Origin of the sequence: Pseudomonas sp. NCHU5216 (assembly GCF_052156495.1) — a bacterium.
GTDB lineage: Bacteria > Pseudomonadota > Gammaproteobacteria > Pseudomonadales > Pseudomonadaceae > Aquipseudomonas.
Map to the genome: position 1 here is coordinate 1 of NZ_JBQLIX010000009.1, position 56,753 is coordinate 56,753.

At 62.7% G+C, this 56,753-nt stretch carries 52 protein-coding genes (1 of these 52 running past the window's edge); 6 read left to right on the forward strand and 46 right to left on the reverse strand.

Going from position 1 to position 56,753, the window contains the following annotated elements; translation table 11 throughout:
• Positions 1-384 precede the first annotated feature (384 nt).
• From fliJ to ACSVIK_RS09275, 40 genes are all read right to left on the reverse strand, one after another.
• On the reverse strand, positions 385-834 hold the full coding sequence (gene fliJ / locus ACSVIK_RS09080; protein ID WP_442444019.1) for a flagellar export protein FliJ: 450 nt from the start codon (positions 832-834) through the stop codon (positions 385-387).
• Positions 835-880: 46 nt separating this feature from the next.
• The gene (gene fliI / locus ACSVIK_RS09085; RefSeq protein ID WP_442444020.1) at positions 881-2,227 is read right to left on the reverse strand and encodes a flagellar protein export ATPase FliI; all 1,347 of its coding nucleotides are present in this window, start codon (positions 2,225-2,227) and stop codon (positions 881-883) included.
• Positions 2,217-3,020, reverse strand: coding sequence for a flagellar assembly protein FliH (gene fliH / locus ACSVIK_RS09090; RefSeq protein ID WP_442444021.1), 804 nt, complete (start codon positions 3,018-3,020; stop codon positions 2,217-2,219). Before fliH ends, fliI begins: the two co-directional genes overlap by 11 nt.
• Before the next feature lie 3 nt (positions 3,021-3,023).
• Entirely contained in the window at positions 3,024-4,040 is a 1,017-nt protein-coding gene (gene fliG / locus ACSVIK_RS09095) for a flagellar motor switch protein FliG (RefSeq protein WP_442444022.1), read from the reverse strand.
• Positions 4,033-5,817, reverse strand: a complete 1,785-nt coding sequence (fliF, locus tag ACSVIK_RS09100; protein WP_442444023.1) for a flagellar basal-body MS-ring/collar protein FliF — start codon at positions 5,815-5,817, stop codon at positions 4,033-4,035. Before fliF ends, fliG begins: the two co-directional genes overlap by 8 nt.
• A 152-nt stretch (positions 5,818-5,969) precedes the next feature.
• Entirely contained in the window at positions 5,970-6,299 is a 330-nt protein-coding gene (gene fliE / locus ACSVIK_RS09105) for a flagellar hook-basal body complex protein FliE (protein WP_268178264.1), read from the reverse strand.
• A 289-nt stretch (positions 6,300-6,588) separates the two neighbouring features.
• The gene (gene fleR / locus ACSVIK_RS09110; protein WP_442444024.1) at positions 6,589-8,001 is read right to left on the reverse strand and encodes a sigma-54-dependent response regulator transcription factor FleR; all 1,413 of its coding nucleotides are present in this window, start codon (positions 7,999-8,001) and stop codon (positions 6,589-6,591) included.
• 4 nt (positions 8,002-8,005) lie between these two features.
• Entirely contained in the window at positions 8,006-9,220 is a 1,215-nt protein-coding gene (locus tag ACSVIK_RS09115) for a sensor histidine kinase (protein ID WP_442444025.1), read from the reverse strand.
• A 180-nt stretch (positions 9,221-9,400) separates the two neighbouring features.
• Positions 9,401-10,876: a sigma-54 dependent transcriptional regulator gene (locus tag ACSVIK_RS09120; RefSeq protein WP_442444026.1), complete on the reverse strand. Its 1,476-nt coding sequence runs from the start codon at positions 10,874-10,876 to the stop codon at positions 9,401-9,403.
• Positions 10,877-11,123: 247 nt separating this feature from the next.
• The gene (gene fliT, locus ACSVIK_RS09125; RefSeq protein ID WP_442444027.1) at positions 11,124-11,420 is read right to left on the reverse strand and encodes a flagellar protein FliT; all 297 of its coding nucleotides are present in this window, start codon (positions 11,418-11,420) and stop codon (positions 11,124-11,126) included.
• 24 nt (positions 11,421-11,444) lie between these two features.
• Positions 11,445-11,825 (reverse strand): flagellar export chaperone FliS, encoded by a 381-nt coding sequence (gene fliS / locus ACSVIK_RS09130; protein ID WP_442444028.1) that lies wholly within the window; start codon positions 11,823-11,825, stop codon positions 11,445-11,447.
• Positions 11,826-11,938: 113 nt separating this feature from the next.
• Positions 11,939-12,331 (reverse strand): flagellar export chaperone FliS, encoded by a 393-nt coding sequence (gene fliS / locus ACSVIK_RS09135; protein ID WP_442444029.1) that lies wholly within the window; start codon positions 12,329-12,331, stop codon positions 11,939-11,941.
• A gap of 3 nt (positions 12,332-12,334) precedes the next feature.
• On the reverse strand, positions 12,335-13,801 hold the full coding sequence (fliD, locus tag ACSVIK_RS09140) for a flagellar filament capping protein FliD (RefSeq protein WP_442444030.1): 1,467 nt from the start codon (positions 13,799-13,801) through the stop codon (positions 12,335-12,337).
• Between the two features lie 80 nt (positions 13,802-13,881).
• Positions 13,882-14,292: a flagellar protein FlaG gene (locus ACSVIK_RS09145; RefSeq protein WP_442444031.1), complete on the reverse strand. Its 411-nt coding sequence runs from the start codon at positions 14,290-14,292 to the stop codon at positions 13,882-13,884.
• 75 nt (positions 14,293-14,367) lie between these two features.
• Positions 14,368-15,876 carry a flagellin gene (locus tag ACSVIK_RS09150; protein ID WP_442444032.1) on the reverse strand — a complete coding sequence of 503 codons (1,509 nt, stop codon included), beginning with the start codon at positions 15,874-15,876 and terminating at the stop codon, positions 14,368-14,370.
• Positions 15,877-16,124: 248 nt separating this feature from the next.
• On the reverse strand, positions 16,125-19,931 hold the full coding sequence (locus ACSVIK_RS09155) for a glycosyltransferase (RefSeq protein ID WP_442444033.1): 3,807 nt from the start codon (positions 19,929-19,931) through the stop codon (positions 16,125-16,127).
• On the reverse strand, positions 19,928-20,347 hold the full coding sequence (locus ACSVIK_RS09160) for a sugar 3,4-ketoisomerase (RefSeq protein WP_442444034.1): 420 nt from the start codon (positions 20,345-20,347) through the stop codon (positions 19,928-19,930). Before ACSVIK_RS09160 ends, ACSVIK_RS09155 begins: the two co-directional genes overlap by 4 nt.
• 1 nt (position 20,348) lies before the next feature.
• Positions 20,349-21,485 (reverse strand): DegT/DnrJ/EryC1/StrS family aminotransferase, encoded by a 1,137-nt coding sequence (locus tag ACSVIK_RS09165; RefSeq protein ID WP_442444035.1) that lies wholly within the window; start codon positions 21,483-21,485, stop codon positions 20,349-20,351.
• Positions 21,486-21,495: 10 nt separating this feature from the next.
• The gene (locus ACSVIK_RS09170; protein WP_442444036.1) at positions 21,496-22,257 is read right to left on the reverse strand and encodes a class I SAM-dependent methyltransferase; all 762 of its coding nucleotides are present in this window, start codon (positions 22,255-22,257) and stop codon (positions 21,496-21,498) included.
• Positions 22,254-22,895, reverse strand: coding sequence for an HAD family hydrolase (locus tag ACSVIK_RS09175; RefSeq protein WP_442444037.1), 642 nt, complete (start codon positions 22,893-22,895; stop codon positions 22,254-22,256). The genes ACSVIK_RS09170 and ACSVIK_RS09175 overlap by 4 nt, the downstream gene beginning before the upstream one ends.
• Positions 22,892-23,827, reverse strand: a complete 936-nt coding sequence (locus ACSVIK_RS09180) for an ATP-grasp domain-containing protein (RefSeq protein WP_442444038.1) — start codon at positions 23,825-23,827, stop codon at positions 22,892-22,894. Before ACSVIK_RS09180 ends, ACSVIK_RS09175 begins: the two co-directional genes overlap by 4 nt.
• Positions 23,824-25,614: a methyltransferase domain-containing protein gene (locus ACSVIK_RS09185; RefSeq protein ID WP_442444039.1), complete on the reverse strand. Its 1,791-nt coding sequence runs from the start codon at positions 25,612-25,614 to the stop codon at positions 23,824-23,826. Before ACSVIK_RS09185 ends, ACSVIK_RS09180 begins: the two co-directional genes overlap by 4 nt.
• Positions 25,615-25,619: 5 nt before the next feature.
• Entirely contained in the window at positions 25,620-26,330 is a 711-nt protein-coding gene (locus ACSVIK_RS09190) for a class I SAM-dependent methyltransferase (protein WP_442444040.1), read from the reverse strand.
• A complete protein-coding gene (locus ACSVIK_RS09195) occupies positions 26,330-27,580 on the reverse strand; it encodes a DUF711 family protein (protein ID WP_442444041.1) in 1,251 nt (416 codons plus the stop codon). Before ACSVIK_RS09195 ends, ACSVIK_RS09190 begins: the two co-directional genes overlap by 1 nt.
• Positions 27,577-28,245 (reverse strand): NTP transferase domain-containing protein, encoded by a 669-nt coding sequence (locus ACSVIK_RS09200; protein WP_442444042.1) that lies wholly within the window; start codon positions 28,243-28,245, stop codon positions 27,577-27,579. The genes ACSVIK_RS09195 and ACSVIK_RS09200 overlap by 4 nt, the downstream gene beginning before the upstream one ends.
• On the reverse strand, positions 28,242-28,640 hold the full coding sequence (locus ACSVIK_RS09205) for a hypothetical protein (protein ID WP_442444043.1): 399 nt from the start codon (positions 28,638-28,640) through the stop codon (positions 28,242-28,244). Before ACSVIK_RS09205 ends, ACSVIK_RS09200 begins: the two co-directional genes overlap by 4 nt.
• The gene (locus ACSVIK_RS09210; RefSeq protein WP_442444044.1) at positions 28,637-29,449 is read right to left on the reverse strand and encodes an NTP transferase domain-containing protein; all 813 of its coding nucleotides are present in this window, start codon (positions 29,447-29,449) and stop codon (positions 28,637-28,639) included. Before ACSVIK_RS09210 ends, ACSVIK_RS09205 begins: the two co-directional genes overlap by 4 nt.
• Before the next feature lie 260 nt (positions 29,450-29,709).
• On the reverse strand, positions 29,710-31,392 hold the full coding sequence (locus tag ACSVIK_RS09215) for a flagellar hook-associated protein 3 (protein ID WP_442444045.1): 1,683 nt from the start codon (positions 31,390-31,392) through the stop codon (positions 29,710-29,712).
• A gap of 74 nt (positions 31,393-31,466) precedes the next feature.
• Complete coding sequence (gene flgK, locus ACSVIK_RS09220; RefSeq protein ID WP_442444046.1) at positions 31,467-33,512, reverse strand: flagellar hook-associated protein FlgK; 2,046 nt, start codon at positions 33,510-33,512, stop codon at positions 31,467-31,469.
• A gap of 9 nt (positions 33,513-33,521) precedes the next feature.
• Positions 33,522-34,691 carry a flagellar assembly peptidoglycan hydrolase FlgJ gene (flgJ, locus tag ACSVIK_RS09225; RefSeq protein WP_442444047.1) on the reverse strand — a complete coding sequence of 390 codons (1,170 nt, stop codon included), beginning with the start codon at positions 34,689-34,691 and terminating at the stop codon, positions 33,522-33,524.
• A gap of 13 nt (positions 34,692-34,704) precedes the next feature.
• Positions 34,705-35,919: a flagellar basal body P-ring protein FlgI gene (locus tag ACSVIK_RS09230; RefSeq protein WP_442444048.1), complete on the reverse strand. Its 1,215-nt coding sequence runs from the start codon at positions 35,917-35,919 to the stop codon at positions 34,705-34,707.
• Between the two features lie 14 nt (positions 35,920-35,933).
• The gene (gene flgH / locus ACSVIK_RS09235; RefSeq protein ID WP_442444049.1) at positions 35,934-36,656 is read right to left on the reverse strand and encodes a flagellar basal body L-ring protein FlgH; all 723 of its coding nucleotides are present in this window, start codon (positions 36,654-36,656) and stop codon (positions 35,934-35,936) included.
• Positions 36,657-36,695: 39 nt separating this feature from the next.
• Complete coding sequence (gene flgG, locus ACSVIK_RS09240) at positions 36,696-37,481, reverse strand: flagellar basal-body rod protein FlgG (protein WP_268178288.1); 786 nt, start codon at positions 37,479-37,481, stop codon at positions 36,696-36,698.
• A 45-nt stretch (positions 37,482-37,526) separates the two neighbouring features.
• Entirely contained in the window at positions 37,527-38,267 is a 741-nt protein-coding gene (locus ACSVIK_RS09245) for a flagellar basal body rod protein FlgF (protein ID WP_442444050.1), read from the reverse strand.
• Positions 38,268-38,480: 213 nt separating this feature from the next.
• Positions 38,481-39,851, reverse strand: coding sequence for a flagellar hook protein FlgE (flgE, locus tag ACSVIK_RS09250; RefSeq protein WP_268178290.1), 1,371 nt, complete (start codon positions 39,849-39,851; stop codon positions 38,481-38,483).
• 36 nt (positions 39,852-39,887) lie between these two features.
• Positions 39,888-40,553 (reverse strand): flagellar hook assembly protein FlgD, encoded by a 666-nt coding sequence (gene flgD / locus ACSVIK_RS09255; protein WP_442444051.1) that lies wholly within the window; start codon positions 40,551-40,553, stop codon positions 39,888-39,890.
• A gap of 22 nt (positions 40,554-40,575) precedes the next feature.
• A complete protein-coding gene (gene flgC, locus ACSVIK_RS09260; protein ID WP_442444052.1) occupies positions 40,576-41,019 on the reverse strand; it encodes a flagellar basal body rod protein FlgC in 444 nt (147 codons plus the stop codon).
• Between the two features lie 11 nt (positions 41,020-41,030).
• Positions 41,031-41,438 carry a flagellar basal body rod protein FlgB gene (gene flgB / locus ACSVIK_RS09265; protein WP_442444053.1) on the reverse strand — a complete coding sequence of 136 codons (408 nt, stop codon included), beginning with the start codon at positions 41,436-41,438 and terminating at the stop codon, positions 41,031-41,033.
• Between the two features lie 1,243 nt (positions 41,439-42,681).
• The gene (cheR, locus tag ACSVIK_RS09270) at positions 42,682-43,509 is read right to left on the reverse strand and encodes a protein-glutamate O-methyltransferase CheR (protein ID WP_442444054.1); all 828 of its coding nucleotides are present in this window, start codon (positions 43,507-43,509) and stop codon (positions 42,682-42,684) included.
• 36 nt (positions 43,510-43,545) lie between these two features.
• Entirely contained in the window at positions 43,546-44,484 is a 939-nt protein-coding gene (locus ACSVIK_RS09275; protein ID WP_442444055.1) for a chemotaxis protein CheV, read from the reverse strand.
• An 83-nt stretch (positions 44,485-44,567) separates the two neighbouring features.
• On the opposite strand from ACSVIK_RS09275, the gene flgA reads away from it, so the two are divergent.
• From flgA to ACSVIK_RS09295, 4 genes are all read left to right on the forward strand, one after another.
• Positions 44,568-45,326 (forward strand): flagellar basal body P-ring formation chaperone FlgA, encoded by a 759-nt coding sequence (flgA, locus tag ACSVIK_RS09280; RefSeq protein ID WP_442444056.1) that lies wholly within the window; start codon positions 44,568-44,570, stop codon positions 45,324-45,326.
• Positions 45,327-45,459: 133 nt separating this feature from the next.
• The gene (flgM, locus tag ACSVIK_RS09285; protein WP_442444057.1) at positions 45,460-45,795 is read left to right on the forward strand and encodes a flagellar biosynthesis anti-sigma factor FlgM; all 336 of its coding nucleotides are present in this window, start codon (positions 45,460-45,462) and stop codon (positions 45,793-45,795) included.
• 48 nt (positions 45,796-45,843) lie between these two features.
• Complete coding sequence (locus ACSVIK_RS09290; RefSeq protein WP_442444058.1) at positions 45,844-46,311, forward strand: flagella synthesis protein FlgN; 468 nt, start codon at positions 45,844-45,846, stop codon at positions 46,309-46,311.
• A 104-nt stretch (positions 46,312-46,415) separates the two neighbouring features.
• Entirely contained in the window at positions 46,416-47,156 is a 741-nt protein-coding gene (locus ACSVIK_RS09295; protein WP_442444059.1) for a flagellar brake protein, read from the forward strand.
• Between the two features lie 11 nt (positions 47,157-47,167).
• Here the strand turns inward: ACSVIK_RS09295 and ACSVIK_RS09300 are convergent, their stop codons facing one another.
• On the reverse strand, positions 47,168-48,496 hold the full coding sequence (locus tag ACSVIK_RS09300) for an MFS transporter (RefSeq protein ID WP_442444060.1): 1,329 nt from the start codon (positions 48,494-48,496) through the stop codon (positions 47,168-47,170).
• 465 nt (positions 48,497-48,961) lie between these two features.
• Between ACSVIK_RS09300 and sstT the strand changes: the two genes are divergently transcribed.
• On the forward strand, positions 48,962-50,185 hold the full coding sequence (gene sstT / locus ACSVIK_RS09305) for a serine/threonine transporter SstT (protein ID WP_442444061.1): 1,224 nt from the start codon (positions 48,962-48,964) through the stop codon (positions 50,183-50,185).
• 77 nt (positions 50,186-50,262) lie between these two features.
• Here sstT and ACSVIK_RS09310 read toward each other — a convergent pair whose 3' ends face one another.
• The 3 genes from ACSVIK_RS09310 to ACSVIK_RS09320 form a co-directional block, all read right to left on the reverse strand.
• Positions 50,263-51,687: a diaminobutyrate--2-oxoglutarate transaminase gene (locus tag ACSVIK_RS09310; RefSeq protein WP_442444062.1), complete on the reverse strand. Its 1,425-nt coding sequence runs from the start codon at positions 51,685-51,687 to the stop codon at positions 50,263-50,265.
• A 278-nt stretch (positions 51,688-51,965) separates the two neighbouring features.
• Entirely contained in the window at positions 51,966-52,742 is a 777-nt protein-coding gene (locus tag ACSVIK_RS09315) for a thioesterase II family protein (RefSeq protein ID WP_442444063.1), read from the reverse strand.
• Positions 52,742-52,957, reverse strand: a complete 216-nt coding sequence (locus ACSVIK_RS09320; RefSeq protein ID WP_442444064.1) for an MbtH family protein — start codon at positions 52,955-52,957, stop codon at positions 52,742-52,744. Before ACSVIK_RS09320 ends, ACSVIK_RS09315 begins: the two co-directional genes overlap by 1 nt.
• A 289-nt stretch (positions 52,958-53,246) precedes the next feature.
• Between ACSVIK_RS09320 and fhuF the strand changes: the two genes are divergently transcribed.
• Positions 53,247-53,972, forward strand: a complete 726-nt coding sequence (fhuF, locus tag ACSVIK_RS09325; RefSeq protein ID WP_442444065.1) for a siderophore-iron reductase FhuF — start codon at positions 53,247-53,249, stop codon at positions 53,970-53,972.
• A 14-nt stretch (positions 53,973-53,986) separates the two neighbouring features.
• Here fhuF and ACSVIK_RS09330 read toward each other — a convergent pair whose 3' ends face one another.
• Together ACSVIK_RS09330 and ACSVIK_RS09335 are read right to left on the reverse strand one after the other, a co-directional pair.
• Positions 53,987-55,630 (reverse strand): cyclic peptide export ABC transporter, encoded by a 1,644-nt coding sequence (locus ACSVIK_RS09330; protein ID WP_442444066.1) that lies wholly within the window; start codon positions 55,628-55,630, stop codon positions 53,987-53,989.
• Positions 55,630-56,753, reverse strand: partial view of a non-ribosomal peptide synthetase gene (locus ACSVIK_RS09335; RefSeq protein ID WP_442444067.1) — the 3' portion only. Its footprint extends 2,659 nt past the window's final position; only the last 1,124 of its 3,783 coding nucleotides appear in the window; its start codon lies off the right edge, out of view; the stop codon is at positions 55,630-55,632. The genes ACSVIK_RS09330 and ACSVIK_RS09335 overlap by 1 nt, the downstream gene beginning before the upstream one ends.

A 56,753-nucleotide genomic window follows, 5' to 3' on the forward strand; every position in this document is an offset into this window, starting at 1 on the left:
ATGTCGCGAGAGCCGCGATGGGCCAGGGATGGCCCACCGCGGCGGGCCTCTGGAGCGGCGATGGAGTGAGCGAACCCCGGCGCAGCCGGGGCCGGATGATCGGGCGGAGGGTTTTGGTTACTTTGCCTGCAAAGTGACTCGCCCGGGAGGGCGAAACCAAGAACATCAACAAAAACGCGGCAATCCGGAACAAGCCCCCGAACAAGCAACAAGCAACAAGCACTCACACAAACTTGCCAGTCCGGTGCCAACAAGGCCTGCCCCCTGAAAGTGCGATGAACCTGTATTAACACAGTATTGCCAACGCACGACTGCATGGATGCAGGAGGTAGAGCGACGCAGGAAGCCCAAGCCGAGAGGTAGTTTTTCAACAGCCTGCCAGGCTCAGCGCTCGCGCCCATCGAGCAAGCGTTGCGCCAGCTCGTCGAGCAACTTCTGCTCACGTCGATCCTCGGCCTGGCGGGCCTCGTCGCGGTAGCGCTGCACCAGCTTGCGCAGCCCTTCGAGTCGGGCGTAGCGCTGTTGCCAGATGCCCCGAGCCTTGTCCAGATTGGCGCGGTGCCAGTCCAGGCTCTGGTTCTGCTGGCCGATGGCGGTTTCCAGCTGCGCCAGAAAGCGCTGATAGTTCATCAGCCACTGCCCGGAGACGCCCCGGCTGCCCTCGCTGATCCACTGCTGCTGGTAGTCACCGCGAAAGCGTTCCAGTTCGCCGAGCTTGGCTTCGGCCTGGCTCACCAGGCCCTGGCAGTGGCCGAGTTGGCGGGCCGCTTCGCGCTCGGCCTTTTCGGCCATTTCCACCACCGGCTGCAAGCGCTTGGCGCGGCTGAGGCTCATCGAGCCCAGGCTCCGACGCAGGCGGCGCTTGGATCATGCACCTTGCTCACTGGCCCAGCACCGCGCTCAGTTGTTCACGACTCTGGGCCATGCTCACGCTCTCATCGAGCCCCTGGCGCAGGTAATGCGCCATCTGCGGCTGGCGGGCGATGGCCAGGTCGGTGTCGGCATCGCCGCCAGGCACGTAGGCGCCGACGCTGATCAGGTCGCGGCTCTGTTGGTAACGCGACCATAGCTGCTTGAAGCGCTGCGCCTGTTTGAGCTGCTCCGCCGGCACCACCTGCGGCATCACCCGGCTGATGGACGCCTCGATGTCGATGGCCGGGTAGTGCCCCTCCTCGGCCAGCCGCCGCGACAGCACGAAGTGACCATCGAGCACGCCACGGGCGGCATCGGCGATGGGATCCTGCTGGTCGTCGCCCTCGCTCAATACGGTGTAGAAGGCGGTGATCGAGCCGCCACCGGCCTCGGCATTGCCCGCCCGCTCCACCAGCTTGGGCAACCTGGCGAACACCGAAGGCGGATAGCCCTTGGTCGCCGGCGGCTCGCCGATGGCCAGGGCTATCTCGCGCTGGGCCTGGGCGTAGCGGGTCAGCGAATCCATCAGCAACAGTACGTTCTTGCCCTTGTCGCGGAAGTACTCGGCGATGCGCGTACAGTACTGCGCGGCGCGCAGACGCATCAGCGGCGCCTCGTCGGCCGGCGAGGCGACCACCACGGAGCGCTTGATGCCCTCCTCGCCGAGAATCTCGTCGATGAACTCCTTCACCTCACGACCACGCTCGCCGATCAGACCGACGACGATGATCTCGGCCTCGGTGAAGCGGGTCATCATGCCCAGCAGCACCGACTTGCCCACGCCGGTACCGGCGAACAGGCCGAGGCGCTGACCGCGGCCCACGGTGAGCAGGCCATTGATGCTGCGGATGCCGACATCCAGAGGCTGGCTGATGGGGTCACGGTTGAGCGGGTTGATGGTCGGGCCATCCATCGGCACCCAGTCCTCGGCCTTCATCCCACCCTTGCCATCGAGGGCGCGCCCGGCGCCGTCGAGCACCCGGCCGAGCATCGACATGCCCATGGGCAGACGCCCGGTATCCGGCAGCGGCACCACGCGCGCCCCCGGTGCGATACCCGCCAGGCTGCCGACCGGCATCAGGTAGATCTTGCCACCGGAGAAGCCCATGACCTCGGCCTCGACCTGCACCGGGTGGTAGCTGTCGCTGTTGATCACCAGGCAGCGACTGCCGATGGCGGCACGCAGGCCCTCAGCCTCCAGGGTCAGGCCGACCATGCGCAGCAGGCGCCCCTCGACCACGGGTTGACTGGGCAGGCCGATGGCGTCGACATAGGCATCCAGACGCCGGGCGAAACTGATTCGGTCAAGGCGCATCGACGGCATCCAGATCCAGGCTGATGTCCGCTTCCGGTGGCTGGCCGACCTGCGCGCGCTGCTGCTCGAACAACTGCTTGAGCGACTGCGCCAGGCGCGTCTCGACGCTGGCGTCGATCAGGCTGTGCTCGGACTCGATGCGGCAACCACCGGGCAGCAGGCTGTCGTCCTCGAGGATGCGCCAGCTTTCCTCGTGGCGCTCGCGCAGGGCCTTGATGGTGTCGAAGTCCTGCGGATTGACCTGGATGCGCAGGTTGTCCGCGCCCATCGGCAGCAGTTTCAGCGCCTCACGCAATACCTGGCGGATCTGGCTGGAGTCGGTATTCAGCTCGCGCTGCACCACCTCGCGCACCATGTGGCTGACCAGCTTGACCAGCGCCACTTCCAGTTGCTGATCCTGCTCGGCAATGGGCTCGAGCAACTGACTCATCAGCTTGTCCAGGCCCTGCAACTTGACCGCCAACGCGGCATCGGCCTCCTGCTTGGCCTTGAGCTGGCCGGCATGGAAGCCATCCTTCTCGCCGGCGGAGAAACCTTCGTTGTAGGCATCCTGACGAATCGCCTCGAGCTCGTCGAGCGTCAGCGGCTTGACGTCCTCCAGCGCCACCTCTTCGGACTGTGCCGCCTCTTCGGCGGGCGCCGGCTCGCTGGGGGGTTCGTCGACCGCCTCTGCCGTCTGCGCAGGCTCGTCCTCGGGATCACCAGGCTCGTCGAAGCTGGGCAAGGCCCAGCGGTCGAACCCGGCCAGATCCTTGGCGCGGATCAGTTCGCTTTCCGGCTCCTTGGGCGCCATGCTTTAGACCATCTCTTCGCCGCCCTTGCCGCCAAGCACGATCTCTCCGGCTTCGGCCATGCGGCGGGCGATGGTGAGGATTTCCTTCTGCGCGGTTTCCACGTCGCTGACGCGCACCGGGCCCTTGGCCTCCAGGTCGTCGCGCAGCAGCTCGGCGGCACGCTTGGACATGTTCTTGAACACCTTGTCCTTGATCGCATCGTCGGCGCCCTTGAGCGCCAGCACCAGCACGTCGGAGGACACTTCGCGCATCAGCGCCTGGATACCACGGTCGTCGACGTCGGCCAGGTTGTCGAAGACGAACATCAGGTCTTCGATCTGCGTCGACAGGTCTTCGTCCACTTCGCGGATCGAGTCCATCAACTGGCCTTCGACCGAGCTGTCGAGGAAGTTCATGATGTCCGCCGCGCGCTTGACGCCCCCCATGGTGGCACGCGAGGTATTGGCACTGCCGGAGAACTGCTTCTCGAGGATCTGGTTGAGTTCCTTGAGCGCCGAGGGCTGCACGGTGTTGAGCGAGGACACGCGCAGGATGATGTCCAGGCGTACCTTGTGGTCGAAGTGGCTGAGCACCTCGCCAGCCTGGTCGGGGTCGAGGTAGGCGACCACGATGGCCTGGATCTGCGGGTGCTCGTAGCGAATCACGTCGGCCACGGCGCGTGGCTCCATCCACTTGAGGCTGTCCAGGCCGCTGGTGCTGCCACCGAGCAGGATGCGGTCGATCAGGTTGCCGGCCTTGTCCTCGCCCAGCGCGGCGGTGAGCATCTTGCGGATGTAACCGTCGGAGCCCACGCCCAGGCTGGTCTGGTCGCCGACGATGTCGACGAACTCGGCCATCACCTGCTCGACCTGTTCGCGATGCACGTTGCGCATGCCGGCCATGGCCAGGCCCACGCGCTGCACTTCCTTGGGCCCGAGGTGGCGCAACACCTGCGCAGCATCGGTCTCGCCCAGCGACAGCAGAAGAATGGCGGCCTTGTCGACCTTGGTCAGCTTGGTAGCGGTACGGTTTTCACTCATCGGCGTTGATCCACTCTTTCACCACCAGAGCCACACGGCCCGGGTCTTCGGCGACCAGGCTCTTGATGGCGTTCAGTTGTGCATCATACCCCTCGGTGGGGCTCGGCAACATGATGCTTTGCGGCCCACCCAGGCTCACGCGATCATCGGCCAGCTCGCCATCCAAACCCGCCATGCGGCCCAGTTCGACATCGCCGCCCTCGCCTTGCTCCTTGCCCTTGCCAGCGCCGGTGATGTTGTTGAGCACCGGGCGCAACACACCGAATACCAGTGCCACGATCAACAGAACACCGATCAGTTGCTTACCGATGTCCCAGAACCAGGGCTGGGTGTAGAACGGAATATCCGGAATCTCCTCGCCCTGGGCCGCGCTGAATGGCGTGTTGATCACGCTGACGCTGTCGCCACGGCTGGCGTCGAAACCGACCGAGTCCTGTACCAGGCGGGTGAAGCGCGCCAGATCGTCGGCGCTCCAGGGCACCCGCGTGGTTTCGCCGGTGGCCGGATCGACACGCACCTGGTCGTCCACCACCACGGCCACCGACAGGCGACGCAGACGGCCCTGCTGCTGCTTGGTGTAGCTGATGGAGCGATCCAGCTCGAAATTGCGCGTCGACTGCTCGCGCTTGTCCGCCGGATACGGCGCCAGCATCGGCTGGCCGGTGGCCGGATCCATGATCTGCTGGCCATTGGCGTCCACCAGCGGCTGCCCGGCAGCGACCGGGCCGGCCGGTGCGGCGGCGCCAGCGGCTTGCTGCGGTGCAGCGGCCGGGCCAGGCGGCTGATTGGACAGCGCACCCGGCACGCCTTGCGGCGGCAGGCTGCTCTGACGCTGTTCGTTGACCTGCTGCTCGCTGCGCAGCGCCGGTTGATCCGGGTTGAACATCTCGGAGGTGGATTCCACCGCGCTGAAGTCGACATCGGCGGAGACTTCGGCCTTGTAGCGGCCATTGCCGAGCACAGGTTGCAGGATGTTGTGCACGCGCTGGGTGAACAGGCTCTCCATGCGCCGGGTGTAGTCGAACTGCTTGCCGGCCATGGTCAGCTCGGACAGCTCCTGCTGATCGGACAGCAGGTTACCCTTCTGGTCGACGACGGTGACCTGGCTCTTGTCCAGCTCAGGTACGCTGGTGGCGATCAGGTTGACGATGGCCATGACCTGGCTCGGCTCCAGCGCCCGCCCCGGATACAGCTCGACCAGCACCGAGGCACTGGGCTTGCGCTCGTCACGCACGAACACCGACGCCTTGGGCATGGCCAGGTGCACGCGCGCGCCCTTGACGTTGTTGAGGCTGGAAATGGTACGTGCCAGCTCACCTTCCAGGCCGCGACGGTAGCGCGTGGCCTCCATGAACTGGCTGGTGCCCAGGCCCTGCTCGCGGTCGAGGATCTCGAAGCCGACATTGCTGTCGGTCGGCGCTACGCCGGCTGCGGCCAGACGCATGCGAGCGTTGGCCAGATCATCGGACTTGACCAGCAGCGCGCCGGAATTGGGTTCCACGGTGTAGTCGATACCGGCATTGCTCAGCACATCGAGCACCTGGCTCGTGTCCATGCCATTGAGGCTGCCGTAGAGGGGGCGGTAATCGGGCTGCTGCGACCACAGCACCACGGCAAAACCGATCGCCACGCTGGCGGCGAGACCGACCAGCAGGCCGAGCTGACGCAACACCGACATTTCGGCGAGGTTTTCCAGGAAGCTCAGTCCGAACAACGGCTTCTTGGGTTCTGTCGCATCGGCCTTGGCCGGGACGTTCGCTACTGCTGCTTCAGCCATGAATCAATCCTCAGAACCTGTTCAAAATCTTGCGAGCTAGAGGTATGCAAGGCAAAAACAGGCGAAAAAGCGTAGTTTACGAGCGGTAAATGAGCATTTTGAGTCTGTTTTTAACGCGGCAGACCCGACGCGCAGCAGATTTTGCATAGGTTCTAGACCGGCATCTGCATGATGTCTTGATATGCCTGAACCAGCTTGTTACGCACCTGGGTCATGGCCTGGAAGGATACGCTGGCTTTCTGCGAGGCGATCATCACATCGGTCAGGTCGACACCGCTCTGGCCCATCTCGAAGGCGGTGGCCAGCTTGTTGGACGCCTGCTGGGTCTCGCTGACCTTGTTCACCGCCTGCCCCAGCATCTCCGAGAAACTCGGTGCACCTGGCACGGGTTCGCTGGCAGCCGGCTTCTGCCGGGCCATGGCCTCGGCCTGCATGGCACGCATTTCCAGCATCAAGCGATTGAATTCGACACCCTGACTCATGACTTCCTCCACTGCCCGCTTTTTGACACTTGCGGTGCTTTGCGAGGGTATTTGCAACAAGGGTGCCAAGAGAGCGGCTACAAGCTGCAAGCCTCAAGCTGCAGGCAAAAGCAAGAGCAAGAGCGAGCATCCGGGTGACGGGATGCTCGATCGGTAGGAGCGGATTTATCCGCGATTGGGGTTGGCACCGAGCCCGCAGCATCGCGAATGAATTCGCGCCTGCACGAAGAGCCAGGCGCGTGGGGAGACGCCTGGCAGGCTGGTGACAGCGGGATTTACCAGCGCCAGATCAACTGGCGTAGAGATAGGCCTCGACGTCCATGCCGGCATCACGCATCTGCGCCAGCTTGTAACGCAGGGTGCGCGGGCTGATGCCCAGGCGTTCGGCGGCTTCCTTGCGCCGACCGCGTTCGGCCCGCAGGGTGTCGATGATGACCTGGAACTCGCGGCGACGCAGATCCTCACCGAGGCCGGCATCCCCAGCGGCCACGGCCTCGCCCTGCGGGGCTGCAGGCGGTATGGCACTGGGCACCACGGCCAGGCGCGGCGCGGTAGCCTGCACGCTGTGACCGATCGGCGCGCTCAGGCACAGATCCTGCGGTTGGATAAGGCCACCCTGCTGCAGGATCAGCGCGCGCTGGATGGCGTTATCCAGCTCTCGCACGTTGCCCGGCCATTGATGCTCGACCAGGGCCTGAGCCGCCGCCGGGGAGAAACGCACCGGAGCATGATTCATTTTCTTGACGTGCTTGCCGAGCAGGCGCTCGGCAAGCGGCAGGATATCGGCGGGGCGCTCCCGCAGCGGGCGCCAGGCCAAGGGGAACACCGACAGGCGATAGTAGAGATCTTCGCGGAAACGCCCGGCGGACACCTCACTGGCCAGGTCACGGTTGCTGGTGGCCAGCACGCGAATGTCCAGAGTGACCGGCTTGCGCGCCCCGACCCGCTCCACCTCGCGCTCCTGCAAGACGCGCAGCAGCTTGGCCTGCAGCCCCAGCGGCATTTCGGAAATCTCGTCGAGCAGGATGGTACCGCCGTCGGCCAGCTCGAACTTGCCAGGCTGGGCGGTCACCGCGCCGGTGAAGGCACCCTTCTCATGGCCGAACAGGGTGGCCTCGAGCATATTGTCGGGAATCGCCGCGCAGTTGATGGCGATGAACGGGCCAGCGGCACGCGGCGACTGCTGATGAATGTAGCGCGCCAGCACTTCCTTGCCTGTGCCGGACTCGCCGGTGATCATCACCGTCGAATCACTCTGCGCCACGCGCGCGGCCAGCTCCAGCAGTTGCACGCTGGCCGGTTCCAGCGCTACCGGGCCATCGCGGTCGCCGGCGCCCATCTGCCCCAGGGCATGCCGCGCTACCAACTCCAGCAGCGCGCGCGGCTCGAAGGGTTTGACCAGATAATCGGCCGCCCCCTGGCGGATCGCATCTACCGCACGCTCGACGGCGCCATAGGCGGTCATCAGCAGCACGGGCAACTGCGGGTGGCGCTGGCGAATCTGCGTGAGCAACTGGTGGCCATCCATGCCCGGCATGTTGACGTCGCTGACCACCAGACCGAAGGACTCCTCGCCCAGGGCGACCAGCGCGGCCTCGGCGCAGTCCACGGCGCGGTAATCATGGCCGCCCAGCATCAGGGTATCGGCCAGGGCTTCGCGCAGCGCGCGGTCGTCTTCCACCAACAGAACTTTGCTCGTCATGGGGTCACTCCTGATTCAGGTGGGTTGCCGCGCCCAGCAGCGGCAGCGAAAGGATGGCGCAGGTACCACGACCGGCACGCGACTGCAGCAGCAACTGGCCCTGGTGGGCCTTGGCCACGGCTTTGACCACCGCCAGGCCGAGGCCGGTGCCGGTGGTCTTGGTGGTGAAGAAAGGTTCGCCCAGGCGCGCCAGGGTGGCGGCATCCATCCCCGGGCCGTTGTCACTGACGCACAGGCGCAACTGGCTGCCCCGGCGATAGAGGTGAATCTTCAGACGCGCATCACGGCCACTGGCCTGGATGGCATTGTCGATCAGGTTGAGTACGGTGCCGACCAGGGTGTCGCGGTTGCACAGCAGTTCGCCCGTTTGGGTGTCGCACTGCCAACGCACCGCCATCCCGGCCAGATGCGGCTCGGCAGCGGCGCGCAGCGAGGCGAACAGCGCCGGCGGCGCCAATCGGTCAGGCAGCGGCAATTCGCCACGGGCGAAGATCAGCATGTCACGCACCTGGTTTTCCAGCTCGTGTAGGCGCTCCTTGAGGCGCCCGGCGAAACGCTGCTGCTGCTCGGCTGGCAGTACCTGCTCGTTGAGATGGCTGGCATAGAGCAAGGCGGCGGACAGCGGCGTGCGAATCTGATGAGCCAGCGAGGCGACCATGCGCCCGAGCGCGGACAGGCGCTCGTGGCGCGCCAGTTGATCCTGCAGGCGACGGGTTTCCGTCAGATCGGTGAGCAGGATCAGTTGCCCCGGCTCGGCATTCAACGAGCGGGTAGCGATGGACAGGCGGCGGCCATCCTTCAGTGAAATCTCATGGCCGTCGTCCTCGCGCGGGGCGAAATTGCGTGCGATCACCTGGCGCCAGAGCATGCCCACCAGCGGCTGACCGAGCAGTGAACGCGCCACGGGGTTGGCCTCGCGCACCACGCCCTGGCCATCGATGACGATGACCCCGCCCGGCAGCAGATCCAGCAGGCTCTGCAGACGGTTGGCCAGGCGCTCTTTCTCGGCCAGCTCCTGCATGCGCTGGGCACTGACCAGGGCCAGTTGCCCCTTGAGCTCGCTGACGCGTGCTTCGAGCAGGCTGTAGGACTCGCTGAGCTGGTTGGACATCTGGTTGAACAGAGCAAAAGCCTGTTCCAGCCCGGCACGACTGGCTTGTTCCAGCGGAGCCGAAGGCAGCGGCTCGGCTGGCTCGGCGGGGCGGACGCTTGTATTCATCTTCATCTCTCGCACAACGCACCGTCAGAGGACGGTCAGGTTGGGAGTGCTGAAGCAATCCGCGTGCCCACTTTTTTATTGTTATTTTTCAATAGCTTAAAAAATAAAGCCGGAGCTGCGTCAAAGCTCCGGCTTGGTTTCGGCAATGGCGGCGAGCCATTACGGCAGTTCCATGACGACTCAGTCGTCGCCACTGCCCTCGTCGTCCCGGCGACTCATGCCGTACTTGCGCATCTTCTCCACCAGAGTGGTACGGCGAATGCGCAGACGCTCGGCAGCACGCGCCACCACACCACCGGCATCGTCCAGCGCCTGCTGGATCAGCCCTTGCTCGAGGTTGCCGAGGTAGTCCTTGAGATCCAGACCTTCGGGCGGCAGCATCGCCGGCGTGTCGAGCCCCGGCAGGCCGGCGACGATGGCGGCGCGCTCTTCGAGCTCGTCGCGCAGGGTTTCGGCCAGTTGCTCGTCTTCGTCGTCGACGTGGCGGAACTTCTTCGGCAACTCACCCACGCCGATCACCCCATAGGGATGCATGATCGCCATACGCTCCACCAGGTTGGCCAGCTCGCGCACGTTGCCCGCCCAGTCATGCCGGCACAGCGACATGATGGCGGCCGAGTTGAAGCGGATGGAACCACGCTTCTCATGCTCCATCCGCGAGATCAGCTCGTTCATCAACAACGGGATGTCTTCGATGCGCTCGCGCAGCGGGGCCATCTCGATGGGGAAGACGTTGAGGCGGTAATACAGATCCTCACGGAAGCTGCCGTCCTCGATCATGCGCTCGAGGTTCTTGTGGGTGGCGGCGATGATGCGCACGTCGGCGGTCTGCGTCTTGTTGCTACCGACCCGCTCGAAGGTGCGCTCCTGCAGCACGCGCAGCAATTTGACCTGCATCGGCAGCGGCATGTCGCCGATTTCGTCGAGGAACAGGGTGCCGCCGTTGGCCAGCTCGAAACGCCCAGCGCGGCTGGTGATGGCCCCGGTGAAGGCGCCCTTCTCGTGGCCGAACAGCTCGCTTTCCAGCAACTCGGCCGGAATGGCGCCGCAGTTGACGGGTACGAACGGCGCTTCACGGCGCTTGGAGTGGTAATGCAGATTGCGCGCGACCACTTCCTTGCCAGTGCCCGACTCACCCAGGATCAGCACGCTGGCCTCGGTATCGGCCACCTGCTGCATCATCTGTCGCACCTGTTGAATGGCGCGGCTAGTGCCCACCAGGCTGCGGAACAGATTGGGCTCGCGCTGGCGACCACGATCACGCGCCTGGTCGTACATTTCCCGGTAGATCTGCGCACGGTGCAGCGAGTCGAGCAGTTTGTTGTAGCTCAGCGGCATTTCCAGGGAGGCCAGCACACGCCGACGTAGCTCCTCGGGCCAGTCACCGGTCGCGGTCTCGTTGAGCGTCAGCAACGGCAGGAATTCGTCCCAGGCGGAAATCTGCTTGGTCAGCTCGAGGGCGCCACCGCGGCTGTCCACTTCACCGAGCAGCACACTGAGCACTTCACGACTGGAATCGAGAGCCGCCACCGCCTCCTTCCAGTTCTGGCTACTGCAACTGAGGTGCTCTTCCCCTAGAAAATTCAGAATGACCGCCAGCTCATGGCGGCGCGCGGCATTGTCGTCAATCAGCAGGATCTTGGTTTCACGCCACATCTTGTCTACGTCTGGCCCGAGGAGTGAAGGAAATGGTACGCCAAAGACTCAGCGAAAACCGGCAATTAGCCAGTAGTAAAGTCAATATAGCGGATGCAGTCAATTTTATGGCGTGAATATTTACCATGGCCAGTGGTGCGTAAATACAGCCGTTTGCATCAAGAAGGAAAATTGCATGGGAAAAGACGGCATTTGCCGCTTATTGTCGCGACCAGGCGCGCAAGCGGCAAAGCTGAACGAGCGAGGCTCAACCGAACAGTTGATAGACCTTGGCGCCCTGATGCGACTGGTTGAGCTGCAACAGCTCGCCGGCCAGACGCTGCTGCTCGGCCTGGCATACGGTCACCAGCTCGCGGTACAGATCGAGCAGTTGCTGCAGATTCGAGCGCAGTTGCTCTTCATCCTGCAGGCCCTCGACCATGGCGGCATCCACCGCCATGCGGCATTGCAGATCCAGCTCGCCGATGGCGCTCCAGTCCTGATTGGCCAAGGCATCGCGTAGCGCCACACCTGTCGCTTGCAAACGCTGGACGGATGAATTCATTGCCTATCTCCTCCGATACCAGGCTTATTGAGCGATGGCATCCCAGCCAGCCTTGACGTTACGCAGCAAGCCAGACACCTCTTCGAGGATAGCAGGCTCGTTGCTGACGTTCGCTTCGGTCAGGCGGTTGATCATGTATTCGTAGAGATTATCGAGATTACCGGCCACTTCGCCACCCTGCTGGTGATCCAGGCTTTCACGCAGCCCGGCGATGATGGCAATGCTCTTGCCGATCAACTCACCCTTGAGCGCCGTCTGCTCGCGCTCCATGGCACCACGCGCCTGGGCGATACGGGCCAGGCCACCTTCCATCAGCATCTGGATCAGACGATGGGGACTGGCCTCGATGGCCTGAGCCTGGGTGTTGACGGTCTGGTACTGTCTGAGGGCCGCCATGGCATTCATAATCGCTCTCGCTCTACCTGTGGGCTGATACTCGAAGTATCGGCCCAGACAGTGAAAGCTTTAGCAGGGTGTTGAAAAACTACCTAGGTTTTTCAACACCCTGCCAGCGAAAATCAGCTGGCCACTGCCGGCTCCACTTCCGGGCCTATGGCATCCCAGGCGCCCTTGATCCGGCCCAGCAGGGACTCGACTTCATCGAGGGTGCGTGGGGTTTCATCCAGCGCCACACCGGCCAGGCGGCGGGTCATGTAGTCGTACAGGGCATCGAGGTTCTCGGCGATTTCGCCACCCAGTTCCTTGTCCAGCGCGGCCTGGAGCACGCCGAGGATGGTGATGGTGCTGCCCACGGCCATGCCACGGATTTCCGTATCGCCTTCGGCCTGCGCCTGCCTGGCCAGCATCACGCGCTGCAAGGCACCTTCCAGCAACAGCTGCACGGTGCGATACGGCGATACTTCCTGGCTGGTCTTGACCTGCTTGTAGGCATCGATGGGGTTCTTGCTCATGATTCAATCCTTTTTGACGAAGCCCGGTAGGTTGGCCAGCATGCCGCCGAGGCTATCGCTGGTTCGTTTGAGTTGCCCCACCAGCGAGTCCATGGCGTTGTATTGGGCATATAAGCGGGTTTGCAGGCTTTCAACACGTTTGGCCAGCACCTTGCGCTGCTCGTCGACATCCTGCTTGGTGACCTGCAGCGCATCATTGCGCTGTTTCAGAACCCCCTGATCGCCCAGGTAACCACCGGCAAAAGCGGACATCCGGCCCATCAGGCCATTGTCGCCTGCGAGGTAGGCACCGACCTGCTCGAAGTTGTTATCGATCGCCGATGTGAGCTTGGCGTCATCGATCGACAACTTGCCATCCTTGCCGGTCGTGATGCCCAATTCTGCCAGCGCCTTGATACCGCCGTCGGAAGAGGAATCCACCATCTCGTTACGCAGCCCAGACAGCAGGCTACGCACCGAGGTATCACCGAACAACGGGCCGGTAACAGGCGTATCCGAGCCGTCTATTTTCACATAGGCGGTCAGCTGGGAGGTGGTGGAAATCAAAGCGTTGTAGGCGCTGACGAACTTCTGCAGACTGCTCTTCACGCTGCCCTTGTCGACCCCCACGTTGAGGCTGATGGTCTTGCCGTCGGTGAGATCACTACTGCTCTGTGCGGCGAGCAGATCGAGGGTGACCCCTTCCAGAGCATCCTCGATGGTGTTGCTGGAACGCTCCAGTTGCAGGCCATCGATGGTCAGCTTGGCGGACTTGGCCTGGGTGATGACACCGCCAGCCCCAGTGCTGGAGTCGGGCTTGAGAAAGGCGCCGGGGTTATCGGGATCCGCTGTTGCGGTGAACGCCAGGGTAGACAGCGCATTGGCACCACTGGCTGCTCCAGCAGGCGGCGTGGGTACCGTTACCTTGACGTCGTTGCCCTGCCCGGTCTTGGTGGAGCTCAGCACCAGGCGCGAACCGGAATCATCGGTGATGATGGAGGCACTGATGCCGCTGCCCTTGCCGGCCTCGTTGATCGAGTCACGAATGCCGGCCAGGGTGTTGTTGGCTTCTGTGACCTCGACGCTGATGCTGCTCGAACCCGCAGAAATCTCCAGCGTACCGCCACCGAAGGTCGCCTTCGTCCCTCCGGATACGGCCTGCAGGGCCACCTTGCTGCTGCTCGCCAACTGCTGCACCTGCAGGTTGTAGCTGCCGGCAGGTGCGGTAGAGGTCGCCGTGGCCTTGACCACGCTGCTGTTGGAGGTGCTGGCCGTGCGTGACTCGAACAAGGAAGTCTTGTTCAAGGGATCGATGGCGCTCTTGAAGGTGCTCAGCGCCCCGGTCAAGGTGCCGATAGCGGAGATGCGCGTGGTGGTTTCTTTCTCGAGGCGATCGAGCTGGTTGGTCTTGGGTGCTTTCTCGGCATTGACCAACGTCTTGACGATATCGTCAATATTGATGCCAGAGCCGATCCCTGAAATACCTGCCATGTCGCGTTACCTCGTCAATAATTCGACTTCACTCGTACTATGGACGAGTAATAGTCAAAACCCATGCCAAGGTTTACTGCTTATGCCTCAGCCTTGAATAACAAGCTGCGCACTTCCGACAGATTCTCTGCCAGTTTGAGCGCCTCTTCCGATGGTATCTGTCGGATCACATCCCCCGATCCGGCATCGGTCACCTTGACCACTACACGACCGGAGCCATCGTCGACCGCGAAATTGATGCTGCGTCGCACCGACTGCACGAACTCCTGGATGGTAGCTACCGCATCCTCGACCTCTTCGCGGCTCACTTCCTGAGTGGGCTCGACGATACGTGCTTCAACCTGGGCCTTGTCATTCACACCCTGGTTGGCAGGAGCAACGACGCCTGCACTGCTAGCGACGGGCTGCTGGCGCGAGTCCGTCGCAGCCGACGAGCCAGCATCACGCGCAATGACAGGGTTTACTGGAGGTTTGACCGAACCGACGTCCATAAATTAATCCTCACAATGAGGTAACGGGGAGAAGAGCCAGCAGGCCCTTCCCCCCGTAGTTTAGCGCCTTCGACCTTAGCCCAGCAGACTGAGCACAGCCTGCGGCAACTGGTTGGCCTGGGCCAGGATAGCAGTACCGGCCTGCTGCAGGATCTGGTTCTTGGTCAGCTCCGAGGTTTCCGCTGCGAAGTCGGTGTCACGAATCCGACCACGGGCAGCCGAGGAGTTTTCCGAGATGTTCTGCAGGTTCGAGATGGTGTTCTCGAAGCGGTTCTGCACGGCACCGAGCTGGGCACGCTGGCTGTCGATGTTGGAGATCGCGCCGTTGATGATACCCAGAGCGGTCTGTGCCCCACCCGCGGTACTGATGTCGACGTCCTTCACCGAATCCAGGGTACTGAACTTGTCCGAACCCAGACCGGCGGTCATGCCAGTGACCTCGAAGGCATCGGCGGCTTCCAGTTGCACCTGACCATCGGCACGGGCACCCGCGCCAGCGTTGATGGTAGCAGCCCCACCCACGTTCTCGTCGCCCTCGAAGTTCTTCGCCTGCAGGGTAGCGGTGGCACCGCTGCCACCCTGGTAGTTCTTGATGGCAATGGCATCGCCACTGGAGCTGACCAGCTCGATCTTGTCGCCTTTGGAGACGGCCGAGATACCCGTCTTGCCGGTTTCCTTGTTGATGGCGTCAGCCAGTGCACCCAGATTCTTGGTGTCGGTCACGACTGCGGAGATAACAGTCTTGTCGGTGGACTTGGTGTTGCTGTCGGCACCGTACAGCTCGAAGGAGATGGTGCCGCTGGCGGAGATGGCGCCCAGTTCGGCAACGGTACGGGCGTTGGCGGTCACGCCGGTTTCGTCGCTCTTGGAGTTGACGGCACGAGCGATCTCGCTGGCAGCAGCGCCACTGGCCGGGCCAGTGATGGTCACCTTGCCGCTGGCGGCATTGGTGGTGAACTTCGAGGAGATTTCAAAGGACGCATCCGAGTAAGCGGTGGTGCCGAAGGCTGCCGCGCCGCTGGCGCCGCTGGTGATGGCACCGGCTGCACCACCGGAAGTGGTGACGCGGTTGATACCGATACGATCGGTGGCCGCCGAGCCGATGGAGACGCTGATGGTCTCGTAAGCGTTGGCACCGACCTGGAAGCTCTGCGAACCGAAGCTGCCGTCGAGGATCTTGCGACCACCGAAACTGGTGGTTTCGGAGATACGGTTGAGCTCCTGTTGCAGCTGGGAAACTTCCGACTGCAGGGCGGCACGCTCGGTGGCACCGTTGGAGCCGTTGGCCGATTGCAGGGCCAGGTCACGCATACGCTGCAGAATGCCGGTGGACTGCTGCAGGGCACCTTCAGCGGTCTGCGCCAGGGAGATACCGTCGTTGGCGTTACGGGTCGCAACGCCCAGGCCGTTGATCTGGCTGGTCAGGCGGTTGGCGATCTGCAGGCCGGCGGCATCGTCCTTGGCACTGTTGATACGGTAGCCGGTGGACAGGCGCTGGAGGGAAGTGTCCAGGCCCTTGGCAGAGGAGTTCAGGTTACGCTGAGTATTGAGGGACGCAACGTTAGTGTTGACTGTAAGGGCCATGGTATTGCCTCCAGATGACCTTGAGTACCGATTGTCTGAGCTTGCGAGCTCGGGCCTGCTTGCTCAGACGCCCAGAGAGTTCGCATTCGATCTCTTTATCGGCGCCTCCCTGGGGAGCTTTAGGGACTTTTTTCAGCTTTTTTTTATTCTTTCCGGTCAACTACTTAACCCAAAAATCCTGACCTGCATGGAGTTTTGACTGAAAACCGTCGAGCCCTTGGCCTGGCTCGACGGCGATCAACGCCGGCTCAGTCCGGCATCCAGGCGTCGCGCCAGCGCTGCAGGCCTGCGCCCTCGAGCATCCAGTCGCGGTAGACCGCCGCGCGCAAGCGATCCCCCGCCAGGGCAGCCGCATCGAGGTCATTGATGTGCATGCGAATGGCTTCGACCCAGTCGCGGAAACGGTTCTTCACCCGGGTCACGGGCAGGTCACCCTTGTAGCACTCCAGATCGCTGCACACCACGGGGAAGCCACAGGCGCCGTATTCGAGCAGACGCAGGTTGCTCTTGCACTCGTTGAACAGGTTCTGCTCGACCGGCGCTATCGCCAGATCCAGATCCAGACGCGCCAATGCAGCGGGATACGTATCGATCTCGACCCCGGCGTGCACCTCATGCACATAAGGCCGGATGGCGGCTGGGCACATGCCGAAGAAAACCCATTCCACTTCCCCTGCCAGCTCCTTGACCACATCCGCGATCAGTTCCAGATCGCCGGTATGGCTGGCGCCGCCGGCCCAACCGACCCGCGGCTTGCGCCCGCGCCGACGCTTGGCCTCCAGGCCCTGCCACCATTCCAGCGGCAGGCGGTTCTGCACCACGCGGATGTCGTCATGCAGCCCGGCGAAGGCTTCGGCCAGGGGCGCGGTGGAGACGACGAAGCGATCGACGAAGCTCAGACCACGGCGCAGGGACTTGAGGATGTCCCTGGGCATGTGCTCACGGTGCACGCTCTTGATCGGCAGGTTGGGCAGATAGTCGTCCAGTTCGTAGACGGTGAAGGCCGAGGAGAACTGCTTGATGCGGCGCATCGCCTCCAGGCGTTCGTCGCCGATCTGCCGCTGCAGCACGATCACGTCAGGATTGAAGCGCTCCAGCTCGACCACCTGCAGCAGCCCCTCGGAGAGCATGCCATCGACCAGAGCATCACGCTGCATGGCGCGCAACGGCCTGATCACCCGGTAGTTGCCGCAGCCCCAGGGGTCAGCCGGGTGCGCCAGCACCACCGGCAGCGGGCGCCAGGTCAATGGACGCCAGGTCAGGTTGTTGTCGGGCTCCAGCTCGAAGCCCTTGCCGTTGAGCGAGAGGTTGCGGTTGTAAGCCGGGTCGTTGGCCAGCGCCGGCAGCCATTTCTGGTACATCGCATCCTGTTCGCCGACGAAGCGCTTGTATTTGGCCTCGGCGGCCTTGGGATCGATGCGTTTCTGGCTCACGCTACCTTCGTGCATCAACACGGCATGCGGTGTCCAGACGATCAGATGGCCAGCCTCGCGTACCTTGAGGCACAGGTCGACGTCGTTGTAGGACACCTTGAACTGCTGCTCCTCCAGCCCGCCGACCTCTGCATAGATCGATTTGCGGATCATCAGGCAGGCGGCCGTGACCGCGCTGTAGTTCTGGTCGACCTGCAAGCGCTGCATGTAGCCCGGCGCGTCCATCGGATCACCGATGAACGGATGCTCGGCCGGCCCACGCAGGCCCAGCAGCACGCCGGCATGCTGAATACTGCCGTCCGGGTAGAGCAGCTTGGCGCCGACGATCCCCACCTCGGGGCGCAGCGCGTGGTTGAGCAACTCGTCCAGCCAGTGCTCGCTGATGATCGCGGTGTCGTTGTTGAGCAGCACCAGGTAGTCGCCGCGCGCCTGGCGCGCCGCCATGTTGTTGATCGCCGAATAGTTGAACGGGTGCGGATAGCGCAGGATGCGCACCTTGCTGTCGCCCAGCGCCTCGACCCCCTCGAACCAGGCCTGGGCCTCGGGCGTTTCGCTGTTGTTGTCGACGATCAGCAGCTCGTAGTTGCCGTAGGCCGTCTTCTCCAGCAGGCTTTCGACGCAGCGCTGCAGGATGGGGAGCTGATCCTTGGTCGGGATGATGATGGAAACCAGCGGCGCATCATCGTGGCCATAGTGAATCCGGTAGCGCCCCGGCAGATGCGGCACCAGCCGCGACGCTGCATAACCGCGACGCTGCAGATGGCCACGGATGATGGCCTGCTCGTCGGGGCAGTCCTTGAGCACCGGGGCCTGGGCAATCAATAGCGGCTCGTCGACATGACCGATACCGCCCCAGCCCTGGCTTTCGATCAGGCGCAGGATCAGGCCAAGCTCCATGGCGCCAGCATCCTGTTCAGCGAAGCCGCCGAGCTGCAGCAGGACGTCACGGCGGAACAGCCAGTGCCGTGCCATGCCCACGGGAAAGCTCAACAGCAGATCGAGGTTGAACGCCGGTCGGAACGCCGCCCCGAGGTCACCGGAGGGCAGGCGCTGCAGCTCATCACCATAGACAGCTGTACAGGCACTCGCCGAAACCAGCTCGAGGCCGGCGATCAGCAGCCCGGTGGGGGTGAACAGTTCTCCGGCCTGAACGACCATCGCCCAAGCGAAATCCATCTCGCCCAGCTCGGCGTTGAGCGTATGGATATAACTGTCGGCGTCCACCTGCAGCATGTGCAGCTTGCCGCCTCGTTGCGTAGCCGGAACGGCGGCCACGGACAGCACCAGGATGCGCACCGACGCATACCAGTTGTCTTCGACCCCCAGGCTCTTGATGGTGGCCGCCAGCCCATCGGTGTCGCCGACCAGGTCGACGATCACCACCGCGATCAGCGGCCCCCCGTCATGGGCCTGCAGGTAGTCATCGATCAGGGTGCGCTGCGCCTGGGTGGGAATTCGCTCCGCCAGCCAGGTGTTCAGCTCGCCTCGCGCGCCGCTGCCATCGCCCAATGCCAGACGCGGCTCGACGAACCAGGCGCGCCCCTGCTGCCAGGCGCAGGGCTGCCACTGCGCATCGAAGCCGTTTTCCAGGCTGCGTTCGATATGCTGTTTCGCCAGCTTGGCCAGCTCGGGATGCAGACGCCCGGCCTGCAGGGCGAGCTGATAGCCATGGGCAGTGCCCAGGGCCGGTTTGCCGAAGAACTTGCGATCGACCAGTTGCAGCACACCCGCCAGCTCGAGCAGCGCCGCAGCACGTTCCTGATCATGCTCCGGCTGGCGCAGCAGCAGCGATTCCAGGGGCCATTGGCGGGCGAAGCCGACGATGGTTTCGAGCGTTTCGCTGCGAGCGGAGAAGTTCGGCCCACGATCGTCGAAGATACTCAGGTTCGAGCCATGCACACGATATTCGGTCAGGCACTCCGGCAATCGGGCGATGCTGCCTCGCGCCAGCAAGCGCCCCCACAGCTCGAAGTCCTGCACGTAACGCAGCAGAGGGTCATAACCACCGAGCGCGAGCAAGTCGCTCCTGCGCACCATCGCCGAGGGCGCGTTGAGGAAGTTGCCGGTCAGCAGTTGACGGCGCAGGTGGGTGATCGGCTGGTTGAAGAACGCCTCGGTATCACCGCCGACTCTCGCGCCCTGAGCATCGATGACCGCGATTTCGCTGAACAGCGCGACGCACTCGGGGTCGCCGTGCAGGTACTCCACCTGCCGGGCGATACGCTCCGGCAGCATGCGGTCGTCGGAACCCAGAAAAGCCACCCACTCGCCCTGAGCCATCTCGAACAGGCGATTGGATACGCGTGAAGGCCCCTCGTTTTCCTTCAACAGCAAAGCGTGCACACGCTCCGGGTAGCGTTGCGCGTATGTGCGAATGACACTGGCGGTACCATCAGGAGAGGCATCGTCAGCGATCAGGATCTCAATGTTCGGATAGCTTTGTGCCAGAACCGACTCGATGGCCTCGGCAACATAAGCCTCATGGTTATAGGCGGCGATACAGACGCTCACCAGAGGGCATTCACGCCGCATGTCCTTGGACTCGCGCAGCCGTGCCAGCTCCACTCTGAGCCGATCGAGAACAGGAGTCGTCGAAACACCCTTGCCAAGGTTATCGCTCATACGCGACCTCCATTGCCGACAGCCTGGCAGAACGTCTCGTAATCACGGTAGTAATCCGCCTCCGTGTAGTGGGCGGATGCCAATACCATGCAAACGGAGCCACTGGAAAAGTTGTCGATTTCACGCCAGATCATGGGCGGAATATAAAGCCCATAGTAGGAACGGTTCAGGTGGTATTTGAACTTGGTGCGGCCATCGTCGAGGGTGATATCGAAACTGCCGGACATGGCGATCAGCAACTGGTGCAGATCCTTGTGGGCATGACCGCCACGGTGCGAGCCACCGGGAACATCGTAGAGATAGTAGACGCGCTGAATTTCAAATGGCACATGCTGCCCTCCTTCGATGAAGGTCAGGTTGCCTCGGGGATCTTCTATCTTCGGTAGATCGATAATCTTGCAATGCTGCAGCGACACGTCAGTGCTCCCGTGCAGAGGAATTCGGATGGGTTGCGGCGAAGCTGTTGCAAGCCTCGATCACGCGGTCGACCTGCGCTGCCGATAACCCTGGATAGATCGGTAGGCTGAGCACCTGCTCACTGAGCATTTCCGTCACTGGCAGGTTCAAGCCGGCAAGTTCGCCATAGGCTGCCTGCCGATGGATCGGCGTCGGATAATGGATCAGCGTCTGCACACCGGCTTGCGCAAGATGCGTTTGCAAGGCCGCTCTGTTGCCACTGCGCAGCACATAGAGGTGCCAGGCATGCACCTCCTCCTCGGCCGGCATGTTCGGCAGCGCGAACAAGTCAGGATCCAAACCTTGACGATAACGCTGGGCGATCGCCTGTCGTGCCTGGTTATCGGCATCCAGGTGCCTGAGCTTGATACGCAGAAAGGCTGCCTGCAGCTCATCCAGGCGTGAGTTGCCGCCTTTACGATCGTGTTGATACTTGATGGTCGAGCCATAGTTCTGCAGTGAGCGCATCACGGCTGCCAGTTCCGCGTCATGGGTGGTCACGACGCCGCCATCACCCAGCGCGCCCAAGGGTTTGCCGGGAAACAGACTGAACCCCGCCGCCACACCCCAAGCACCGGCCTTGCGTGCCCCAAGACGCGCACCATGTGCCTGCGCAGCATCCTCCAGCAACAACAAGCCATGGCGCTGGGCTATTTCGGTGAGTGCCGTCATATCGGCCAGGCGACCATAAAGATGCACCGCGAGAATGGCCCGAGTACGCTCCCCGATCGCCGCCTCCACCGCTTGTGGGTCGAGGTTGTAGCGAGAGAGCTCCGGCTCCACCAGGCGAATGCGCAGGCCACTGGCGCTCACCGCCAAGGCAGTGGCGATGAAGGTATTTCCCGGCACCAATACTTCGTCGCCGGGTTGCAGACGCCCCACTTCCAGCAGTGCTCGCAGAATCAGCACCAGGGCATCCAACCCGTTGCCGACCCCGATGGCCTGCTCGACGCCGCAATAGCTGGCGAAATCGGCCTCGAAGGCCCGGCACTCTTCTCCCTGGATGAACCAGCCACCGGCCATTACCCGCTTGAAAGCCGCCTGGAACTCATCCTCGAAGCGCTGATTGAGCGCCTGCAAATCCAGAAATGGAATCATCCCCGGCGCCTCACTCGATCACGCAGTACGCAGAATAGGGCTGATAAGAACTCTTGCGCAATGCCAGGCCCTGTATGCCCAACACCTCCATCACGGCCTGCGTTTCACCCGGAAAGGAAGGACAGTTCAACTCATCGAACACCAGGATCGCCCCCTTGGGCATACGTGGCAGAACCAGGCGCAGCATATCCCGCGTCGGTTCGTAGACATCCATGTCGAAGTGCGCGTGGGAGATCAGGGCTTCGGGGTTTTCTTCCAGCCAGCGTGGGAAGGTTTCGCGCACATCGCCCTCGACGATCCGGAAATTTTCTTGAGCGCCAATCGGGCTACGTGCCGCATGGGTTTGCAGAATCTGCTCGAGGGCCTGTTGCCAGCCCTGGCTCACTGCGTAATCCCCCACCTGTGCATCCGGGCCATCCTTGCTGTCCACCGATACGAAACCCTGGTCGAACGTGGAAAAGGAAAGGATCTGCCGCCCCGCATTCCAGGGCTCGTGGATCATCTTGAGCAACATCAGGATATTGAGACTCGCCCCCCATTGGCTGCCGAACTCGACTACCCGCCCCGGCACTTCGATGGCCTGTCGGTAGATGAAATCCAGCCAGAGGATACGTGCCAGCGACGGCGCGCTCAGAAACACCGGCAGGTGGTTATCCCATTTGCGCCCCAGTTCAGGCAGGCTGCGGGCCAACAAAGCATTGAGCTCATCCCCCGCGGCGAGTTCTTCTTCCTTGCGTGCAGTGAATTCACGCTGAGTTCGCTGATAAGTCATCGGGATTTATCTCCAGGCCTCACGGCTTCATGCAAGGGTAATTCGATCTGCGCCAAACCATCGACCACGCAGCTCGTGCAAGTCTGTTCGAGGTAGGCACGGCTACGCAGGCCAGAGCAAAGCAGCAGCGGCAGGACGCCGGCTTCTCGGGCACAGATGTAGTCGCGCTCGGTATCGCCGATGTAGACCTCCGGGCAAACCCGCTCGAGCACTTGGCGCTTGCCATTGGCCAGGAAGGGATCGACGAAATCCACGCTGGCAAAGTCGTCCAGGCCCAGGTAGCGGAGCTGCATGGCCGCGCTCACCGGATTACGGCGGGCGGAAATCAAGTGCAATGAATGACCCGCCTCACGCCATTGCCGCAAACGCTCCGGCACACCGGGCAATAGCTGGTCGTGTCTCAACCAGTGGAAGTCCTCGATCCCCTGCTCCCACAAGGAGGCCACTCGCTCTGCCTGCTCGGCGCGCGCGCCGAGGCGCACCAATGCCGCGCGGTTGCTCAGCCCTTCGCGCTTGAGCGCCCAGCACGCGGGAACGTCCAGCACCAACCGACACGCCTTGGCCAGCAGGCCAAGCAAGGTCATCTGCCGCTCACGGCAACTGACGAGCGTACCGTCCAGATCCAGACCAATCCTCATTCGCTGGAGTCCATCAGGTATTCGGTGTACTGACGGGTCACCACGCACTCGCTGAAACGAGGGCGCAAGAATCGCTGTGGATCCTCACCCGACAGTGCGGCAAGGTGGGCGGCGAAAAAGTCGGTTCCGTTCAATGCACTCATGGCGGTGCCGGCGCCGAGACGCGGGTTGATGTCGATCAGGTAATGCACACCGCCAGCCAATCGGGTCTGAAAGCAGAACGGCTCGCTCAAGGAAAAACGCGCCACGAAGAACATGGCCAGCTTGTCCAGCACGGGGTCACGCACTATCCGCGCCTTGCTGCATACACCGGACTTCACTTCCAGGCGTTGGCGCACGGACGTCAGCACCTGGCCACCCCAGGGAAAGCAGTCCACGGTGAACTCACTGCCGTCGATGTGCTCGTAAAAACTCCAGCCCTCACGGAGAAAAGGCGCAGCCTGACCGGCATCGTCCAGGACATGTGTGGCTCGGCCACCAAACCCACCGTCACGCTTGGCCACGACCCGTCCGGAGGCCGGCAAGGCGTGCGCCTCCAAAAGCCGGGGCGTCAGCACGCCGTCCACGTCCAGCCAATAGCCATAACGGCTCTTGGCCAGTGCCGCCTTACAGAAATCGACGCCATTGCAGGCCACCCTGGCACTCAACTGCCCGCGCCTGGCCGCCGCTACGGCAACCTCGCTATCGATCAAAGGTACATAGGCATCGATGGCATGGGCCTGCAGGGCGGACTCCAGCCGCTCGAAATAATCGGCCGAGTCACTACCAGGCAACACCAGGTGCTGCCGGGAGAACAGCGACGCGCTGACCAGCTCTGCAGGGTTGGTGTCGGCCGTGAACAAGGCAACCTGGGGAAACCAGCGCGATTGCGCCAACGCATAGGCGTAACCGGTTCCCGTGCCGGCGGCGGTTATCAGCACGCTCAGGTTCATCGAGCGGCTGCCAGTGTGGATTTGATGTGCTCGTATATGCGCGCCCCGACATGCCCATCCTGTTGCTCTGCGAACCTGGGAATCGCCGCCATTCGATGCTCCTTACCCGCATCCTCACCCCGTTCGAGCGCTTCGATGAACTGCTTCACGGCCTCCATCGACTCGGCTTTCGGGAACAGGCTGACCAGATCCTCGCCCTCCTCGTTCAGCCCCATGCCATGGGGATTATTGAGATACAACACGGGCTTTCCGGTCAGCAGGTAATCCATGAGGAACGAGCCGATGTCGCTGATCAGCGCATGGCTGCAGGCAAACACATGGCGGTGATCCGCACGTTCGTCGACGATGATGCCAAGCCGATGCAGCTCGGCCTTCAATGCCTGAATATCGGCATCGCTGAAACCCAGCACGGACTTCATGCGCATCCACAACAAGGGGTGCGGTCTGAACAGCAAGGCCAGACGCGGATGATTGGCGAACAGGGCGATGATGTCGCTGCCCAGGATATCGAACGTGGACCACTGCTCCTGATCGAAGGAAAAATGGGTATTCCACAGCACGGGGATGCGGTTGCCCACTTGCGCCAACAACTGCGGATCGATCTCGAACGCTGCCAGGTTGGCCAGTTCATCGAAGCGCGGATAGCCCGACACCACGACATGACGATCGCCCGTAGGGCAGTGCCGCAGGTACATGTCCTTGAGTCGCTGCGAGCGAGCAAAGACGACATCCGAGGCTTTCGCCACCGGTTGTCCGTACTGCAAGGCGAGATCGAAGCTACCGCCACCGATCTCGATACCGTACGGAACATAACTGATCGAACGAACCAGAGGACGCACCGCCTCGAATCGATATTCGGCAGGCCGGGTATCGTCGTAGGGCGAGGTGTAGATGACGGCATCGATCTGCGCTTGCGCCAGGTCGAGACGATCCCAGGCGATGAACGGAACGCCCTCGTCGTGCAGGTACTGCTCGACCTTGGATCTGCGCCATTCGTAGGAGTCATGGAAGAACGGCATCAGCACCACCAGCGCCTCGGCATTGTCGTCTGCCAGTGCTGCCTGCCAGATCGTGCGAACGTTGGCCCAGGCTTCGGGAGCCTGCAGGAAAATGGCGAGCCGGGTAGCAGCTCGACGTTCCGGGAGGGCGTCATATTCCGGCTTGCGCATCAGATAGACGACACTGGCCTGATCCTGTGGCTGGCTGATCACGATAGGGATACGCCGAACCAGTTGCATGCCCCTCTGGGCAAAGGCCGCGAGATAAGCCTCCTCATCCCGGTACAGGGCCTCGTAGGCACCGTCGTTGTGATAAAGATGGCCCTGCCCGTCCAGGCGTACCGAATCCTTGAGCACCAGATAGCCGCCCGGTTTGAGCGCGCTCGTGGCGGCATCCAGCGCCTGCGCGAATTCGCCGTCATCGACCAGGTAGGTCAGCATGCCCATGATCGATACGGTGTCGTAGATGGGCTCCAACTCCAGGCGCACGGCATCACCCACCTGGAAACGCAGGTGCGGATGCGCGGTGCGGCGCGCCTGTGCCTTGGCGATCAGGGGCGCCGACAGATCGAGCCCCAACCCCTCGCTGCAACCTCGCCCGAGCACTTCGGTGAACTCACCGTCGGAGCAACCGATATCGAGCAGGCGTCCCTGCGGCTTCAAACAGGGCAATACGTGCTGGCGCAGTACGACATGTTGGCGGTCGTACATTTCCTTGGCAGCCAGTTTCGAGTAATCGGCCTTCTCCCAGAACTTTCGGGCAAGCGCTCCGCTGCCTTGTTTACTCATGTGCATCACTCCAAAGCCTCGGGGCCGCGAAACAGAAACAGGTGCAGACGGGTTTCCGGATATTTGTTGAGCGGGTGCCCCTCGGGGAAGACGTGCTCATCCTGCTCCAGCAACATCCCGTGCTGGGCAAAGGCATCAACGAAGAAATCGCGCGTGCGATAGATCGCCGAATAGTTACTGCCGAGATGCTCCGAATAGCGATCGTGTATTTCGTAGCGCCCCTGAATGCCCACCGAGTCACGCAGCATGACCACACCATCAGGGCGCAACAGACGCGGCAACTTCGCGATGAGTGCCGCCAACTGCTGATCGTTGAGATAAAGAAAGAGGCCGGAGATGAACAGCAAATCGAAGCGTTCGTCAGTGTCGAAGGCCTCGGCGGAACAGGTCACGAATTCGATATTGTCGATGCCCTGACGTTGCGCCTGGCTACTGGCAATGCGCCCCAGTTCCTCGACGTATTCCACCGCCACCACACGGGCCGCTCCCCACTGGCAGAAGCGCAAGCTCCATTGTCCGACACCTGACCCCAGATCCAGCACGGATCGCCCTTGCAGGGGCGGTAACCACGCGGTGACCTTGGCCGTCTCTTCGCGAATCTTGAGCTTGAGCTTCTCCTCGTCCTGCTCGAGATTGGCTACAGACTCCCATTGCAAGCGACCATAGTCGCCGGCGCGTTGCTCCCAGAACTGTCGAACCTTGTCCGGATCTATCATCACTGCTCCTTCAGACGCTCGGCCGCATAGCGCCAGACCGGCTCGCACAGAATAGGTTTGGACGCGCTGATGCCCGGATCCATGACCCGGCTATCGCAGAGGAAATCCAGGTTCAACTGGGTGTATTCATTGACCGCGCGATTGGGAATGGGCAGCAGGCGCACCCCCAGCGGCTTGCGCAGGCGCACGGCGAGTGCGGCGATATCGAGGATCAGGGCACTGAGGTCTTCGCCGAACATGGTCGAAGGTACCGGTACCATGTCGATGCCACAGCCGCAGACGGTGGACAACGCGGCCAGCTTCTCCAGACTCAGGGCGCGCAGGTTGTTGGCCTCGGTCAGGCCGTTGTCCTCCAGCACCGAATACATCACGCCGTTGAAGCCGACGGTACGCGCCTGCGCCTTGTGCGCAGCGAGCTTCAGGGCATCGGTCAGCACGCTGGTGATGAAGATGCTGCCCAGGCTGCCCACCGGCGTCGGCCCCAGCAGCTCCACGAGCCGGGCCACCGAGGTCTCGCCATCGGGGAACGGCGCCAGCGAACCATCCAGGCCACGGTAAGCAATGCCGGTGCGCTGCTCCAGTTCACGGCCGAAGGCATCGACACGCGCCATTTCCTCGGCCAGTGCGGCGATCAGGCGATCCTGCAGGTCTTGCAGCGACAGGCGCTGATGACGCGCCTCTTGCGCCAGCGTCAGGGCAATGGCGGTGGTCTCCATGGCGATGCTGAACGCCAGCTCATCCCCCTCATGGCGGGAGAAGGGAAAGAACGGCGTGGCGGCCGGACAGGCCGCCGAAACCCCGACGCGGAAGTTGTCGATGCCATTGTTGCTGCGCCGCGCCAAACCCAGGACGAAGCGGCTGGCCGCCTCTGCCCCCTCCATCGAGATGGCCTCGGGCGTAGCGACAATCAGGTTGAGGAACAGCTTGTTGTCACGCAGCACCAGGGCCTGCGCCTCGTCGAGCAATGCCTGGCGCCCCTGGGCGACGAACAGGTCGAGCGGCATGCAGTACCAGCGGGCACCAGCGACGTCGGCGAGTTCGCGCACACTTTCGACGACCGAACGCAGCACACCCGGCGCCACCTCGGCGTCGACCTGCGGCGGCGGCAGGGTCAGGCGCACCGTACGCAGTTCGATTGCCTGTTGCACACTCAAGGCATCGGCTTCACGGCGCAAGCGGCCGAGCTGCTCGGCCAGCTCAGGCTTGGCCCGATCGAAGATCGGCACACCTATGGTCAGCGAACGAATCATGAGCGTGTCGCCTCGATCAATTCCAGATAATCGGTCGGCGTATTCACCTCGTAGTACAACTCGTCCTGCAGCGGTATGGCCTTGATCGGCGCGCTGTCGCACGGCAGCAATTGGCCGGCGAACAGGTTGGCGTGCTCGATGCAACGCCGCTGCCACGTGCGCAGCACCTCCGGCGAAGAGACCTTGAACAGGCCGACGGACTCCGGATGCTTCATGCTGCGCACGGGGCCCTGATAGGTTTCGGCCACGTCGCCGCCATCGTCCAGTACACAGTGGATGGCCGACAGGCTGCGCTTCTCGCGGTCGGAGGTCAGCACCAGATCACCCGCCTCTGCGTCGAGCCTGTCGATCAAGGCAGGCTCCAGAAAGATATCGCCGGACACCACGTAGCAGGGCTCATCGTTCAGCGCCAGGCCGAGGCTCATGGCGTTGTTGGTCAGCGCCCACTCCGGGTTGTGCACGAAGTCGAGCTGTGGGTAGGCCTGCATGATCTGGATGGCGCGAAAGCCCACGACCACGGTGATACGTTTGCCCGCGAAGGCCTCGATGGCGTAGTCGAGGATAGTTCGCCCGGTGGCAGGGTGGCGAATCAATGCCTTGCTTTCGCCATCGAGCTGCAGGCTCTTGCCCGCGGCGAGAATGATCGCCCTGGAAACGCTCTTCATCGCATCATCTCATCGAGTTGAAAATGACACGCCGGCAGGCCTTCGCCAGGGAAGCGATGCTTGACGGTCTTGTAGGGATAAGGCGTGCCGGCCAGAGCACGCTCGGTGACCAGTTGCCAATCGAAGCTGTGGTTGGGCCGCAGGCTCCAGACATCCACCTCGGCATAGCGGTAACGCACGGCCGGCACCCACTTCAGGCCGAGACGCTTGGCGGCCTCCATGCGATGCTGGCCATCGAGCACCAGGCCGTGTTCGTCATCGAGCGCCAAGGGTTTGTTCCACACCCCCTCGCTGAGGATCTTGCGCACCAGCCAATCGACCCGCTTGGCACTGAAGCCTTCGATGTGCCGCAGGCTCTCCACGGGAACCCGAACTATCTCCGTTGCGCTATTCACTCGCTGACCACCTTCTTGTCAATGTTGTCCGGGCTGCCATGGCGAGTCGCCAGAAAACTCGCGCAAGCCCGCTGATATTCAACCGCCGTATTGAACGATCGTGCAAACGCGCCGGTAAGTTGTAATACCCGGCACGGCAACGACGCAATCCCTTCACGCCACGGCATCAGATAGTACTGAGCGATGCTCTGCTCGATGGCGGCTCGGCGCAGACGACGATCCTCCTCGACCTGTTCGGGGCCGACCAGCAACAGCCCGACCATCTTCGGCCAGCCGTCATATTCCGCTGAATGCACCGGCTGGTAATCCACCGCATCGATACGCCCTGCCGAACCGGCGTGGACGATCCCGCCAGTGAGTTGTGGCCCGTATACCCCATGGCAGACCCAGCATGACAGCCCTTCGTTTGCCCGTATGACCTCGAACACCTGATCCCAAGCCGCATCGTCCAGCAACAGATCGGTCTCCACGATGAGGTAGCCACGCTCGGGATGGCGCAAGGCACTGACCCCGAGCTCCACCGACAGGATGTTCACATCCTGTTCGTAGCGATCATTGCGCACCGTGGCGACAGCCTCACCGTAGCGCCGACGCAGATGTTCGACGACTTTCTCTTCACCATAGCCCGTCACCACCACGATCTCACCCGAAGTGCGGGCCATGACGGCCTCGATCAGCCAGTCCAGTACCAGGCGATCACCTGCCGGCAGCAGGCTCTTGGGGATACCCTCGGTCAACGGCAGCATACGGCTGCCACGCCCGGCGGAAAGCAGGATCACGCCAGGTGGCGCGGTATCGTTCTTGACCATGATCGAAGCCGTCTCATGTGATGGGGCAAAGTGCGAACTCATCCGACAGAGCCAGATTTCCGACACTTCAAGTCTTGTCAGTGCAGTATGAGCAAAAGATCGGCCAACTACACGACAGCGCTCGGCCTACGCCATGACTTTAGCGAGTCGTATAGAGAAATGAGCGAAAAATGCGACCGTGGAGCAGGCTTGAATAGCGGCCTCGACTGATCGCGAGGCGAAACTGAACCCCTGAAGCGTTTGCGAAAACGCTCAACCCGTCAACGCAACTGATTGAACAGGTTCAACCCGGCGATCTTCACGTAGCTCTGCTGCGCCGCTTCGAGGATGATGCTCTGGAACGACAGGCGCGACAGGGCCTCAGCGTAGTCCAGTTCGCGCAACTCGGCCTGCACCGACTTGTTCACCAGGGTCACGTCCTCGTTGTCGACGCTGGTGGTTTCGATCAGGCCGAGACGCGCGCCGATCTCGGTGTGCACCTCGTCGACGTTGGCCATGCCGTTGTCGAGGTTCTTCAGGGCGATGGCCACCTCGTTGCGCACGGCCAGGTTGCCGGCCGGCGAGGTTGGCGAGGACTCCAGCGCCTGACGCAGACGCGAGATGGTGTTGAGGATGCCGCGCTGTTCCTGGAACTGCGGTTTGACGCCGAACTCGTCCCCGCCGGCGGCACTGGCCGGCCCGGACAGGGTGAAGTCCACGCCATAGACGTTGAAGGTCGACGGATACGGCCCCGCCGCCGTGCCGGTGGTCAGCACCGGGCTGCTGGGGCCGACGGGCTGAGCATAGACCTCGTAGTTGGTAGCGTCGGTGAAGCGCAGCACCACGCCGGAGGTGGGGAACTGGCTGTCGAAGGTGTTCTGGTTGACGATGGTGCCGCCAGCTACCACGGCCGCCGAGGCATTGGTGGAGGAGCGGGTCACGGCGAACTCGGTCGGCGCCGACTGCAAGGTGAAGCTGTGCGTACCGAGCCCAGGCGAGCCAGCGGTGGCCGGTGGCTGGATATCGGCCAGCAGGTTGTCCAGATCCTGCGGGTTGTCGCCCTCCTTGAGCGCCACATCGAGCTGGAAACGCATGCCACGAAAGTTGATGGAGTTGCCGCCGCTGACCAGCGGATCGATCTTGCCGCCGCCAGGAATCTCCGAGGTGACGTCGGCGCCGCTGGCATCGTAGATGCGAAACTCGTTGCCGCTGACGAAGGCCAGCGAATAGGGTTCGCCGTTGCGGAAGTTGGCATTGAAGGCGCGCTCGTCCTCCACCAGCCCCGGCGACATGAACACCCGCTGCTCATCCTCGGGCACGGCGGCGATGGTGGTCGCCGGCAAGGGCGGGGTCGGCAGAGCCGGATTATTGACGCCGCCGGCGTTGATCACCCGGTCGGCATTGCTCACGTCCTCGAACAGGCGCTTGCCGTTGTCGTTGATCGCCACGTTGGTGGAACTGGCCACCTGCAGGCTGCGCTGGCCCTCGTCGCCGAAATAGGAGTAGGTGCCGTCCGGGTTGCGCACGAAGGGTTCGTTCTTGCCCAGATTGCCGGCGAACAGGTATTCGCCACGGGCGTTGCGCGTATTCATCAGGTTGAGCAGTTCGGCCTCGCGCTCGGACAGCTCCTTGGCGATGGAGTTGCGGTCGGCCGAAGACAGTGCCCCGCCACCGGCACGCACGGCCAGTTCGCGCACCCGCTGCAGCACGGTGTTTACCGAGTTGAGGGTGGTTTCCTCCTGGGACAGGCTGTTCTTCGCGGCTGTCAGGTTGTCGTTGTACTGCTTGAGCACCGACTGCTGCTGCTCGAGCTGCAGCAGGCGCACCGAGGCGACCGGATCGTCCGCCGGGGTCAGGATGCGGTTGCCGGTGCTGATCTGCTCCTGGGTGCGGATCACGTTGGCGTAGTTGTTCCCCAGGCCTGAGACGCCGTTGTTGAACGCCTGAACGGAGGAAATGCGCATGACCATAAGGCTTGCCTCTTGCAGTGCCTGCCATCGGAGCAGGCCTGACCCTCCCGCATTCGGGAGGGTCGCTATCAGAATGTATTGATCAGGGTATCGAACAGGCTACGCGCAACTTGAATGATCTGCGCGGAAGCCTGGTAGTACTGCTCGAACTGGATCAGCTTGGCGGCCTCCTCGTCCAGGTTCACCCCGGAGACCGAGTCGCGGTTGTCGGTGGCCTGTTTGAGGATCGCCGAAGTCGCCTGGCCATCGACCCGTGCCTGGCTGGTCAGGGTACCGACCCGCTCGACCAGGTCACCATAGGCATCGGAAAAGCTCGAGCCCGTGGTATCCGGCGCAGCCGGGTTGATGCCGATGACCGATTTCTTCTGCAGGTCGACCAGTTTCAGGGCGTTGCGGTTGTCGGACACGCCATTGGTGTTGAACGAGACCGAGAAATTGTCGCCCGCTGCCGGCCGGCCGCTGATGTTCACCTGATAGTCGAACGCCACCGGAATCCCTGGCGGGTTGGCCGGCACGTTGATGGTCAGGGCATTGTCCTGACCCGGCACGATATTGCCGGTATTGATCACGTTGCCGTTGATATCCACCACATCGTAGCTCTGCGTGGCACCACCGGCGGCGCCCATGACGATACGCAGCGGCGGCGCGTTGCGCAGGCTGGTTTCCAGATCGGCTTGCGCCGCCGGGTCATAGATGTCGATCTCGCTCTTCAGGGTCGGCTGGCTGATCTTGCCGGTGCCGATGTTGCCCGGGCTGGTTTCGGCCTTCAGCGGCGCGGCGAAGGCCAGCTCCTCGGGGTTCTTCATGTCCGCGCGCATGTCGCGCCCGGCATTGCGGGTGGGCATGACCTGGAAGCGGTCGCCAGCGGCGAAGGTGCCGGCGGCGACGCCCAGGCTGAAACCGTCGATTTCCGGCGCTGGCACCGTGGTGATGTCGAAGGTGGCCGGGGTCGGCGGAAACAGGGTGCCGTCGGATTGCCGGCGCACCACGTATTCGGTGGCGCTGGTGAACTGCACCTCGTAATCGCTGGTGGTCAACTGGGTGGTATCGGTGATGCTGACATTGAGGTTGGCCGAGGGGTCGCTGTTGCCCACCCGCGCCAGGCTGCGCTGAGCGAGCAACAGCGGGTCGTTGAGCGGGCGGAACAGCTCGTTGCCGAACTGACCGTTGAGATCGAGCCCCTGCCCGAGCTGGACGTTGAGCTGGTCGGCCACCGACAGCGCCAGGCGCCCCACCGAGTTCATCGAAACGTCCAGCACGTCCTGGCGATAGCGCAGCAGGCCGCCCATCTCGCCGCCGGTGATCAGCGAGGTGACGTTCTGCTGGGAGTTGCCGCTGACGAACTGGATCTCGCTGCGCAGCGGGTCGGACAGCCCAGGAGTGATCTGCAACTTGGAAGCCGTGCTGCCAACCACCAGAGGCTGGCCGGAGCCGATGAACAGGTTGTAGCTATTGTCGTCCTGCGGTACCACGCTGACGCCGACGAACTCGGACAACTTGCGCACCGCCTCTTCGCGCGCATCGAGCAGATCGTTCGGTGCCCGCCCGTTGGCCGAAGCGACGGCGATGGCGTCGTTGTAGCCGGCAATCGAGGTTGCCAATTGGTTGACCTGGTCGGTCACCGCCGAAAGCTGCTTGTTGATGAAGCTGTTCTGCTCGAACAGGCGGTCGTACACGGTGTTGAAACGCTTGGCCAGGCCTTCGGCCTCGGACAGCACCAACTGCCGGGCAGGAATGTTGGCCGGGTCTTCGGCGGCGGTCTGCAGGGCGCTGAACAGCTTCTGCAAGCCGGGCGTCACCCCCGTAGTACTACCGGCCAGCAAGGAGTCGAGCTGGTTGATCTGGCTGAGGTAGGACTGCGTATCGGAGTTCAGCGCCGTGCTGCTGCGCACCTGGGTGGTGAGAAAGTCGTTGTAGATACGCCGCACGTCCACCAGCGTGGTGCCCGAACCGATGTAACCAGCGCCACTGAACTGCGGCACGCGCGTGGCCTGCACCGAATCCTGGCGGGAGAAGCCGGGGGTGTTGACGTTGACGATGTTGTGGCCGGTGACCGACAGCGAGGTCTTGTTCGCCGACAGGCCGGACAGGCCGATGTTCAGGAGGTCAGCCATGCTTCAATCTCAGGTCCTGGTGGTCGAGCCATCGGCAGCCGCGACGGCCTGATAGGTCTGCATCTGACGGGCGATCTGGGAAATCTTGCGTGCGTAGTTGGGGTCGGTGGCATAACCGGCCTGCTGCAGTTCCTTGACGAAGCGCTCCGGGTTCTCGGTGACGTTCAGCGCCTTCTCGTAGCGCCCGTTGTCCTGCAGGAAGCGCACGTAATCGTCGAAGCTGTGGGCGTAGGACTCGTAGGTACGGAAGCTGGCGGATTCCTTCACCGCCTTGCCGCCCTTGAACTCGGTGGTCAGCACCCGCGCCGAGTCCCCTTCCCAGCCGCCATGGGCCTTGATGCCGAACAGGTTGTGGCTGCTGTCGCCATCGCGGGTGCGGATGATCGACTTGCCCCAACCCGTTTCCAGCGCGGCCTGAGCCACCAGATAACGCGGGTCGACACCGATCTTCTCGGCAGCCGCCTCGGCCATTGGCAGCATGGTGGCGACGAATTCCTGCGGCGAGGCGAAGGCAGCCTTGCTCGGCGCCAACGGCGGCTGAGCGATGCGCCGGCCAGCGAGGGCATCGATGTCCAGCTTCGGTGCCGTGGTCTTGGCCGTGCTGACCTGCGCCGGAATCCAGTCTTCGCCAGCCAGCGTCTTGGCCTCGCCAGCGGCGGGCACAATACCGGCCAGCAGGCGATCGGTCAGTTTGCCCGGCAGCGCCAGGCGCCGACGATTGAGCGCGGCCACGTCATCGCTCTCGCGAAAGCCGGACACCCCCTTGACGCTCTGCTCGGCGCTTTGCGCCGAGGCCGGCTGCTGCACCTGGGCAAAGGGATTGGGGCGATCGGAGTGCTGCTTGAGCTTGGACATCTGCCGCGTCAGTACGTCGGCCAGGCCAATGCCGCGACCTTCATTGGACAGGGTGACCGCCAACTGCTGGTCGTACATGTCCTGGTAGGTCTTGCTCTCGTTGCTGTTCATGAAGTTGCCTTCGCTGAACACGGCGTTGGCCGAGCGCATGGCCTTGAGCATTTCGTTGACGAACAGCGACTCGAACTCCTTGGCCACCTTGCGAATGTTCTGCTCGCTGTCACCGCCCACCTTGAATTGGTTGAGACGGTTCAGGTCGTTGAACGAGCCGCTGTCGACCGGGCTCTTGGCGCCGAGCAGACCGGCTGAGAGTCGAGAGTCCATAGGTTTTGCCTCTTTAGATCACGATCAGGTCAGCCTGCAGGGCGCCGGCTTGCTTGAGCGCCTCCAGGATGGCCATGAGGTCGGAAGGTGCGGCACCGACCTGATTCACCGCACGTACGATTTCGTCGAGGCTGGTGCCTGGGCCGAACTTGAACATCGGTTTCTTTTCTTCTTCGGCACCGACCCGCGAGCGCGGCACCACGGCGGTCTGGCCACCGGAGAGTGCGTCGGGCTGGCTGACGATGGGGTCTTCGGTGATGGTCACGGTCAGGCTGCCGTGGGTCACGGCCGCTGGCTGCACCTTGACGTCCTGGCCGATGACGATGGTGCCGGTGCGCGAGTTGATGATGACCTTGGCCACCGCCTTGCCGGCCTCCACCTGCAGATTCTCCAGAATCGACAGATAATCGACGCGCTGATTGGGGTCGAGCGGCGCGCTGACGCGGATCGAGCCGCCATCGATGGCCTGGGCCACGCCAGGGCCGAGCAGGTCGTTGATCTGATCGACGATGTTCTTCGCCGTGGTGAAGTCGGGGCGATTGAGGTTGAGGGTCAGGGTATTGCCCTGATCGAAACCACTGGGCACCGGGCGCTCGACCGTGGCACCGCCGGGGATGCGCCCAGCCGAGGGCACGTTGACGGTGATGCGCGAACCATCGGCGCCACTGGCATCGAAGCCGCCGACCACTAGGTTGCCCTGAGCGATGGCGTAGACGTTGCCGTCGATGCCCTTGAGCGGGGTCATCAGCAGGCTGCCACCGCGCAGGCTCTTGGCGTTACCGATGGAGGAGATGGTGATGTCGATGGCCTGGCCAGGCTTGGCGAATGCCGGCAGATCGGCATGTACCGAAACCGCGGCGACGTTCTTCAACTGCACGTTGCCGCCCGCCGGCACCTTGATACCGAACTGCGCCATCATGTTGTTGAAGGTCTGCACGGTGAAGGGCGTCTGCGTGGTCTGGTCGCCGGTGCCGTTGAGGCCCACCACCAGGCCGTAGCCGATCAGCTGGTTGGTGCGCACGCCCTGGATGGAGGCCAGATCCTTGAGACGCTCGGCCTGGGTTGGCAGGCTGATCAGCAAGCTGCACAGCAGCGTCGCCAGCAGCAGCCAGTCGTTGGCCCCACGACGGCGATAGCCACGCTGCGCTGCGGCGAACTGCTGACGGCAGGAGTAATGCGGCTTGCTCTCACGAGCGGCCGGGCGCAGGGCACTGATCCAGGATGTCATCTCGGCTCTCCAGCTCAGAATGGCCACAGCGGGCTCATGAAGAAGCGGCTCATCCAACCCGGCTGGTTGGCATCGGCGAAGGCGCCTGTGCCGGAATAGGTGATGCGCGCATCGGCCACACGGGTCGAGGCCACGGTGTTGTCGGTGGCGATATCGTCGGCTCGCACCAGGCCGGAAATACGTACCAGCTCGTCGCCGGTATTGAGGGTCATCCATTTCTCGCCGCGCACGGCGAGGATGCCGTTGGGCAACACCTCGGCGACGGTCACGGTGATCGAGCCGGACAGGCTGTTGCTCTGCCCTGCCTGCCCGGAGCCGGTGTTGGCCCGCTGCGAATCCCAGCTCGAATCCAGGCTCAGGTTGTTGTTGGTCATGCCCAGGGCGCTGAGACTGCGCAACGGGTTGTCCGGGGCCACGGCCATGCCGAACAGGTTGGGCACGCCGAGGGTGCCACTGCTGTCCTTCTTCAGCGAGCTGTTGGCGTTCTTGCTGGCCTGGGTACGCTCGTTGAGGGTGATGGTGATGATGTCGCCGACGCGGAAGGCCTTGCGGTCGTCATACAGGCCGTTCTCGAACCCGGCCTGATAGATCGCGCCGTTGTTCTGCGCTGCCGGCATCGGCGTGCGTGGCAGCACCGGCGCGTAATAGGGATCGTCCGGCTTGGCCGTCGGCGCCACGCAGCCACTGCTCAGCAGCACGCTCGCCAACAGGGGAAAACAGATCAATTGCCGGTTCATAACCTCTACCTCACGGTGTAACTAGTCGGGCTCGATGGATCAGAGGTTCTGCGTCACGAACGACAGCATCTGATCGGCGGTGGAAATCACCTTGGAGTTCATTTCATAAGCGCGCTGGGTGGTGATCATGTTCACCAGCTCCTCCACCACGCTGACGTTGGAGTTCTCCAGGGTGTTCTGCAGCGTGGTGCCGAGGCCATTGAGGCCCGGTGCGCCTACCTGTGGCGCACCGCTGGCGCCGGTTTCCAGGAACAGGTTGTTGCCGATGGCTTCCAGGCCGGCGGCGTTGACGAAGTCAGCCAACTGGATGTTGCCAATGACCTGCGGCTGCGGGTTGCCGGCAGTGGTCACGGAGGCGGTGCCGTCTTCACCCACGGTGAAGGTACGCACCTCGGCCGGCAGGACGATGGCCGGCTCCAGCGCGAACCCCTGAGAGGTGACGATCTGGCCATCGGAATTGAGATGGAAGCTGCCGTCGCGGGTATAACCCACGTCACCATTGGGCATCAGGATCTGGAAGAAACCACGACCGTTGACCGCCAGATCCAGCGGCTGCTCGGTGGTCTGCAGGCTGCCTGCGGTGAAGATCTTCTGCGTGCCCACAATGCGCACCCCGGTACCGAGCTGCAGGCCGGACGGCAACTGACTGTCCTGGGTGGACTGGCCACCTGGCTGACGGCGAATCTGGTACAGCAAGTCCTCGAACTCCGCGCGGTCGCGCTTGAAGCCGGTGGTTGCCACGTTGGCCAGGTTGTTGGAAATGGTGGTCAGGTTCATGTCCTGGGCGGACAGGCCTGTCTTGCTGACCCACAGAGCCGGAAGCATGTCGTTCTCCTCGGGCGCCGGTTTTACGGCGCCGCGTACTGGTAATTAGCTAAGTTGCAAAACCCGAGCCATGGACGAGGCATTGTCCTCGGCAGTGCGCATCATCTTCACCGACAGCTCGAACTGACGGGACAGCGCGAGGATGGCGGTCATCTCTTCGACGGCATTGACGTTGCTCGACTCGAGAAAGCCCGAGGTCAGGGTAACGGTGGCATCGGGCTCGACCTGGGGCTGGCCCTTGACCCGGATCAGGCCATCGGTGCCCTTCTCCATCTGCTTGGGATCGGGATTGACCAGCTTGATGCGGTCGACCTCGGCCAGGGTATTGGGCGCCTCGCCCAGGGCGCGGATGCTGATGGTGCCGTCCTGGCCGATCTCCACCTTCTGCTCCGGCGGCACGGCGATCGGCCCGGCATTGCCCATGACCGGCAAGCCATTGCCGGTACGCAGGATGCCGAGGGCATCGATGTTGAGGCTGGCAGTACGCAGATAGGCTTCGCTGCCATCGGCAGCCTGCACGGCGATCCAGCCCTTGCCACCAATGGCCACATCCAGATCACGCCCGGTTTCCTGCAAAGAACCTGGCCGGAAATCCGTGGCCGGGCGCTCGCTCATGGCGAATACGCGGGTCGGGAAGGTTTCGCCGAACAGCGGCATGGAACGCGCCTGCTCGAAATCACGACGAAAACCGGTGGTCGACACGTTGGCCAGGTTGTTGGCGTGGGCGCGCAGCCCCAGGCTGTTGTTCTGCGCACCTGTCATGGAGACGTACAGCATCTTGTCCATGGAAATCCTCCGAGTGGGCGACGTGCCCTTGGCTCTTTGCATGCTTTACAGCAAGTGCCGTGCCATTCCCGAAAAACACCAACAAGATACTGATTTAAAAGGATTATTAGATAAATCGAAGAGCAGATTACGGGCGTCGGCGGCGAAGTTTTGCCGGCCCGCAAACAGCAAAGCGGCAAGCCAGGCTTGCCGCTTTGCCAGGCGCGCCAGGGATCAGCGCAGGTTGATGATGGTCTGGGTGATGGCGCTCTCGGTTTCGATGGTCTTGGCGTTGGCCTGGTAGTTGCGCTGCGCCACGATCAGGTTCACCAACTGGTCGGAGATTTCCACGTTGGAATCTTCCAGCGCGCCGGCCTGCAAGGCCCCCAGGGTACTGCTGCGCGGCGTGCCGATCACCGGCTCGCCCGACTCGAAGGACTGCACCCACTCGGTCTTGCCGTTAGGGGTCAGGCCCTGCACATTGGCGAAGTTGGCCATCAGCACCTGCCCCTGGATCTTCGACTGGCCATTGGTGTAGCGGGCGAAGATCACCCCGGTGTCGTCGATTTCCAGGCCCGCCAGTTGGCCTGTGGTGTAACCATCCTGGCTGACACTGTTGACGCCGAAGGCCGTGGCGTACTGGGTCGAACCGCGCATGTCGAAGGTAAAGGCAGAGCTGTCGGCACCGTTGGGCACCAGCGCGCCAGGGTTGGCCGGATCCTTCTCGGCCGGCACCCAGTCGGCCTGGGCCAGGACGAAGGTGCCGTTGGCCGCGGTTGCCGGGATGGCCGGCGCATCCAGTGCCGGGTTGGCCGGGGTGCTGGCAATCGGGGTGAAAGCCGGGTTGGCAAGCTGGCCGGCCGCGTCGTAATTCATCGCATAGCTGAACGGCTGAGTGCTGGTGGGATCACGCGGGTTCACGCCATCGATCAACACATGCATGACCCAGCCATTGTTGGCCGGTGCCTCGTTCTTCACGAAGTACTGCGACATGACGTGGGCATTGCCCTGCGTATCGTAGATATTGGTGGAGGTCGACCAGTTGAAGGACTTCGAGTCGCTCGGGTCGAAGGTCGGTGCGGCCATGGTGCCGGCATTGGCTGGGCGCACGGCATTGGAGTTGAGGTTGATCGACTGGGTCACCGAGGTGGTGGCCCTGGGCTCCTGCTGGCCGGCATTGATGCGCAGGTCGCTCTGGATCGGCAGGATGTTGCCCGACTCATCGGCAGAATAGCCCTGCAGGCGATAGCCGAAGTTGTTGACGATATAGCCATCGCGGTCAGTGCCGAAATAACCGGCACGGGTGTAGCTCATGCTGCCGTTGTTGCTGGTCATGAAGAAGCCGTTGCCGTTGATCGCCAGATCCAGCGCGTTCTGCGTGTAGTTGATGTTGCCCTGGTTGAACAACTGCGACACGTCGGCAAGCAGCACACCACTGCCGCGCGGGTTCTTGCCGGTGCCCAGCACCGAGGAAGCATAGACATCGGCGAACTCGGCACGCGACTGCTTGAAGCCTGCAGTGCCGGCGTTGGAAATGTTGTTGCCGGTGACGTTGAGGTCATTGGTTGCGGCACGCAGACCACTGAGACCGATATTGAACGACATGGAAAACTCCTTTGCCGGGATGGCCGGCAGTAATAATTACTGGCCGATGATCTGCACTTGGGAAAGCGGCACGCTGCCGAGGCCGGCAAGATTGAGCATCAGCTCCTTGCCACCCAGGGCGACGCTGTCGACGTTGGCCGGCAACTGGGTGTACAGCCCCTTGGTCTCGTTGCCATAGGTGGCATGTGCCTCGAACTTGTAGGTGCCGGGCGGCATGACCTTGCCGCTGTCGTCCTTGCCGTCCCAGATGAAGCTGGCATTGCCGGCCGCCTGCTCGCCCAGATTGACGCGCCTCACCAGGGCACCGGCGTTGTCGAAGACGTTGACATAGACGTTGTTGCTGCTCACCGGCACCGTCACGCTGCCCTTGAAGCTCTCGCTGGTATCGACCACCGCCTTCTCGCCCTGCACGATGACCTTGCGCCCTACCAGCGATGAAGCCTGCAGCGCCTGCGAAGACTGGAAGTTGGACATCATCGAGTTGACGCTGCTGTTCAACTGCTGAATCCCCTCCAGGCTGCTGAACTGCGCGAGCTGGGCGATGAATTCTCCGTTGCCCTGGGGCTCCAGTGGGTTCTGGTTGTTGAGCTGAGCCACCAGCAGGTTGAGGAACTCGTTCTTGCCGAGATCCTTGCTCTTGGTGGTGTCCTGCTTGAGCTGGTACTGATCCAGTACCGAGTTGGTGCCGCTGACGGTGCTCATGACCTGCGCTCCTCGTATTGGCTTACTGACCCAGGGTCAGCACACGCTGCAGCATCTGCTTGGCGGTATTCATCATTTCAACGTTGGTCTGGAAGGCACGACTGGCGGAAATCATGTCGGCCATCTCCTCGACCACGTTGACGTTCGGGTAATAGACGTAACCATCGGCGTTGGCCATTGGATGGTCAGGCTCGTAGCGCGGCGTCAGGCTGCTCTGATCCTCGATCACACCCAGCACCTGCACGCCACGGCCAGCCTCGTCCTGCTCGGCGAACAGCGAGCCACGGTCGCCGTTCTGCGCCTGCTGGAACACGGTGGCGAACACCGGGTGACGGGCGCGGTAGGTCTGATCCAGGCTCGAGGAAACGGTCTCGGCGTTGGCGATGTTGCTGGAGATGGTATTGAGGCGAGTGCTCTGGGCGCTCATGCCGGTACCGGCGATGTTGAAGACACTGGCAAGGGACATGACCTGACTCCTTATTCGCCGCGCAGGGCTGCGGTCAGCCCTTTGAATTTGCTGTTGAGGAAGGTGAAGCTGGCCTGGAACTGCACGGCGTTCTCGGCGTAGTTCGCCTGCTCGACCTGCAGGTCGACGCTGTTCTGATCCAGCGAGGCCTGGAACGGCGTCCGGTAAGGCAACTCGGCCTCGCCACTGAATACGCCCTCGGCGGCGATATGGCGGCTGTCGGTACGGTTCAGGCTGATCGGGCCACGCTGCTGGCGCGAGTTCTCGGCAGCCAGGACGCTGGCGAAATCCAGATCACGCGCCTTGTAGTTGGGCGTATCGGCGTTGGCGATGTTGTTGGCCAGTACCTCGGCGCGTTGCGCGCGAAAACCGAGTGCCTGTTCGTGGATGCCAAGGGCTCTGCCGAAGTTGATGCTCATGCTCTGAACCTTTGCCGCTAGGGCCGTCTGTCACTGTTGGCAGACATACAGCAAAGGCTGTGCCAGTTATTTAAAACCTTATATATCAATGGTTTGAGATTAAGTTGCTGGCTCGAAAGCGGCAAAGCGGCAAGGCCTTACCGCCTGCAGGCAAGCAGCGGCAAAGCCGGCCAGGCGCTTTGCCCCTCAAGTTTCGGCCGATGACCCAGCGAGTCGTTTCGACTGATTTTCGCCGCTGTCCGGTGGCTTCGTGACTTGATTGGGAGGTTTTGCTGCTTATGGGGAGCTGCTTGATTGGTGCCGCACTGGCAAATTTTTGTTGGCTGTTGGTTGTTCGGCTGTCTGTTCCGAATTGCCGCGTTTTTGTTGATGTTTTTGGTTTCGCCCTCCCGGGCGAGTCACTTTTGCGGGCAAAAGTAACCAAAACCCTCCGCCCGATCATCCGGCCCTCGCTACGCGAGGGTTCGCTCACTCCATCGCCGCTCCAGAGGCCCGCCGCGGTGGGCCATCCATGGCCCATCGCGGCTCTCGCGACATCCATGTCGCTCAACCTCTTCCACGACGATTCCGTTCGCCCTCCTGGGCGAGCTCTGCGCGCGCCTGAACCCGAGGTAACCCAGAATTAGCGTGGAGTGTTTGAACATGAGGTCAGCCGTAGGGCGGACTCAGGAGCGCCAGCGAACAGTCCGCCGGGCCATGCCGAGTTCGGCACCACAACCTGCGTCTAATTCTCCCAACGGCGTACTGCTTCGCGAGTACGCCCTACGCGAATGAAAGTCTTGGTTTAACCCGATGGCCATGTCGTGGTTCCACTGCTACCAGAACACACCGAGCAGGCCTTGGAATGCCGGTTCGTTCAGGCGCGCAAAAGCCCCCTTCAGGAGGCCGAACGCAGGCATTGCGCAGGGGGCGAACGCCACGGATGCTGCGAGATACCGATGGCGGCCCCGCGAAATGGGCCAGGGATGGCCCATGTACGCCGACCCCGGAGCGATGCCGGAGTGAGGGAAGTCGAGCGAAGCATGACGGGGACGCCTAGTTCCGGATGGCGGGGGTGCGTTTCTTTTGCTTACTTTTCTTTGCGCTGGGCGGCAATCCGATTTCAAAGAAAAGTGAGTCGCCCGAGGGGGCGAAACCCGGAATATCTGAACAAGCCGAAGCGGCGTCCAGAACACCAAACAACACACAAACTTGCCAGCCCAGTCTAAAGCCCGCCTACCCAAGCAAGCCCCCACAAGGAACCTTACTTGGCCTTGTAGATGATCCCCGGACTGCACTGCACCATCTGATACTTGTCCGGCAGGCCATTGAGTGCCTCGGAGGCACCCAGGAACAGATAGCCGCCCGGCTTCAAGGTGGCATGGATGCGCGTGAGGATGTCCTTCTTCACCTCGGCGGAGAAGTAGATCAGCACGTTGCGGCAGAACACGATGTCGAACTTGCCCAGCGCCGCATAGCTGTCCAGCAGGTTCAGCGGACGGAACTCGACACGGCTCTTGATCGGCGCCTTGACCTGCCAACGCCCCGGCCCCTTTGGGTCGAAATAGCGCTGTAGGCGCTCCTGGGACAAACCACGGCCCATGGCCAGGCTGTCGTACTCACCGGATTTGCAGTTGGCCAGCATCGATGGCGACAGATCGGTCGCGACGATCTGAATGCCCGCCTTGAGCTGCCCCAGGTTGCTGCGCTCGAACTCGTCGATGGACATGGACAGCGAATAAGGCTCCTGCCCCGACGAGCAGGCCGCCGACCAGATGCGCAGGCGCTGCCCCGGATAGGCCTTGATCATCTCAGGCAAGACCCGGTTCTTGAGCACCTCGAACGGGTAGGTATCACGAAACCACAATGTCTCGTTGGTCGTCATGGCATCGACGACCTGCTCACGCAGGCCGCCGCGCGGCTGGCTCTGCATGCGCTGCACCAGCTCGCCCAGGGTTTTGATGCCGTTCTGTTCCATCAGCTTGTTCAGGCGACTGGAGACCAGATACTGCTTGTTGCTACCCAGCAGAATACCGCAGGCCTTTTCCAGAAACGTCCGGAACTGCTCGAAATCCAAATTACCTGAAGACACTAATGCCGCCTCACCAACCCTAACGTTCGCCAAGAGTTACCCCTGAGCCCCATCCGCTGCACGGATGCGATCGACCACGCGCGATGCCAGATCGTCTGGCTTGAATTTGGCGAGGAAGTCATCGGCACCGACCTTCTTCACCATCGCCTGGTTGAACACACCCGAAAGTGAAGTATGCAGGAGTATGTGCAACTTCTGCATGCGGGAATCGGCACGAATCTCGGTCGTGAGCGTGTAACCATCCATCTCCGGCATCTCGATGTCGGAAATGATCATCAACAGCTCCTGCTCAGGGCGCTTGCCTTCGTTGGCCATGTCCTTGAGGAAGTCCAGGGCTTCGCGTCCATCGTTGAGCGCGATGACCTCCACGCCGACGCTCTGCAGGCAGCGCGACACCTGCTTGCGCGCCACCGAGGAGTCATCGACGATCAGCACCCGCTTGGATACCGCGCTGCTCTGCACCTGCTCGTCGATCACCCCTGCGGAAATCACCTCGGACGTGGGCGCGACCTCGGCCAGGATCTTCTCCACGTCGATGATTTCCACCAACTGCTGATCCAAACGGGTCACAGCAGTCAGATAATGGTCGCGGCCGGTGCCCTTGGGTGGCGGATGGATCTCTTCCCAGTTCATGTTGACGATGCGTTCCACCGAGCGCACCAGGAAGCCCTGCACCTTGGTGTTGTACTCGGTGATGATGACGAAGCTGCTCTTGAGGTCATCCAGCGGCTTGCGACCAATGGCAATGGCCAGGTCGAGAATGGGAATGGTGCCGCCACGAATGTTGGCGACGCCACGCACCACCGCATTGGACTTGGGCATGATGGTGAGATTGGGGCATTGCAGCACCTCCTTCACCTTGAATACGTTGATCCCATACAACTGCGGGCCATCCAGGCGAAACAGCAACAACTCCAAGCGGTTCTGCCCCACCAACTGCGTACGCTGGTTAACCGAATCCAGTAACCCGGCCATGCCCGGACTCCTTTGTCTTATCGTCAAGTAACGCTTGTTGTAACAGCCTAGCAGGCGGCACGCGGCTTGCTTCGTCAATGCGCATGAAACCTAGAACGTCATCATTCCGTCAGCCACTGGCAATCTGTCGCAGCCTGCGCCCCGTTTTACTCGCTTTGCCATTGCTCGGCTATAGCGTAGGCGCGTCGGCGAGCGTCACCACGCCCGAAGAACTTATCGGCGCTGCCGAGTCGTTTCTTGAGTCGGCCGTGGTGGAATATTTACAGCGTAGCGAAATTCAGGGACGCCATGAGATCAGCATCAATCGAATCGACCCGCGCCTGCGTCTGCCGCAGTGTGACCAGGCCCTGAGCGTGCGCCTGGAAAGCCCTGCGCAACCGATGGGCCGCGTCACCTTGCGCGTACGCTGCGACGGCAGCGCGCCCTGGACGGTCTTCGTGCCGGGCGAGGTGCGCCTGTTCCGCCCGGTGCTGATACTCACACGCCCCATGAAGCGCAAGAGCGTGCTCAGCGCCGCCGATGTGAGCCTGGTCGAACGTGACGTCGGCCAGCTCAATCAGGGTTACCTGACCGATCCCGTGCAGGCCATCGGCAAGAAATTGACGCGACAGTTGCAAAGCGAGCAAGTACTGGCCCCCAACTATCTGGAGATCGTCGATGCGATCCGTAAAGGTGATCAGGTGGTGATCAGCGCTCGCAGCAGCACGGTGAATGTGCGCATGCCTGGTGAAGCCCTGTCCAGCGGCGCGCTCGGTGAGCAGATCCAGGTGCGCAACCTGCGTTCGCAACGGGTCATTCGCGCCCGGGTGACAGGCCCCGGCCAGGTGGAAGTGGCCATGTAGCTATCTTTGCTATGGCGCAACAGGCGGGTGATTTCCTACACTGTCCAACGACGCCGAATTTTTTCCTAAAGTTTTTCCCCCATGGGCCGAAAAGCTTGGCAAGCGTCCACCAAATCGTCCGAGGTTCTGCATCATGGTCATCGACTTCAACCGGCTGAATAACGCCACCACCCCCGCGAACACGGGGCGTGCGGGCTCGACTCAGGCTGGCCGCAACGAGGCCACGCAATCGACTCAGGCGCCCGACATCAAGGGCGAAGAGAAACAGAGCCCGGTCAAGAGCGGCGAATCCGTCGAGCTGAGCAGCCAGGCACGACAATTGCAAAAGGCAAGCGAGAAGCTGAACGATCAGCCGATCGTCAACAAGGAGCGTGTGGCCCAACTGAAGAAGGCCATCGCCGAAGGCAGTTACCAGGTCGATGACCAACGCGTCGCCCAGAAGCTGCTCGACTTCGAATCCCAGCGTTAAAGCCAAGGCGCTGGGGGTGTTGGACGCCCGCCTCCCCTGGAGCCCAAGATGCTAGATACCAACCTGCTGCACCTGTTCACCTCCGATATCGGCATTGCCGAGCGCCTTCTTGAACTGATCGACGACGAATTTCTGGCGCTGGGTGAACGCGACCTCGCCCGCCTCGACAGCCTTCTTGGCGAAAAACAACCCCTTCTCAGCCAACTGCAACAGCATGGCAACGAACGCAGCCAATTGCTGCGCTCGGTCGGCCTGAGCGCTGATCGCGCCGGACTGCATGCACTGGCCGCCCGCTCCAGCCTCGGCGAAGAACTGCTGACACGCAGCGAAGAACTGTCCACCCTGCTGCAACGCTGCCAGGATGCCAACCTGCGCAACGGCCGACTGATCCGTGCCAACAAGGCCAGCGTCACCCAGGTACTGGGCATTCTGCGCGGCAGCGATACGCCCGGCCTCTATGACAGCCGCGGGACTACCGCTAGAATCGCCCAGCACCGACCGCTCAGCCAGGCCTGAGCCCCAGCACAATAACAGCACAGGGACATGCGGCCCACGTCGGCCTGCCAGTGCCCCGGCACGCTAGTACCCGTAGCGGCCGATGATTCGGAGAGCTTCAAACAGTGTCCAGCGCATTCCAAGAGGAAAGTGGCCCGCAACCACCCAAGCTGCTCAAGGCCCAGGTGGAAATCATCGCCACGCTGCGCCAGCTTCTGCAGAACCACGATCCCCTGATCATTCAATTCCATGAGCGTAGCCAGCGTTTTCAGAGCTACGTGGTGGAGATCGACCAGCAGCGCGCGCGCATCGCGCTGGACGAGATCATCCCCACCGATGGCGAGCGCTTTTTCAAGCAGGGCGAAAGCTTCTCCGTGGAGGCCTTCCGCGATGGCGTGCGCGTAGCCTGGAAATGCGAGCACAGCGTGCAAGTTGGCCAGCATGACGGTGCCCCCTGCTACTGGGCGCCCTTGCCCACCGAGGTGATCTATCACCAGCGCCGCGGCGCCTTCCGCGCCTCGTTGAAGCAGACCGACCTGGTCAAGGTGGTACTCGCGGGCGACAAGTTGCGCGAGCCCCTGCAAGGACAGTTGCTCGACATCTCCGCGACCGGCTGCAAACTGCGCTTCGCCGGTGATCTGAGCCAGCAACTGCAGAACGGCCAGGTACACGAGAACCTGACCGCGTATCTGCCATTCGGAACCGTGACCACCGCGGTCGAGCTGCGCCACGTGGATTACCAGGCGAAGATCGACACCACCTTCGTCGGCACCCGCTTCTACCGCATCAATGGGCTGGAGCAGCGCCAGGTGGAGCGCTTCGTCTACCAGTTGCAGCGCGAGGCCCGACGCACCGAAAGCGACTGAGGGCCAGGCCCTCAGCTTGCAGCGCCCGCGCTGCGCTCACGATCCTCATGCTCGGCGGCCTCGGCAGCCACCGCCACCGCGGGTTCCTGCATCTGCTCCTGCACGGTCTGCTCATCGACCCGTGGATCCAGCGCCGCGACCAGCGGCGAGCTGGCCACGTTACCCGGCATGGCCATGTGTTGCAGCGGTGCATCATCGACCTGGTGCAGATGGGTGACCACCTCAGGGCGAATCCGCCAGATCAGGATCAGCGCGCAAAAACAGACGAAGGCATACAGCATGTTGGCGCCGAAGAAGCGCATCAGCAGCCCCGTCAGCAGCGGCCCGATACACGCCCCCACGCCGAAGGTGACCAGCAGCATGGCCGTCAGCGATACCCGACGTTCCGGCTCCACATGGTCGTTGGCCAAGGCCACTGCCAGCGGATAGAGGCTGAACTGCATCAGGCTGACGAGAAAACCGATGCCGATCAGCAGCCCCAGAAACACCTGCGGCAGGGCAGCGAGCGGCGCAGCGGCGAGCAACAGCAGCACGGCGCAACCACGAATCAGGCGCACGCGGTCACGGCGGTCGGACAACCAGCCCAGGGGCCACTGCACCAGCAGCCCCGCCAGGATGCAACTGCCCATGAACAGGCCCACCTGCTCGGTGGCCAGCCCCATGCGCGTGGCATAGAGCGGCGCCAGGCCGTAGAAGGAGCCAATCAACAACCCGGCCACCACCACGGTGGTCAGCGAAAGGGGGACGCGCTTGAGGAAAAAGCGCAGCTCCAGCGGTGCCGGATACAAGGGCGCCGGGTGCAAACGGCGAGTCAGCGCCACCGGCACCAGGCACAGGGCGAAGCACAGGGCCACCAGCATCAGCAGTTCCAGGCCCAGGGTCGGGTGCACCACCAGTGCCAGTTGCCCCAGGATCAGGCCCAGATAGGAAGCCGCCATGTAGCCGCTGAACACCAGGCCACGCTGCTTGGCTTCGGCCTGCTCGTTGAGCCAGCTCTCGATCACCATGTACTGGCACATCATGCCCAGGCCGACCAGCATGCGCAGCAGCAGCCAGAACGGCAGCCACTCCACCAGGCCATGGCCGAGTACCGCGGCGGTGACCACCCCGGCACAGGCGACATAGGCACGGATATGGCCGACTCGGGCGATCAGCCGATGCCCCAGCTTGCCACCGAGCACCAGGCCGAAATAGTTGGCTGCCATCAAGGCGCCCACCCACAGGCCATCCACCGTATCGGCCAGGCGCAGGGCCAGATAGGTACTGAGCAGGCCGGAACCGAGCAGCATCAGCAAGGTGGCGAAATACAGCGAGCGGAAGGATTTCCAGATCAAGCGCACGGTGGGTAGAACTCCTTTTGCGTAACGTGGCCAACGGCTCACGCCCAGTACAGCGGAACGTCGTGAAACGGCGGGAGGGGATGGCCCTTGCCTGGCGTATGCAGCGATTCTGAGTTTCGACGGGCTCGGGCTCGAACAGTTCGCAACCCGCAACGCCGCGCACGCGGCCACACCCTGTCATAGGGTAGCGCCAATCGCCAGGGCACGTCTGTGGTGATGAGATCAAAGCGCCAGCCGCAGGCGTCACGAACCCAGGCAACGCGGCCTCGGACCGTCAGGTTTCCGTGGATGCGACAGAGTGTTGCACCCGTTCGCCCAGCACCCTGGGGCAAGGCAACTACCGGCCAAGACTGTGCTAGAGTCGCGCGCTTATTTTTCCGCCCCCAGGGTCTGTTGACCCTGGCTGGAAAGCCTCTCGAAAGAGCCTGCAAACCGCTCGCGGCCAACAAGATAGAGACCTGCGTCATGCCACAAGCCGTCACCCCGCTCCTGCAACTGCTCAACCGCACCAGCCTGGTGGTACAAATCCTCATCGGCCTGCTCATCGGCATCGGTCTGGCGCTGATCGCTCCCCAGGCTGCTCTGGCCGTGGGCTTCATCGGTGACGTTTTCGTTTCGGCGCTCAAAGCCGTCGCTCCGGTACTGGTGTTCATTCTGGTCATGGCCTCCATCGCCAATCACCAGCAAGGCCAGCAGACTCATATCCGCCCGATCCTGCTGCTGTACCTGGCAGGCACCTTCAGCGCCGCACTGGTCGCGGTCGCCGCCAGCTTCGCCCTGCCCTCCACCCTGGTACTGAGCGGCTCGGCCACTGAACTGACACCACCAGGCGGCATCGGCGAAGTGCTCAGGACGCTGCTGCTGAACATCGTCGACAATCCGGTCAACGCCCTGCTCAAGGGCAACTTCATCGGTATTCTGGCCTGGGCCATCGGCCTGGGCTTCGCCTTCCGCCATGCCAACGCCAGCAGCAAGCAACTGCTTGGCGACCTGTCCCATGGCGTGACCGCCATCGTCAAACTGGTGATCCGCTTCGCCCCGCTGGGCATCTTCGGCCTGGTGGCTTCCACGCTGGCCACCTCCGGCCTGGATGCCCTGCTCGGCTACCTGCATTTGCTGATGGTACTGGTGGGCTGCATGCTGCTGGTGGCGCTGGTGGTCAACCCGCTGCTGGTCTACTGGAAGATTCGTCGCAACCCCTACCCGCTGGTGTTCACCTGCCTGCGCGAAAGCGGCCTGACCGCCTTCTTCACCCGCAGCTCGGCGGCCAACATCCCGGTCAACCTGCAACTGTGCCAGCGCCTGGGCCTGCACGAGGAAACCTACTCGGTGTCCATCCCGCTGGGCGCCACCATCAACATGGCCGGCGCCGCCATCACCATCAGCGTGCTGACCCTGGCGGCCGTGCACACCCTGAACATCGCGGTCGACCTGCCCACCGCCCTGCTGCTCAGTGTGCTCGCCTCGATCAGCGCCTGCGGCGCCTCGGGCGTGGCCGGAGGCTCGCTGCTGTTGATCCCGCTGGCCTGCAGCCTGTTCGGCATTCCCAACGACGTGGCCATGCAGGTGGTGGCCATCGGCTTCATCATCGGTATCGTCCAGGACTCGGCGGAAACCGCGCTGAACTCCTCCACCGACGCCCTGTTCACCGCAGCGGCTTGCCTGGCCGAAGAACGCCGCCAGGGCTAAAAAACAAAAGGCTTGTGCAGTGCACAAGCCTTCTTCTGGCAAGCGGGCGCGCAATGCGCCCTAGCGCTGAAGGTCAATCATTGCTGCGCAGCGAGAGGGAATCCCTGAACGGACTGGGCAGCCTGATAGAGAATCTGCCCGACGAGATCGACCTCGGCCTCGCTGATGATCAGCGGCGGCAGGAACCTGACGGTCGAACCGTGGCGCCCACCCAGCTCGACGATCAGCCCACGCTCCAGGCAGGCACGCTGCAGTTTGCGCGCACGCTCACCATCGGCGGCAGGTCGACCCAGTGCATCACCACTGGCCGGATCGACGATCTCCATGCCCAGCATCAGACCACGCCCGCGCACGTCGCCGACCCAGTCGAACTCGGCCTGCAAGCCCTGAAGCAGTCCTTGCAGGCGGGCGCCGACACTGCGTACATGAGCGGTGATGCCTTCACGCTGAATGAAGCGCAAGGTGGCATCACCAGCGGCCATGGCCAGTTGGTTACCACGGAAGGTGCCTGCATGGGCGCCGGGCTGCCATTGATCCAGCTCGCCGCGATAGACCACCACCGAGAGCGGCAGACCACCGCCGATGGCCTTCGACAGCGTCATGACGTCGGGTGTGATCGCACTGCGCTCGAAAGCGAAAAGATCGCCCGTACGGCCAATGCCGCACTGGATTTCGTCGAGAATCAGCGGAATGCCGTGCTCACGGGTGATCGCCCGCAACCCCTGCAACCAGCGATCAGGGGCAGGAATCACCCCACCTTCGCCCTGCACCGTTTCCAGAATCATCGCCGCCGGCTGAGTCACGCCGCTCTCCGGGTCGCTCAGCAGGTGGCGGATGTAATGCAGGTTGGCATCGATAGACTGATCGCCGGACAGCCCGAACGGGCAACGATAGTCATAGGGATACGGCAGGAACTGCACGCCGGACAGCAACCCACCCAACGCACTCTTCGGCCCGAGATTGCCGCTGATCGAGAGCGTGCCGAGGGTCATGCCATGGTAGGCGCCATGGAAAGCCAGCGCGCTTTGCCGCCCGGTTGCCGTGCGCGACAGCTTGAGCGCCGCCTCGACGGCATCCGCCCCGGTCGGGCCGCAGAACTGGATGCGCGCGTCCTTGGCGAAATCACCTGGCAGCAGGTCGAACAGGGTCTGCACGAAGGCATCCTTGATCGGCGTGCTAAGGTCGAGGGTATGCAACGGGATGCCCGATGCCAGGGTCTGCTGAATCGCCTCCACCACCACCGGATGATTGTGCCCCAGCGCCAGGGTGCCGGCGCCGGCCAGGCAATCGATATATACCTGCCCGCGCGAATCCTCGACGTACACCCCCTGCGCCCGCTTCAGCTCCAGGGGTATGCGCCGTGGGTAGCTGCGCGCATTCGATTCGCGCTGCATTTGCCGCTGCAGCGCCGGCGTGCTGTCCAGACAGTAGCGTTGACGGAGCCCGCTGTGCCGGCTCTGTAGTTCGAGCGAGGCGTTCGGTATCGCAGTGATTGCATTCATGAGTGCATCCTCGTGTCGCGCGGATAGCGCGTTATCTGACGACGCCGCCGGATCGAGCGCAGTGCAACGAACGATCAGTCAACTCAGGCGATTCCAGGTTGCTGCTATCGGATGGCAGACAGCGTCCCGTGCAAAGTCCATGGCCAGCGTCAATTTACAAATGATAATTACTATCATTATATTAATCAAATGACACAAGTGAGACATGCAGCACGAACGTGCAAAGGATACGGGTCGACAGCAGCCGGCGATCTCGACAGAAGTTTGAAGCCCAAGGCTCAGCCAACCGCCCGTTTGAGCGACTCGCCCAGTACCAGGCGCTGCATGAGCGCGAGCAACTCGGCCTCCTGCTCGAACAGGTAGAAATGACCGCCGGGAAACAGCCATGTCCGGCACTCGACCTGGCTTTCCTGAGCCCATCCATCGAGCAGTGACAGGGGTACACTGGCGTCCGTCTCCCCAGCCAGCACATGGATGGGACAGGACAAAGGTGGTGCAGCGCTGTAGCGGTAGTCTTCGCACAGCGCGAAATCATCACGGATGATCGGTAGGAACAGCTCGACCCACTCAGGGTTGTCCAGCAACTCCCGAGGCATCCCGTTCATGTCACGGATGACCTCGAGAAACCGAGCAGGCGGCAGATCCGCCACCCGCTCGCGCCAACCATGGGCGACCGGCGCCGTGCGTGCCGAAACCAGCAACTGGGTCGGCGACAATTCCTGCCGAGCCAGCCGGCGCGCCGTCTCGAAAGCCAGCAACGCGCCCATACTGTGGCCGAAGAAAGCGAAGGGAACGTCGTCGGTACTGGCCTGGGTGATGGCCACAGCCAGGGCTTCAGCCAACTCGGCCAGCGACGCCGCCCGAGGCTCGCCGAAGCGCGCCCCACGTCCCGGCAGCTTGATCAGAGCCAGCTCGATATAGCCCGGCAACCCAGCGCGCCAATGCTGAAAAACCGTATGCCCCGCCCCGGCATAGGGGAAGCAGTACAAGCGCAGCACGGGTGGCTGGCTGCCGCTCGGCAACAGGGAAAACCAGGCACTGGAGACATGCTGCATCAGCCGCGCCCCTGCCCCTGCATGGCTTGGCGCAGGCTCAGAGGCCGCATGTCGGTCCACACCGACTCGATATAGGCCAGGCACTCCTCCTTGCTGCCCTGCTTGCCGGCCGCGCGCCAGCCTTGCGGTACCTCCTTGTACTCGGGCCAGATGGAGTATTGCTCCTCATCGTTGATCACAACCAAAAATCGCGTTTCAGGACTGTCCAGACTCATGTTCCACTCCGTTTTTCACTGACGATGCGAATGCTCGTGGGCCCGCTTGAACCTTGCACACGAGCGTTGGCAGAATAATACAGTTAATAACAATTATCATTAACCAAATTTGATATTCCTCTCACCCCGGCACCACTGTTCGGTTCGCTTGCAGGATGAGGTGTGTTTATACTGCCGCCACTTCAAGTGATAACGAGTCTCACCAGCAAATATCAAGCATGGCTCAGATAACCCCTTCCCCTCTCGCCCCACCTCCAACGCTGCCTGGCGGCGACAACGAGCGCCTCTGATGATCGCCAGTCTTGCCCCGCTGTTCAGCGGCCCGCTGGCGGCCTATGGGGAAAACCTGCAGCTGGCCAGTGATCAACAGCAGGCAGTTGCCGGCTCGCAACTGTTTCAGCCGGACTATTTCGCCGCGTTCATTGGTGATCTGGCAGCCCGCCATGGCACAGACGATCTGCTGGCGCTGACCTCCATCTGGTCGAAATGGTATTTCTGCTTCCTGGCTCCCACCGTGGCGGCGAGCTTGCTCTTGCAGCGCGAGCTGCCTATCGCCCTGAGCGATGTCGGCGTCGCCCTTTCGGCAGAAGGCAAACCGCTTGGCCTGCGCCTGCCCCATGACGGCAGCAGTCTGCCGCCCTGCTCGCCCTTCGAGTGCTTCAGCACCTTGATACAAGGGCATCTGGAACCGGTGGTCGAGGTAATGGCCAGCGTCTCGAAAGCCTCGCCACGATTGTTCTGGAGCAACGCCGGCAACCTCTTCGAATCCGCCACGGCACAAGTCGAAGGGCATCCACTGGCAACGGCCGGTTGCTCCGCCCCGGCCAGAGCCGTGCTGGAAAGCCGCCTGCGCCCCGATGGCCGACGCAACCCGCTGTTCGCCCCGGTGTACTACAAGGACGTCGGCGCCAGCGAACCACAGCGGCTACGGCGCATCTGCTGCATCCGCTACCGCCTGCCCGGCATCGACTACTGCAGCAGTTGCCCACTCGACCGCGACAAGACGCCCGAATAACTCAGCCGCAAGCGCTACATGACCCTCTGGAAAGGGCTCTCGCTGCTGTGGTCGTAATCCACCAGTTGGCCATAGTCGAGGCGGTAGATGCGATCGGCCACGTCGAAGTAACGGTCATCGTGGGTGATGGCGATGACCGTCTTGCCGGCCGCCTGCAACTCGGGTAGCAGCTCGTGGTAGAAGACATGGCGGAACACCGGATCCTGATCCGCGGCCCATTCGTCGAGCAGCAGCACTTCGCGCCCCTCCATCATCAGCAACAGCAAGGCCAGGCGCTTGCGCTGGCCCTGGGACAGCGCCGTGGTGGACAGGCGCCCTTCCACGAACTGCACCTTGTGCGCCAACCCCAGGCGTTGCAGGTAATGCTCGACCCGCTCCTCCAGGCCATCGAGCTGGCCGTTCTCACCCAGCACATCGGCGAACAGATAGAAGTCGGCGAAGATCGCCGCGAAATGCTCGCGGTGCCACTCGCTGTGCGCGGTATCCAGCGTCACGCCATTGAGCGTGACCGCTCCTTCGCTTGGCTGGTAGAGCCCGGTCAGCAGCTTGGCCAGGGTCGACTTGCCACTGCCATTGCCGCCAACGATGAAGATCAGCTCGCCACGGCGAACATGCAGATCGATGGGGCCCAGCTGGAAGACGAACTCGTCGCTCTGCCCAGGGTAGCGGTATTGCACCTTGCTCAGGCGCAACTCACGGAAAGGCTCGGATGCCTTGGGCGGCAGGGTGAATTGCACCGTCTCGCCCAGTGCCAGGTCATCGATGGCCTGCAGTGCCACGTGGCCGCGGATCACTGCCGGCACGGCATCGAGGATCATCGAGATCGGCGTGCGCAGGAACATGATCGCCAGCACGTAGCCCACCACCACCTGCTGGCTCAGCATGCCGAAGCCCTGGCCGAGGAAGAACAGCGTGCCGATCAGCAGGAACACCAGCAGCGAGGTCCAGTTCAGGTTGATCGCCCACAGGGTATCGGCGCGTACCGAGGCCTGCAGAGAATCGCGGGCGATAGGCTCCAGGCGCTGGTTGTACAGCAGTTGCCGCCGCTCCCGGCTCAAGGCCAGTTCGCAGCGACCGTGAATGGTGGCCTCGAACTGCTCGGTCAGGCGATCATCCTGCTGCCGCACCTGTTGCATCAGGCGCTTGACCTGGCGCCCGAGCAGCACGTCGAGCGCCACGCCGAAGGCGATCACCGCCAGGGTCAGGGCGAAGAACGGCAGGCTCAGCCAGGCCATGTAAGCCAGGCCAGCCAGCAGCAGCAGGCCGTTGTACAGGGAGATCGGCAGTTGCTTGAAGGCCGTGGCCACGGTGGTCACGTCCTTGGTCAGGGCGTTGTAGATGCGCGGGCTGCCCAGCCGCTCGATGCGTTCCAGGGCAGTGCCGAGCACCTTGCCCACCAGGCGCAGGCGCAACTGATAGACCAGGCGATGGCCGATCTGCACCAGCAGCCACTGGGCCAGGGTGCCGCTGACGAACAGCAGCAACAGCAGGCCGGCGAACAGCGCCAGCGCCTGGCCCAGGTCATCCAGCCCCTGCTCCAGGCTGCGGTTGATATAGCCGATCAGGCCGATGCTGCTGGCCGCACTCAAGGCACTGCACAGCACCGCCAGGAAAATGCGCCAGCGCGCGTCAATCAGCAGTTCCTTCAATAACATCATCAGCTCGACACCTTCTCGGCTTGGTGTTGCGGCGCAATGCTCGGCGCCAGCAAGGACAACAGATCCGCACTCAGGCGCGGCTCGGCAAGGATCGCATGATGGCCTACATCCAGGCTCAGTTCATGCAGCGTCTTGCGCGTATGCGCCTGCCAGGGTGTACGCAGATCACGGTGGGCATTGCTGCGCCACAACCAGATGGGCACATCGACCACCGGCAAGGCCTGTTCGTACAGGCGCGTCTTGATCGTCCGGTAGCGCACCATCGCGGCCTGCAACTCGGCCTCAGCGCCCTCCCACTGCAGATGTTCGCGCACCTCGGCGTCGGCCAGCAGGCGGGTCACCCCCTCGGCATAATCGCAGGCGACCAGTTGCCGGGCCAGACGCTCGCGCAACCGGTCGCCAAGCGGCCGCGCACGGCTGCCACAGAGGAACACCAGATCGGCGAGCAACTGACCACCCTCGTCACCGTCGCCAGCCAGGCTGCGCTGCGGATCATGATCCACCACCGCCAGGGCCTCGATGCTGAAGCCGGCTGCCTGCAGGTGCGCAATCAACAGCAGCGCCAGGCGCGAAGCCAGGCACCAGCCCAGCACCACCAGCGGCCGCTGCTTGAGCGACTCGGGAATGCTCTGCACATAGCGTTGCAGCAGCGCGTCCAGATCCTTGCTTTGCCAACCCTCTTCAAATGCCGCCAGGCCATAAACAGCCTGGTTTTCGCCCAGTTGCTCCAGCAACGGTCGGTAGTCTTTCAAGTGACCATCCGCGCCATGCATCAGAAGCAAGGCCGGCGCCTCACCGGGCACCTCGTTCAGCACCTGCCAGCCCTCGCTGCTCACGCCCTGCTCGAGACTCTGCACCAGCTCGCGCACGGTCTGCCGCTCGAACAAGAGATTGGTTGGCGGGTTGAGCCCCAGTTGCTCGCGAATCAGTGCCACCACCTTGATTGCCGCCAGGGAATGCCCACCCATGGCGAAGAAGTTGTCGGTCACGCCAAGATCCTCGACACCCAGCACGCGGCACCAGATTTCCAGCACGGCACTTTCCAGCTCACCGACCGGGGCTACTCGCGCGCTCTGCATGCGCTGTCGAGCACGCTCCAGTAGCGTCTGGCGATCCAGCTTGC

What these genes read in the sequence shown, in the direction of transcription:
- fliJ (WP_442444019.1), bottom strand. Translation starts at nt 834, where the DNA reads ATGAGCCTCAGCCGCGCCAAGCGCTTGCAGCCGGTGGTGGAAATGGCC.
- fliI (WP_442444020.1), bottom strand. Translation starts at nt 2,227, where the DNA reads ATGCGCCTTGACCGAATCAGTTTCGCCCGGCGTCTGGATGCCTATGTC.
- fliH (WP_442444021.1), bottom strand. Translation starts at nt 3,020, where the DNA reads ATGGCGCCCAAGGAGCCGGAAAGCGAACTGATCCGCGCCAAGGATCTG.
- fliG (WP_442444022.1), bottom strand. Translation starts at nt 4,040, where the DNA reads ATGAGTGAAAACCGTACCGCTACCAAGCTGACCAAGGTCGACAAGGCC.
- fliF (WP_442444023.1), bottom strand. Translation starts at nt 5,817, where the DNA reads ATGGCTGAAGCAGCAGTAGCGAACGTCCCGGCCAAGGCCGATGCGACA.
- fliE (WP_268178264.1), bottom strand. Translation starts at nt 6,299, where the DNA reads ATGAGTCAGGGTGTCGAATTCAATCGCTTGATGCTGGAAATGCGTGCC.
- fleR (WP_442444024.1), bottom strand. Translation starts at nt 8,001, where the DNA reads ATGACGAGCAAAGTTCTGTTGGTGGAAGACGACCGCGCGCTGCGCGAA.
- ACSVIK_RS09115 (WP_442444025.1), bottom strand. Translation starts at nt 9,220, where the DNA reads ATGAATACAAGCGTCCGCCCCGCCGAGCCAGCCGAGCCGCTGCCTTCG.
- ACSVIK_RS09120 (WP_442444026.1), bottom strand. Translation starts at nt 10,876, where the DNA reads ATGTGGCGTGAAACCAAGATCCTGCTGATTGACGACAATGCCGCGCGC.
- fliT (WP_442444027.1), bottom strand. Translation starts at nt 11,420, where the DNA reads ATGAATTCATCCGTCCAGCGTTTGCAAGCGACAGGTGTGGCGCTACGC.
- fliS (WP_442444028.1), bottom strand. Translation starts at nt 11,825, where the DNA reads ATGAATGCCATGGCGGCCCTCAGACAGTACCAGACCGTCAACACCCAG.
- fliS (WP_442444029.1), bottom strand. Translation starts at nt 12,331, where the DNA reads ATGAGCAAGAACCCCATCGATGCCTACAAGCAGGTCAAGACCAGCCAG.
- fliD (WP_442444030.1), bottom strand. Translation starts at nt 13,801, where the DNA reads ATGGCAGGTATTTCAGGGATCGGCTCTGGCATCAATATTGACGATATC.
- ACSVIK_RS09145 (WP_442444031.1), bottom strand. Translation starts at nt 14,292, where the DNA reads ATGGACGTCGGTTCGGTCAAACCTCCAGTAAACCCTGTCATTGCGCGT.
- ACSVIK_RS09150 (WP_442444032.1), bottom strand. Translation starts at nt 15,876, where the DNA reads ATGGCCCTTACAGTCAACACTAACGTTGCGTCCCTCAATACTCAGCGT.
- ACSVIK_RS09155 (WP_442444033.1), bottom strand. Translation starts at nt 19,931, where the DNA reads ATGAGCGATAACCTTGGCAAGGGTGTTTCGACGACTCCTGTTCTCGAT.
- ACSVIK_RS09165 (WP_442444035.1), bottom strand. Translation starts at nt 21,485, where the DNA reads ATGATTCCATTTCTGGATTTGCAGGCGCTCAATCAGCGCTTCGAGGAT.
- ACSVIK_RS09170 (WP_442444036.1), bottom strand. Translation starts at nt 22,257, where the DNA reads ATGACTTATCAGCGAACTCAGCGTGAATTCACTGCACGCAAGGAAGAA.
- ACSVIK_RS09175 (WP_442444037.1), bottom strand. Translation starts at nt 22,895, where the DNA reads ATGAGGATTGGTCTGGATCTGGACGGTACGCTCGTCAGTTGCCGTGAG.
- ACSVIK_RS09180 (WP_442444038.1), bottom strand. Translation starts at nt 23,827, where the DNA reads ATGAACCTGAGCGTGCTGATAACCGCCGCCGGCACGGGAACCGGTTAC.
- ACSVIK_RS09185 (WP_442444039.1), bottom strand. Translation starts at nt 25,614, where the DNA reads ATGAGTAAACAAGGCAGCGGAGCGCTTGCCCGAAAGTTCTGGGAGAAG.
- ACSVIK_RS09190 (WP_442444040.1), bottom strand. Translation starts at nt 26,330, where the DNA reads ATGATAGATCCGGACAAGGTTCGACAGTTCTGGGAGCAACGCGCCGGC.
- ACSVIK_RS09195 (WP_442444041.1), bottom strand. Translation starts at nt 27,580, where the DNA reads ATGATTCGTTCGCTGACCATAGGTGTGCCGATCTTCGATCGGGCCAAG.
- ACSVIK_RS09200 (WP_442444042.1), bottom strand. Translation starts at nt 28,245, where the DNA reads ATGAAGAGCGTTTCCAGGGCGATCATTCTCGCCGCGGGCAAGAGCCTG.
- ACSVIK_RS09210 (WP_442444044.1), bottom strand. Translation starts at nt 29,449, where the DNA reads ATGGTCAAGAACGATACCGCGCCACCTGGCGTGATCCTGCTTTCCGCC.
- ACSVIK_RS09215 (WP_442444045.1), bottom strand. Translation starts at nt 31,392, where the DNA reads ATGCGCATTTCCTCCGTTCAGGCGTTCAACAACGGCGTCTCAGGCCTG.
- flgK (WP_442444046.1), bottom strand. Translation starts at nt 33,512, where the DNA reads ATGGCTGACCTCCTGAACATCGGCCTGTCCGGCCTGTCGGCGAACAAG.
- flgJ (WP_442444047.1), bottom strand. Translation starts at nt 34,691, where the DNA reads ATGGACTCTCGACTCTCAGCCGGTCTGCTCGGCGCCAAGAGCCCGGTC.
- ACSVIK_RS09230 (WP_442444048.1), bottom strand. Translation starts at nt 35,919, where the DNA reads ATGACATCCTGGATCAGTGCCCTGCGCCCGGCCGCTCGTGAGAGCAAG.
- flgH (WP_442444049.1), bottom strand. Translation starts at nt 36,656, where the DNA reads ATGAACCGGCAATTGATCTGTTTTCCCCTGTTGGCGAGCGTGCTGCTG.
- flgG (WP_268178288.1), bottom strand. Translation starts at nt 37,481, where the DNA reads ATGCTTCCGGCTCTGTGGGTCAGCAAGACAGGCCTGTCCGCCCAGGAC.
- ACSVIK_RS09245 (WP_442444050.1), bottom strand. Translation starts at nt 38,267, where the DNA reads ATGGACAAGATGCTGTACGTCTCCATGACAGGTGCGCAGAACAACAGC.
- flgE (WP_268178290.1), bottom strand. Translation starts at nt 39,851, where the DNA reads ATGTCGTTCAATATCGGTCTCAGTGGTCTGCGTGCCGCAACCAATGAC.
- flgD (WP_442444051.1), bottom strand. Translation starts at nt 40,553, where the DNA reads ATGAGCACCGTCAGCGGCACCAACTCGGTACTGGATCAGTACCAGCTC.
- flgC (WP_442444052.1), bottom strand. Translation starts at nt 41,019, where the DNA reads ATGTCCCTTGCCAGTGTCTTCAACATCGCCGGTACCGGCATGAGCGCC.
- flgB (WP_442444053.1), bottom strand. Translation starts at nt 41,438, where the DNA reads ATGAGCATCAACTTCGGCAGAGCCCTTGGCATCCACGAACAGGCACTC.
- ACSVIK_RS09275 (WP_442444055.1), bottom strand. Translation starts at nt 44,484, where the DNA reads ATGGCCGGGTTACTGGATTCGGTTAACCAGCGTACGCAGTTGGTGGGG.
- flgA (WP_442444056.1), top strand. Translation starts at nt 44,568, where the DNA reads ATGAAACCTAGAACGTCATCATTCCGTCAGCCACTGGCAATCTGTCGC.
- flgM (WP_442444057.1), top strand. Translation starts at nt 45,460, where the DNA reads ATGGTCATCGACTTCAACCGGCTGAATAACGCCACCACCCCCGCGAAC.
- ACSVIK_RS09290 (WP_442444058.1), top strand. Translation starts at nt 45,844, where the DNA reads ATGCTAGATACCAACCTGCTGCACCTGTTCACCTCCGATATCGGCATT.
- sstT (WP_442444061.1), top strand. Translation starts at nt 48,962, where the DNA reads ATGCCACAAGCCGTCACCCCGCTCCTGCAACTGCTCAACCGCACCAGC.
- ACSVIK_RS09310 (WP_442444062.1), bottom strand. Translation starts at nt 51,687, where the DNA reads ATGAATGCAATCACTGCGATACCGAACGCCTCGCTCGAACTACAGAGC.
- ACSVIK_RS09315 (WP_442444063.1), bottom strand. Translation starts at nt 52,742, where the DNA reads ATGCAGCATGTCTCCAGTGCCTGGTTTTCCCTGTTGCCGAGCGGCAGC.
- ACSVIK_RS09320 (WP_442444064.1), bottom strand. Translation starts at nt 52,957, where the DNA reads ATGAGTCTGGACAGTCCTGAAACGCGATTTTTGGTTGTGATCAACGAT.
- fhuF (WP_442444065.1), top strand. Translation starts at nt 53,247, where the DNA reads ATGATCGCCAGTCTTGCCCCGCTGTTCAGCGGCCCGCTGGCGGCCTAT.
- ACSVIK_RS09330 (WP_442444066.1), bottom strand. Translation starts at nt 55,630, where the DNA reads ATGATGTTATTGAAGGAACTGCTGATTGACGCGCGCTGGCGCATTTTC.